This window comes from Pseudomonas sp. QL9 (genome assembly GCF_041409665.1).
Taxonomy (GTDB): Bacteria; Pseudomonadota; Gammaproteobacteria; order Pseudomonadales; family Pseudomonadaceae; genus Pseudomonas; species Pseudomonas knackmussii.
In genome coordinates, this window is sequence record NZ_CP166971.1 from 2,415,091 (window position 1) to 2,472,197 (window position 57,107).

Annotated in this window: 49 protein-coding genes and 1 pseudogene (2 of these 50 only partly in view); 28 read left to right on the top strand and 22 right to left on the bottom strand. The window is 66.5% G+C overall.

Going from position 1 to position 57,107, the window contains the following annotated elements; all coding sequences use genetic code 11:
* Positions 1-1,027, bottom strand: the 5' portion of a protein-coding gene (locus ACA097_RS11485; RefSeq protein WP_371370185.1) for a TolC family protein. Its footprint begins 200 nt before the window's first position; only the first 1,027 of its 1,227 coding nucleotides appear in the window; its start codon is at positions 1,025-1,027; the stop codon falls past the left edge of the window.
* Between the two features lie 456 nt (positions 1,028-1,483).
* Between ACA097_RS11485 and ACA097_RS11490 the strand changes: the two genes are divergently transcribed.
* Positions 1,484-2,158 (top strand): heavy metal response regulator transcription factor, encoded by a 675-nt coding sequence (locus ACA097_RS11490; RefSeq protein ID WP_371370187.1) that lies wholly within the window; start codon positions 1,484-1,486, stop codon positions 2,156-2,158.
* Positions 2,155-3,537, top strand: coding sequence for a heavy metal sensor histidine kinase (locus ACA097_RS11495; protein WP_371370188.1), 1,383 nt, complete (start codon positions 2,155-2,157; stop codon positions 3,535-3,537). The genes ACA097_RS11490 and ACA097_RS11495 overlap by 4 nt, the downstream gene beginning before the upstream one ends.
* Positions 3,538-3,547: 10 nt before the next feature.
* Here the strand turns inward: ACA097_RS11495 and ACA097_RS11500 are convergent, their stop codons facing one another.
* On the bottom strand, positions 3,548-3,871 hold the full coding sequence (locus ACA097_RS11500) for a DUF2790 domain-containing protein (protein ID WP_371370189.1): 324 nt from the start codon (positions 3,869-3,871) through the stop codon (positions 3,548-3,550).
* Between the two features lie 199 nt (positions 3,872-4,070).
* Here ACA097_RS11500 and ACA097_RS11505 point away from each other — a divergent pair, with 199 nt between their 5' ends.
* The gene (locus ACA097_RS11505) at positions 4,071-4,730 is read left to right on the top strand and encodes a lipid-A-disaccharide synthase N-terminal domain-containing protein (RefSeq protein ID WP_052355145.1); all 660 of its coding nucleotides are present in this window, start codon (positions 4,071-4,073) and stop codon (positions 4,728-4,730) included.
* 39 nt (positions 4,731-4,769) lie between these two features.
* On the opposite strand, the gene ACA097_RS11510 is transcribed toward ACA097_RS11505, so the two are convergent.
* The 11 genes from ACA097_RS11510 to ACA097_RS11560 form a co-directional block, all read right to left on the bottom strand.
* Positions 4,770-5,744, bottom strand: a complete 975-nt coding sequence (locus ACA097_RS11510; protein ID WP_371370190.1) for an SdiA-regulated domain-containing protein — start codon at positions 5,742-5,744, stop codon at positions 4,770-4,772.
* A 59-nt stretch (positions 5,745-5,803) separates the two neighbouring features.
* Complete coding sequence (locus ACA097_RS11515) at positions 5,804-7,390, bottom strand: ArnT family glycosyltransferase (RefSeq protein WP_371370191.1); 1,587 nt, start codon at positions 7,388-7,390, stop codon at positions 5,804-5,806.
* Positions 7,391-7,393: 3 nt separating this feature from the next.
* Positions 7,394-8,131, bottom strand: a complete 738-nt coding sequence (locus ACA097_RS11520; RefSeq protein WP_043248297.1) for a glycosyltransferase family 2 protein — start codon at positions 8,129-8,131, stop codon at positions 7,394-7,396.
* A gap of 45 nt (positions 8,132-8,176) precedes the next feature.
* Complete coding sequence (locus ACA097_RS11525) at positions 8,177-9,175, bottom strand: NAD-dependent epimerase (protein WP_160285520.1); 999 nt, start codon at positions 9,173-9,175, stop codon at positions 8,177-8,179.
* Positions 9,176-9,484: 309 nt separating this feature from the next.
* Positions 9,485-11,320, bottom strand: a complete 1,836-nt coding sequence (gene glmS / locus ACA097_RS11530; protein WP_371370192.1) for a glutamine--fructose-6-phosphate transaminase (isomerizing) — start codon at positions 11,318-11,320, stop codon at positions 9,485-9,487.
* 12 nt (positions 11,321-11,332) lie between these two features.
* A complete protein-coding gene (locus tag ACA097_RS11535) occupies positions 11,333-12,103 on the bottom strand; it encodes a DeoR/GlpR family DNA-binding transcription regulator (protein ID WP_371370193.1) in 771 nt (256 codons plus the stop codon).
* 241 nt (positions 12,104-12,344) lie between these two features.
* Positions 12,345-14,198, bottom strand: coding sequence for a diguanylate cyclase (locus tag ACA097_RS11540; protein ID WP_371370194.1), 1,854 nt, complete (start codon positions 14,196-14,198; stop codon positions 12,345-12,347).
* Entirely contained in the window at positions 14,198-15,058 is an 861-nt protein-coding gene (locus tag ACA097_RS11545) for an endonuclease/exonuclease/phosphatase family protein (protein WP_160285517.1), read from the bottom strand. The genes ACA097_RS11540 and ACA097_RS11545 overlap by 1 nt, the downstream gene beginning before the upstream one ends.
* A gap of 11 nt (positions 15,059-15,069) precedes the next feature.
* Complete coding sequence (locus ACA097_RS11550) at positions 15,070-15,711, bottom strand: thiol:disulfide interchange protein DsbA/DsbL (RefSeq protein WP_160285516.1); 642 nt, start codon at positions 15,709-15,711, stop codon at positions 15,070-15,072.
* A 154-nt stretch (positions 15,712-15,865) separates the two neighbouring features.
* Positions 15,866-16,471, bottom strand: a complete 606-nt coding sequence (locus ACA097_RS11555; RefSeq protein WP_043248287.1) for a cytochrome c — start codon at positions 16,469-16,471, stop codon at positions 15,866-15,868.
* Between the two features lie 43 nt (positions 16,472-16,514).
* The gene (locus tag ACA097_RS11560; RefSeq protein WP_043256799.1) at positions 16,515-16,805 is read right to left on the bottom strand and encodes a cytochrome c5 family protein; all 291 of its coding nucleotides are present in this window, start codon (positions 16,803-16,805) and stop codon (positions 16,515-16,517) included.
* Between the two features lie 188 nt (positions 16,806-16,993).
* On the opposite strand from ACA097_RS11560, the gene yihA reads away from it, so the two are divergent.
* A complete protein-coding gene (gene yihA / locus ACA097_RS11565; protein WP_160285515.1) occupies positions 16,994-17,662 on the top strand; it encodes a ribosome biogenesis GTP-binding protein YihA/YsxC in 669 nt (222 codons plus the stop codon).
* Positions 17,663-17,925: 263 nt separating this feature from the next.
* Here yihA and polA read toward each other — a convergent pair whose 3' ends face one another.
* Positions 17,926-20,667, bottom strand: a complete 2,742-nt coding sequence (gene polA / locus ACA097_RS11570; RefSeq protein ID WP_371370195.1) for a DNA polymerase I — start codon at positions 20,665-20,667, stop codon at positions 17,926-17,928.
* Positions 20,668-20,741: 74 nt separating this feature from the next.
* Here polA and ACA097_RS11575 point away from each other — a divergent pair, with 74 nt between their 5' ends.
* Together ACA097_RS11575 and ACA097_RS11580 are read left to right on the top strand one after the other, a co-directional pair.
* A complete protein-coding gene (locus tag ACA097_RS11575; RefSeq protein WP_043248281.1) occupies positions 20,742-21,032 on the top strand; it encodes a DUF2782 domain-containing protein in 291 nt (96 codons plus the stop codon).
* 34 nt (positions 21,033-21,066) lie between these two features.
* Entirely contained in the window at positions 21,067-22,017 is a 951-nt protein-coding gene (locus ACA097_RS11580; RefSeq protein ID WP_043248279.1) for a homoserine kinase, read from the top strand.
* A 398-nt stretch (positions 22,018-22,415) separates the two neighbouring features.
* On the opposite strand, the gene ACA097_RS11585 is transcribed toward ACA097_RS11580, so the two are convergent.
* From ACA097_RS11585 to ACA097_RS11595, 3 genes and pseudogenes are all read right to left on the bottom strand, one after another.
* Positions 22,416-23,102, bottom strand: coding sequence for an NrdJb (locus tag ACA097_RS11585; protein ID WP_043248278.1), 687 nt, complete (start codon positions 23,100-23,102; stop codon positions 22,416-22,418).
* 11 nt (positions 23,103-23,113) lie between these two features.
* Positions 23,114-25,323, bottom strand: a pseudogene (locus tag ACA097_RS11590) (adenosylcobalamin-dependent ribonucleoside-diphosphate reductase).
* 188 nt (positions 25,324-25,511) lie between these two features.
* Positions 25,512-26,432 (bottom strand): zinc ABC transporter substrate-binding protein ZnuA, encoded by a 921-nt coding sequence (locus tag ACA097_RS11595; RefSeq protein ID WP_043248275.1) that lies wholly within the window; start codon positions 26,430-26,432, stop codon positions 25,512-25,514.
* 70 nt (positions 26,433-26,502) lie between these two features.
* On the opposite strand from ACA097_RS11595, the gene zur reads away from it, so the two are divergent.
* The 8 genes from zur (at position 26,503) to ACA097_RS11635 (ending at position 32,661) form a co-directional block, all read left to right on the top strand.
* Positions 26,503-27,006, top strand: coding sequence for a zinc uptake transcriptional repressor Zur (gene zur / locus ACA097_RS11600; protein ID WP_084166548.1), 504 nt, complete (start codon positions 26,503-26,505; stop codon positions 27,004-27,006).
* Positions 27,006-27,812, top strand: coding sequence for a zinc ABC transporter ATP-binding protein ZnuC (znuC, locus tag ACA097_RS11605; RefSeq protein WP_043248274.1), 807 nt, complete (start codon positions 27,006-27,008; stop codon positions 27,810-27,812). The genes zur and znuC overlap by 1 nt, the downstream gene beginning before the upstream one ends.
* Complete coding sequence (gene znuB / locus ACA097_RS11610; protein WP_371370197.1) at positions 27,805-28,593, top strand: zinc ABC transporter permease subunit ZnuB; 789 nt, start codon at positions 27,805-27,807, stop codon at positions 28,591-28,593. The genes znuC and znuB overlap by 8 nt, the downstream gene beginning before the upstream one ends.
* A gap of 37 nt (positions 28,594-28,630) precedes the next feature.
* Entirely contained in the window at positions 28,631-29,011 is a 381-nt protein-coding gene (locus ACA097_RS11615) for a hypothetical protein (protein ID WP_371370198.1), read from the top strand.
* Positions 29,012-29,209: 198 nt separating this feature from the next.
* Entirely contained in the window at positions 29,210-30,220 is a 1,011-nt protein-coding gene (locus tag ACA097_RS11620; protein WP_371370199.1) for a methionine ABC transporter ATP-binding protein, read from the top strand.
* Positions 30,217-30,882: a methionine ABC transporter permease gene (locus ACA097_RS11625; protein WP_043248265.1), complete on the top strand. Its 666-nt coding sequence runs from the start codon at positions 30,217-30,219 to the stop codon at positions 30,880-30,882. The genes ACA097_RS11620 and ACA097_RS11625 overlap by 4 nt, the downstream gene beginning before the upstream one ends.
* A 52-nt stretch (positions 30,883-30,934) precedes the next feature.
* Entirely contained in the window at positions 30,935-31,717 is a 783-nt protein-coding gene (locus tag ACA097_RS11630; protein ID WP_371370200.1) for a MetQ/NlpA family ABC transporter substrate-binding protein, read from the top strand.
* A gap of 296 nt (positions 31,718-32,013) precedes the next feature.
* Positions 32,014-32,661, top strand: a complete 648-nt coding sequence (locus ACA097_RS11635; RefSeq protein ID WP_371370201.1) for a gamma-glutamylcyclotransferase — start codon at positions 32,014-32,016, stop codon at positions 32,659-32,661.
* Here ACA097_RS11635 and ACA097_RS11640 read toward each other — a convergent pair.
* The 4 genes from ACA097_RS11640 to ACA097_RS11655 form a co-directional block, all read right to left on the bottom strand.
* The gene (locus tag ACA097_RS11640) at positions 32,658-32,870 is read right to left on the bottom strand and encodes a DUF3079 domain-containing protein (RefSeq protein WP_043256795.1); all 213 of its coding nucleotides are present in this window, start codon (positions 32,868-32,870) and stop codon (positions 32,658-32,660) included. The genes ACA097_RS11635 and ACA097_RS11640 overlap by 4 nt on opposite strands.
* 71 nt (positions 32,871-32,941) lie before the next feature.
* Entirely contained in the window at positions 32,942-34,990 is a 2,049-nt protein-coding gene (gene fusA, locus ACA097_RS11645) for an elongation factor G (protein ID WP_371370202.1), read from the bottom strand.
* A 784-nt stretch (positions 34,991-35,774) separates the two neighbouring features.
* Positions 35,775-36,824, bottom strand: coding sequence for a low specificity L-threonine aldolase (locus ACA097_RS11650; RefSeq protein WP_371370203.1), 1,050 nt, complete (start codon positions 36,822-36,824; stop codon positions 35,775-35,777).
* Between the two features lie 315 nt (positions 36,825-37,139).
* Positions 37,140-37,790 carry a hypothetical protein gene (locus tag ACA097_RS11655; RefSeq protein ID WP_160285504.1) on the bottom strand — a complete coding sequence of 217 codons (651 nt, stop codon included), beginning with the start codon at positions 37,788-37,790 and terminating at the stop codon, positions 37,140-37,142.
* Positions 37,791-37,958: 168 nt separating this feature from the next.
* Between ACA097_RS11655 and ACA097_RS11660 the strand changes: the two genes are divergently transcribed.
* From ACA097_RS11660 to gabP, 10 genes are all read left to right on the top strand, one after another.
* A complete protein-coding gene (locus ACA097_RS11660; protein WP_160285503.1) occupies positions 37,959-39,335 on the top strand; it encodes an L-serine ammonia-lyase in 1,377 nt (458 codons plus the stop codon).
* Between the two features lie 10 nt (positions 39,336-39,345).
* Positions 39,346-40,062, top strand: coding sequence for a GlxA family transcriptional regulator (locus tag ACA097_RS11665; RefSeq protein ID WP_160285502.1), 717 nt, complete (start codon positions 39,346-39,348; stop codon positions 40,060-40,062).
* 228 nt (positions 40,063-40,290) lie between these two features.
* Positions 40,291-41,502 carry a M24 family metallopeptidase gene (locus ACA097_RS11670; RefSeq protein ID WP_043248253.1) on the top strand — a complete coding sequence of 404 codons (1,212 nt, stop codon included), beginning with the start codon at positions 40,291-40,293 and terminating at the stop codon, positions 41,500-41,502.
* A gap of 275 nt (positions 41,503-41,777) precedes the next feature.
* Complete coding sequence (locus ACA097_RS11675; RefSeq protein ID WP_371370204.1) at positions 41,778-43,121, top strand: MFS transporter; 1,344 nt, start codon at positions 41,778-41,780, stop codon at positions 43,119-43,121.
* A gap of 288 nt (positions 43,122-43,409) precedes the next feature.
* Complete coding sequence (locus ACA097_RS11680; protein WP_043248251.1) at positions 43,410-44,537, top strand: extracellular solute-binding protein; 1,128 nt, start codon at positions 43,410-43,412, stop codon at positions 44,535-44,537.
* A 22-nt stretch (positions 44,538-44,559) separates the two neighbouring features.
* Complete coding sequence (locus ACA097_RS11685; protein WP_371370205.1) at positions 44,560-45,474, top strand: ABC transporter permease; 915 nt, start codon at positions 44,560-44,562, stop codon at positions 45,472-45,474.
* The gene (locus ACA097_RS11690; protein WP_371370206.1) at positions 45,471-46,262 is read left to right on the top strand and encodes an ABC transporter permease; all 792 of its coding nucleotides are present in this window, start codon (positions 45,471-45,473) and stop codon (positions 46,260-46,262) included. Before ACA097_RS11685 ends, ACA097_RS11690 begins: the two co-directional genes overlap by 4 nt.
* A gap of 37 nt (positions 46,263-46,299) precedes the next feature.
* Entirely contained in the window at positions 46,300-47,388 is a 1,089-nt protein-coding gene (locus tag ACA097_RS11695) for an ABC transporter ATP-binding protein (protein WP_371370207.1), read from the top strand.
* Between the two features lie 42 nt (positions 47,389-47,430).
* Positions 47,431-48,216 (top strand): creatininase, encoded by a 786-nt coding sequence (locus ACA097_RS11700; protein ID WP_371370208.1) that lies wholly within the window; start codon positions 47,431-47,433, stop codon positions 48,214-48,216.
* Between the two features lie 57 nt (positions 48,217-48,273).
* Positions 48,274-49,689 carry a GABA permease gene (gene gabP, locus ACA097_RS11705; RefSeq protein ID WP_052355144.1) on the top strand — a complete coding sequence of 472 codons (1,416 nt, stop codon included), beginning with the start codon at positions 48,274-48,276 and terminating at the stop codon, positions 49,687-49,689.
* Positions 49,690-49,748: 59 nt separating this feature from the next.
* Here gabP and ACA097_RS11710 read toward each other — a convergent pair whose 3' ends face one another.
* On the bottom strand, positions 49,749-50,765 hold the full coding sequence (locus ACA097_RS11710) for a GlxA family transcriptional regulator (RefSeq protein WP_156957970.1): 1,017 nt from the start codon (positions 50,763-50,765) through the stop codon (positions 49,749-49,751).
* A 384-nt stretch (positions 50,766-51,149) separates the two neighbouring features.
* Here ACA097_RS11710 and glyA point away from each other — a divergent pair, with 384 nt between their 5' ends.
* The 4 genes from glyA to ACA097_RS11730 form a co-directional block, all read left to right on the top strand.
* Positions 51,150-52,403 (top strand): serine hydroxymethyltransferase, encoded by a 1,254-nt coding sequence (gene glyA, locus ACA097_RS11715; protein WP_371370209.1) that lies wholly within the window; start codon positions 51,150-51,152, stop codon positions 52,401-52,403.
* A gap of 108 nt (positions 52,404-52,511) precedes the next feature.
* Entirely contained in the window at positions 52,512-53,762 is a 1,251-nt protein-coding gene (locus ACA097_RS11720; protein WP_043248236.1) for a sarcosine oxidase subunit beta, read from the top strand.
* A 13-nt stretch (positions 53,763-53,775) separates the two neighbouring features.
* Positions 53,776-54,099, top strand: coding sequence for a sarcosine oxidase subunit delta (locus ACA097_RS11725; protein WP_371370210.1), 324 nt, complete (start codon positions 53,776-53,778; stop codon positions 54,097-54,099).
* Positions 54,100-54,101: 2 nt separating this feature from the next.
* Positions 54,102-57,107, top strand: partial view of a sarcosine oxidase subunit alpha gene (locus ACA097_RS11730; protein WP_371370211.1) — the 5' portion only. The gene runs 15 nt beyond the window's last position; the window shows 3,006 of its 3,021 coding nt (coding positions 1-3,006); it begins with the start codon at positions 54,102-54,104; its stop codon lies beyond the right edge, outside the window.

Genomic DNA, 57,107 nt, shown 5'->3' on the forward strand with positions numbered 1-57,107 from the left:
TGTCGCGCAGGGTTCGCACCTCGTCCTGCGCTGTACGCCACAGGTCGATGGCCTGGCGGGTTTCCCGGCGCAAGCGCAGCTCGCTGGCGTTGCGCAGGTCGCGGGCCTGGTCGGCCCGGCGCGCCTCGGCGAGCAGGTTGCCCTGGTTGCGATCGAACAGCGGCAGCGGCATGGACAGCCCGACCAGGTTGACCCGCTCGCGGGCCACGCGGTCGTACTGGCTGCCGAGGGTGACATCGAGATCGGGCACGCGCTGGGTGCGGGCCAGCTTCACGGATGCGTCGCGCTGATCGATCTGCAGGCGCGCCAGGCGCATTTCAGCCGTGTCGTCCAGGCGCTGCAGCAGAGGCATCGGCTCCGGAACCGGCGTGGACTCGGCTCTGCCGACTTCGGCGAAGTCTGGCTCGGCCTGGCCCATGAGGCTGGCCAGGACACGATAGATGTCGTCGCGCTCCACCCGTGCGCGCTGCAACTCCAAGCGGACCTCGCTGAGCTGCACCTGGGCGCGGGTCGCCTCTAGCGGCGCCGACTTGCCAGCCCGCACCCGCGCCTCGGCAGCACTGAGGCCACGCTGTGCCAGCGCTGCCGACAGGTCGCCAAGGCGTACGCGCTCCTGGGCCCGCCATGCCGCCTGGAAGGCTTCCAGCAGCTCGGCGCGCAAGGCGTTGCGACGGATCTCCAGCTCAACGGCGGCGATTTCCTGCCCACGCTCGGCCAAGGCGACGCGCGCGCCGCGCTTGCCACCCAGCTCGATCGGCTGGCTCAGGCTTAGGCTGGTGATGGCGCTGTCGGCGCGGGTGTCCTCGGTGTCCCAGGACAGCGTCGGGTTGGGCAGCAAGCCGGCCTGCTGCCGCTCACCTTCGGCGATGCCGATGGCGCGGCCGGCGGCGCTGAGTTCGGGATTGCTGGCGTAGGCACTGCGCAGCGCCTCGTCGAAGCCCAGGGTGCGGGCCTGGAGCGAAGGCGCCAGCAGGCAAAGGGGAATCAGGAACAGCGACCGCAGCGCCTGGCCTGGACGATGAAGCACGGCACACCTCTGGAAACGACCTTGAAACGAGAATCGCGGCCTCTTGCCGGCGCCTTCTGCGGTTGCTCCGCTGAACGCCTATTCCGGTCTCGCTGCGAATTGCGCCAACGGTAAGTTCCGAGATCTATCTCCAAGGTGACCAGGCAATTACAAATCCGTAATTAAGATTAACGCCGCAATACGCCGAGTTAATATCTGACGAAAATGCAAATAACACCTCACCAGGCAAACTTTTAATTCATAAAAATACACGTAAAAACATATATTTACAGAATTAATAACCCGACAATGCAACATCCTGAAACACCCAATAACTGCTGCCCGCATTGACCCTGAAGCGGCTACAGACATTAACCTCGCGCCCCTTTCGACAAGACGTCGACCCGTATAAACAGCAGCCGAAAAGAAAAACAAAAATGAGCCCTTCAGCATCCACACATAAAGGTCATGTAACGAATGCGCATCCTAGTTGTAGAGGACGAAACAAAGACGGCCGACTACCTGCACCAGGGCCTGAGTGAGAGCGGTTTCGTCGTCGACCGCGCGAACAACGGCGTAGACGGCCTGCACCTGGCGCGACAAGGCGCCTACGACCTGGTCATCCTCGACGTGAACATGCCGCAGATGGACGGCTGGGAGGTCCTGCGCCAGCTGCGCCAGGACAACGACACCCGCGTCCTCATGCTCACCGCACGCGGGCGCCTGGACGAGCGGGTACGCGGCCTGGAACTGGGCGCCGACGACTACCTGGTGAAGCCCTTCCAGTTCCCCGAACTGCTCGCCCGGGTGCGTACCCTGCTGCGCCGCGGCGAACGGGTGACCGCCCCGGCGGTCCTGAATGTCGCCGGGCTTGAACTAGACCCCGCGCGCCACCGCGCCTACCGCGACGGCCGGCGCATCGACCTGACGACCAAGGAGTTCGCCCTGCTGCACCTGCTGATGAGCCGTACCGGCGAGGTGCTCAGCCGCACACAGATCATTTCGCTGGTGTGGGACATGAACTTCGACTGCGACACCAACGTCGTGGAGGTCACCATCCGCCGCCTGCGGATCAAGGTCGACGATCCCTTCGACGCCCCGCTGATCCACACCCGGCGCGGCGTCGGCTATGTGCTCGAGGCGCGCGAATGAAACCGGCAAGCCTCTCGTCGCGCCTGGGCCTGAGCATGGCTTTCCTGTGCGCCGGCCTGGTGGTGGTGCTGGCGCTGCTGGCCTATGCCGCGCTCGACCACGAGCTGCAGCGCCGCGCCCGCGACGAGCTGGCCGACAAGCTGCAGCAGGTTCGCCATGGGCTGGCCGCAAGCGCCGACAGCCGGTCCCTGATGGGCAATCCACACGAGTTGCTGGACCTGATCGCCGGGCATGACGATTTCGCCCTGACCCTGCTGCCGGTGGAGTCGGACGGCACCTTGCTGCTGGACACCGGCCCCGCGGCCCGACGCGGCATGCTGGAACGCCTGACGGTCTCCGGCGCTCTCGACTTCCACAGCTGGAGCGCCGCCGACGGCAAGCGGCTGCTCACCGCCAGCAGCATCGCCCGGCTCGGCGACAGCACGCCGGTGCGCGTCTTGCTCACTCAGGAACGCAGCGCAGACGATGCGCTGCTTGGTGCCTTCCGCGACTCGGTACTGGCTGGCGTACCTTTCCTGCTGCTGATCGTCGGGCTGGGCGGCTGGCATGCCGTGCAACGCGGCCTGTCGCCCTTGCGGCGTTTTCGCCGGATCGCCCTGCGCACCTCCACCGAGGACCTCAGCCACCGCATTCCGCTGGAACGCCTACCCAGGGAGTTGAGCGAAGTCGCCCGGGCGCTGAATGTCATGCTGCATCGCCTGGACGACGGCGTGCAGCAGCTGACGCAGTTCTCCGATGACCTCGCCCACGAGCTGCGTTCGCCGATCAGCAACCTGCTGGGCAAGGCGCAGGTCACCCTCGCGCGCAGCCGCTCGGTCGAGGAGTACGAGGCGGTGCTGGTTTCGGGGGTGGAAGAGCTGCAGCGCCTGTCGCGCATCGTCACCGACATGCTGTTCCTGGCCCAGGTCAGCCAGGCGCAGGTGCCTTTCGAACCACTGTGTCTTGGCGAAGAGGCTAGGCGCGTGAGCGAAGTGTTCCTCTTCGCCGCCGAGGAGAAGCGCCTGGAGATCAGGCTGCGGGGCGAAGCCGACATTCTCGGCAATCGGCTGATGGTGCAGCGGGCCTTCTCCAACCTGCTTTCCAATGCCATCCGCCATACCCCGGAAGGGCAACGCATCGACGTCGAGATTCGTCGGGGTGAAAAGGGGGTCTGCCTGAGCGTCAGCAATCCCGGCACGGGCATCGCCGAGCGTCATCTCGCACGGCTATTCGAGCGCTTCTACCGGGCCAACGAGCACGGCACCCGGAGCGAAGGCGGAACCGGCCTGGGGCTGGCCATCGTCCGCTCGATCATGAGTCTGCATGGCGGCGCGGTGACCGTGGACAGCAGGCCGCAAGGCCCGACCCGGTTCGAGCTGGTCTTCCCCGGGCCGGTTTGACGCGCGCCATTCAGAGCCCGCGGCTGCAGCTGACGCGCTCGCTGCGATACTCCAGGCGCTGCTCTGCGCCCTGGGAGTCGAGGTAGCGCATGCGCACCGGCACCACGCCGCAACCCTGGCCATGGGTCACTTCGAGCACTTCGGCGATGTCCAGGTTCATGCCGTAGCGATAGGGCTCGAAGTTGCCGGCGACGGCTTCTTCGCGTGTGTTCTGCATGGACGCCTGGAGGTTCTGCTGCATGCGCGCGAAGGTGCGGTCGCCGCCGCTTTCGGCCTGGGCCAGGAGGGAAAGGCCGGTCAGGCCGACGAACAGGAAGAGACGAGCGGTTTTCATGGGAGGGACCTCGGTGGTGGATGAGGGTCCCACGATAAGAAAAGCCCCCTAACGGCACGCTGAGCGGCGAATGACGATTCGGTTATCCGCTCATCGGCAGTGCAGGGCCGACGAATTGCAATGCTCGACAGGGTAAACTGTCGCGCGCCGCCAGGCCGCTGGTGGCGCGTTCTGCAAGCCTGTGCATGAGGAGAGTTCGTTGAGCGGGATCAATCCAGTCTGGTTCGTGGTCGGCCTTTTGGCACAGGCTGCCTTTTCCGCGCGCTTCCTGGTGCAGTGGATTCTTTCCGAACGCGCTCGCAAGAGCCTCATGCCGGTGCACTTCTGGTACTTCAGCTGCGCCGGCGCGGTGCTGCTGCTGGCCTACGCCACGCACCAGCGCGACCTGGTGATCAGCCTCGGCCAGATGGCGGGCCTGGCCATCTACCTGCGCAACCTGGAACTCGACCGGCGCCACTCCGGCGGCCAGCCGCCGTTCTTCCTCTGGCCCTGGCTGAGCCTGTCGGGCGCAGCCATCGCCCTGGGCTGGGTGTCCAAGCCGGAGCCGATCATCCACGCCATCACCCAGGCCGACCCGCTGTGGACGGTCATCGGCATGGTCGGCCAGGTGGTCTTCACCGGCCGCTTCGTGCTGCAGCTGTGGTTCTCCGAACGCGCCCATCGCCCGGTCAACCCGATCCACTTCTGGTACATGTCGATGCTCGGCAGCGTGATGCTGTTCTGCTACGCCATCGCCCAGCGCGACCCGATCATCATCCTCGGCCAGTCGTTCGGCATCGTGGTCTACCTGCGCAACCTGGCACTGATCCGCCGCGCCGCGCGCGCCGAAGGCAGCCCCCAGGGCTCGGAACTGAACTGATCGCTGAAAGGGGCGCCCGGCGCGCCCCCAGGCACGCGCTCAGCGTGCCTCGAAGCGGTAGAAGAGGTTCGGCTCGCTGACCACGTAGAGGTTGCCGTCGGCATCCATGGTCAGGCCCTCTGCCTGCGGGGTGCTGTGCTGCAACTCGCCGTAGGGGGCGCCGAGCAGCGTGCGGAAGCTCTCTACCTGGCCCTGGTCGTCGAACTCGACGATCAGCCGCGATTCCTCGCTCAGCACCAGCAGGTGGCCGGTCTTGGTGTCGTAGTGCAGGTCGGAGATATCGGTGCCGAAGAAGCGCTTGTCGAGCCAGGGCGTGAGGTTCCTGACCTTGAGCTGCAGCTTGCCGCCGGACAGGCTGGCGCGCACGCCGGAGACCTCCAGCAGTTGCATGGGATCGCGTTCCTTGCCAACGAACAGGCGATCGCCGAGCGCATCGTAGGTCACGCCCTCGAAGCCCTTGTTGTGGATGTTCGGCGCGAGGTCCAGCGCGATGAACTGCGCATCCTTGGCCTCGATGGACTGCCCCGGCTGCTCCGGCAGGCGGAAGAGGTCGAGCTGCTGGAATCGCTCGTCGGCCACCGCGACCAGCCCGTCACCCAGGTAGGTGATGCCTTCGACGTCCTCGAAACCGTGCATCGGATACTCGGCGAGGAGCTCGCCGGTCTTGCTGATCACCACCACCCGCATGGCGCCGGCGTTGGTCACGCCGAGCAGGCGGTCGTGATCGTAGTCGTAGGCGATGGCCGAGAGGTCGCTGTCGATGCCCTTCACCGGCTTGCCGTCGATGGCGACCCGGTAGCCCGGCAGCCAGATGTTGCGCCCCGCCACGTCGGCGGCGTGGGCCTGGGTGGAGAAGTAGTAGTAGGCGCGCTGATGCCAGTGCTGATGGACGACCACTGCGCCAGCGGCCAACAGGCCCAGGCCGAGCCCCCAGGGCAGAAGCCGCCGCCAGCGGCTCTTGGGCAAGGTCGGGGCGGTTTTCTCGTCGGCGTGGCGATCCAGCGCAGCGTTCACGGCATTCTCCTTATTGTTATCAGGTACGGCAGCGCCCGCCGGTATGCCGGCGGGTAGACTCAGGACAGCGGCTTCTTCCAGGCGAATTCGTGAATCGAGTACTGGCTGTCGTCGTGGCACTGGCCGTTGTCGGCATCCTCGCGCACCAGGAACCAGTCTTCCTCGTGGTGCCCCGCCACCGGCTTGGCAAGTTCGCGGCGGAAGCAGCGGTCGATGTCATCGGCACGCACCATGGCCACGGCCTGGGGATGCTGGCGCAGCCACATCGCCGCCTTTTCCGCCTGGCTCGGCGTATCCAGGCCGAAATGCACGATCGGCTGCTGGGCGTAGAGCCAGTGACCTTCGCGCCAGTTGGTCAGGACCAGTTCGGCACCCTGCGACTCGCGGGCCACCTCGGCCATCAGCTGCTGACGATCGTTGCCGCCGTCGCGCAGCGGCTCGATGAAGCCACGGGCGAACCAGGCGACGAACCAGACCACCGCCACGCCGACGAAGATCTTCCGCGCCCGCGGGCGGCCGGCGAACCAGCGGCGCAGCAACCAGGGCATCAGCGGCGCGATGGCCAGCACCAGACCGGGCAGCGCCGGGAAGATGTACAGCTTGCGTTTGCCCGAGCTGAGAGTGAAGAACAGCAGCACCAGCGCCACCCAGCCCAGCAGGACGAGGAAGCGGCCCTTGTGCTTGCCCAGCTCGCGGCGCCAGGCCGGCACCATCCAGGGCAGTGTCAGCAGCAGCGGCAACCAGTACTGCGGGATGACCTTCACGAAGAAGTACCAGAACGGCTCCTGGTGCTGCCACGCATTGGCATAACGCTTGGCGGTCTGCTGCAGGAGGATGTCGTTCAGGTAGGCACGACCGTCGGCGCCACCGTCGAGCCCCGCCCAGATCAGCATCGGCGCCAGCCACACGGCAATGGCGGCTAGCGTCACCAGCAAGCCCAGCCACCAGCGGCCGGCCTGGCCCGGCATGCGCACCACGCCGGACCAGCCACGCCGCACCGCAAATGCATAGGGGATGAGCAGCAGGGCCGGGAGGAAGCCCACGCCCTTGCTGATGATGCCCAGGCCCATGGCCGCGCACGCCAGGTAGTACCAGCGCCAGGCGGGGCCGAGCAGCAGGTGGCGGAGCAGGCCGTAGAGCGCCAGGGATATCCACAGGAACAGCAGGCCGTCGATGCCGCCGTCGCGCAGCACCGCGTGGGTCTGATAGGTGGCCAGGAACAGCAGCCCGGCGATCAGGCCGACGCGGCGGTTCCACAGGCGCCGGGCGATGTCGTAGAGGCAGGCGGTGCCGACGATGCCGGCGAAGAACGCCGGGAGGAACAACGCCAGCGTCGGCTTCACGCCCAGGCGCACGAGCGAGCCCACCAGCCACATGAACAGCGGCGGCTTGTCGCCGTAGATTTCACCGGCGCGGTGCGGCACCAGCCAGTTGCCGGTCTGCAGCATCTCCAGGGCGACGCCGAGGAAACGCTCCTCGTCGACGTTGCTCGGCACCCGCAAGCCCAGGCCGGCGCCCAGCAGGAGCGCGGCGAGCAGCAGGAGCAGCCAGGGGTTGCGTTGCAGGCGGGACCACAGCGAGCCAGGGCCGCTCTCGGCCCCCGCAAGCCGGCTCAGCGGACGTTGCGAATCGCCGGTGCCGGCCATGGATCAGCGCTCCAGTTCGCGGGCGGTCACGTCCAGGCGGGTACGGCGGATCAGCCACCAGACACCGAACAGGTCGAGGATGCCGACGAGCGCGCGGTCCAGGTTGCCGTACTTGGAAACCCCGGCGCTGCGCGGACGGTGGTTGACCGGGTGCACGCGCATGCTGCCCTTGTGGCGCTGGATCAGCGCGGGGATGAAGCGGTGCATGTGGTCGAAATACGGCAGGCGCAGGAAGGCTTCGCGCTCGATCACCTTGAGACCGCAGCCGGTGTCCGGGGTGTGGTCGTTGAGCAGCTTGCCGCGCAGGCGGTTGGCGAAGCGCGAGGCCCAGCGCTTGCTGGCCGTGTCCTTGCGGTTCACGCGGTGGCCGGCGATCAGCTTGAGGTCGGCCGGGCAATCGGGGGCGCGGACGATGGCGAGCATGCCGGGGATGTCCGCCGGGTCGTTCTGGCCGTCGCCGTCGAGGGTCGCCAGCCACTGGCCGCGCGCCGCTTCGGCAGCGTGGAAGACCGAGGTGCTCTGCCCGAGCGAACGCGTGTGGCTCAGCACGCGCAGTTGCGTGTAGCCGTCGCGCTGCATGTCCTGCAGCACGGCGCGGGTGTTGTCGGTACTGCCGTCGTCGACCACGAGCACTTCGAAGTCCTCGCCGCTCAGCGCCTGGCGCACTTCGTTGAGCAGCGTGGGGAGGTTCTCGGCCTCGTTCTTGGCCGGGATGAGCACCGATACGTAGGGGTTGGACATACTTCTGCCTACCTTGAAATCTGGAGTTGTCGTCAGGCGCCGCGCTCAGGCTGGGGAGCGTGCGGCGCCGTCCTCGTAATAGTCGCGATACCACTGCACGAAGCGCTCGATACCGACTTGCAGCGGCGTGGCGGGGCGGAAACCGGTGCGCTGCGCCAGGGCATCTACATCGGCCCAGGTCTGCAGGACGTCGCCCGGTTGCAGCGGCAGGTAGTTGCGGATCGCCTTGCGCCCCAGCGCCCGTTCCACGCACTCGACCATGTCGAGCAGGCGGACCGGCTCGCCACGGCCGATGTTGTAGAGCGCCGCCGGGGCCTCGCCCTGCTCGCCGACCTGCGGCGGCAGCGCCTGGATACGGCACAGGCCTTCGACCACGTCATCGACGTAGGTGAAGTCGCGGGACATCTCGCCGTTGTTGTAGATATCGATTGGCTTTCCATCGAGGATCGCGCGGGTGAACTTGAACAGCGCCATGTCCGGACGGCCCCAGGGGCCGTACACAGTGAAGAAGCGCAGCCCGGTCACCGGCAGGCGGTAGAGGTGCGCATAGGTATGCGCCATCAGCTCGTTGGCCCGTTTGGTCGCGGCATACAGCGACACCGGCTGGTCCACGGGCGCATCGGTGGTGAACGGCATCGGCGTATTCATGCCGTACACCGAACTGCTCGAGGCGTAGACCAGGTGCCCGACGGCGTTCTGCCGGCAGGCTTCGAGAACGTTGACGAAGCCGACCAGGTTGGAGTCGGCGTAGACCCCCGGCTTTTCCAGCGAATAGCGCACGCCGGCCTGCGCAGCCAGGTGGATCACCCGCTCGAAGCCTTCGCGGCGGCACAGTTCGGCCAGGCCCTGGGCGTCGGCGAGGTCGAGGCGCTCGAAGCGGAAATTGGCGTGACGACGCAGCAGGTCGAGGCGGGAATGCTTGAGTTCGACGCTGTAGTAGTCGTTCAGGTTGTCCAGGCCGACCACGTCGTGGCCTTCGCGGCACAGGCGATCGGCGGTGTGATAACCGATAAAGCCGGCAGCGCCGGTAACGAGGAATTTCATCGGATAGCGCCCCCAGCAAGCGCCGCTGAACGGGTCGGGAGGCTTCCGCCAGAGGGCGGGAGAAGTCTGTCTTTCATGCGTCGCCAGAAGATTGAGCAGTTGTTGTGACCGACTTGCCGTCGGTTCTTGGTCATGCTCGTCCGGGCTCTCGTCCCAATCCGGGGCATTCCGCACTCCCGGTACGACCGGTGGGCTGAGCCTGGCGTATCAATCTGACAGATTAGAGAAGGATTAGTGAAAGATTTGTAAACATCAAAAAAAATTCCCCGACATCGGCGCCGGCAGCCAGGGCTGCCGGCGCCGCCCGGATCACTCCACTGTTACCGACTTGGCCAGGTTGCGCGGCTGGTCGACGTCGGTGCCCTTGAGCACGGCGACGTGGTACGACAGCAACTGCAGCGGCACCGTGTAGAGGATCGGCGCCAGGCAGTCGTGAATCGACGGCATGCTCACCACACGCGTCCCCGGACCGTTGCCCAGGCCGCTGTTTGCCTCCGCGAAGACGATCAGCTCGCCGCCACGGGCCCGCACTTCCTGCAGGTTGGACTTGAGCTTCTCCAGCAGCTCGTTGTTCGGCGCCACCGTGACCACCGGCATGTCGGCGTCGACCAGGGCCAGCGGACCGTGCTTGAGCTCGCCGGCCGGGTAGGCCTCGGCGTGGATGTAGGAGATCTCCTTGAGCTTGAGCGCACCTTCCATCGCCACCGGGTACTGGGTGCCGCGGCCGAGGAACAGGGTGTGGTTCTTCTCGGCGAACAGCTCGCTGACCTTCTCCACCACCTTGTCCATCGCCAGGGCTTCCTCCAGGCGCGTCGGCAGGCGGCGCAGGGCCTCAACCAGCTCGGCCTCGATGCCCGCTTCCAGGCGCTCCTGCACCTGGCCGATGGCCAGGGTCAGCAGCAGCAGGGCAACCAGCTGGGTGGTGAATGCCTTGGTCGAGGCCACGCCGATCTCCGGGCCGGCCAGGGTCAGCAGGGTCATGTCCGACTCGCGCACCAGCGAGCTGGTGGCGACGTTGCAGATCGCCAGGCTGGAAAGGAAGCCCATCTGCTTGGCACTGCGCAGCGCGGCCAGCGTGTCGGCGGTCTCGCCGGACTGCGAGATGGTGACGAAGAGCGCGTCAGGCTGCACGGCCACCTTGCGGTAGCGGAACTCGCTGGCCACTTCGACCTGGCAGGGAATGCCGGTCAGCTCCTCGATCCAGTAACGCGCCACCAGGCCCGCATGGTAGCTGGTGCCGCAGGCGACGATCTGCACGTTGCGCACCTTGGCGAACAGCGCCGCGGCGTCCGGGCCGAAGTTCTCCACCAGCACGCGCTGGGCGCCCAGGCGACCTTCCAGGGTGCGCTGCACCACGGACGGCTGCTCGTGGATCTCCTTGAGCATGAAGTGGCGGTAGGCGCCCTTGTCGGCAGCCTCGGCGCCGTCGTGGTAGCGCACCACTTCGCGCTGCACCGGATTACCGGCGACATCCCACATCTGCACGCTGTCGCGGCGCAGTTCGACGATGTCGCCCTCTTCCAGGTAGATGAAGCGGTCGGTGACCTGGCGCAGGGCCAACTGGTCGGAGGCGAGGAAGTTCTCGCCCAGGCCCAGGCCAACCACCAGCGGGCTGCCGCTGCGCGCGGCGAGGATGCGGTCCGGCTGGTCCAGGCAGATCGCCGCCAGGCCGTAGGCACCGTGCAGTTCCTGCACTGCGGCCTTCAGTGCCAGGGTCAGGTCGCCCAGCTCGCGCAGGCGCAGGTGCAGCAGGTGGACGATGACCTCGGTGTCGGTCTGCGAAGTGAAGACGTAGCCTTCGCCCTTGAGGAAATCGCGCAGCTCCTCATGGTTCTCGATGATGCCGTTGTGCACCACCGCCACGCGGTCGTGGGAGAAGTGCGGGTGGGCGTTGGCCTCGCTCGGCACGCCGTGGGTGGCCCAGCGGGTGTGGGCGATGCCCAGCGCGCCGCTGAGCGGCTGCTCGGCAAGTGCCTGTTCCAGGCTGGCGACCTTGCCCACGCGGCGGCGGCGCTCGAGCCTGCCGGCAACATCGATCAGCGCCAGGCCGGCGCTGTCGTAGCCGCGGTATTCGAGGCGCTTGAGGCCTTCGACGAGGATGGGAGTGACGTTACGTTCAGCGATGGCGCCGACGATTCCACACATGGGGAGTTCTCCTTAGTCCGTGCAACGCGCGCGTACGACAGTGACGCCGCGTGCTTCTATCCGGGCGCACGCCTCGTCGCTGAGGCGTTCGTCGGTGATCAGGGTCTGGATGCTGCTCCACGGCAGCTCCAGGTTGGGCATGCGCCGCCCGAGCTTGTCCGCCTCGGCCATGACGATCACCTCGCGGGCGACTTCCGCCATGACCCGGCTCAGCCCGAGCAGCTCATTGAAAGTGGTGGTGCCGCGCTCGGGGTCGAGGCCCGCGGCGCCGATGAACAGTTGATCGAAATCGTAGGAACGCAGCACCTGCTCCGCCACCTGGCCCTGGAAGGACTCCGAATGCGGGTCCCAGGTGCCGCCGGTCATCAGCAGAACCGGCTCGCGCTCCAGGTCGCGCAGGGCGTTGGCGACGTTCAGCGAGTTGGTCATCACCACCAGGCCCGGCTTGTGGCCCAGTTCGGGGATCAGCGCCGCGGTGGTGCTGCCGCTGTCGATGATGATCCGTGCGTGTTCGCGAATGCGCGCCGCCGCCTCGCGGGCGATGGCCTGCTTGTAGGGCGACAGCGGCGGGCTGGACTCGCCGAGCAGCTCATGGGGCATCGGTACCGCGCCGCCATAACGGCGCAGCAGCAGGCCGTTGCTCTCCAACGCCGCCAGGTCCTTGCGGATGGTGACTTCGGAGGTGGCGAAGCGCCGCGCGAGGTCATCCACACTTACCTCGCCCTGCTGGCTGAGCAGGGCAAGGATGTCGTGGCGGCGCTGGGGCGTGTTGCGTTTCGACATGAAGGATTTGGTTTCGATTCGTAAGTTATAGGTGCGAATCAAAACCCAGGATCTTTCATTCGTCAAGTTCGGAAGATGGAAGGTTGCGCGTAGGGCGTACAACCGTTCGCGGTTGCACGCCGCCTCACCTAGCGTATCGGCAGCTCCATGACGGAGCCTGTCGAACCCATCATTGCCAGGTCCATCTCCGGGCAGCCACGGCTAAACGACGTATAACGCGGAGCGTTATGCGCCCTACGCCTCAGCCCAATTCCAGGCGATTGCGCCCGCTGCGCTTGGCGCGGTACAGGGCCTGGTCGGCGCGCTCGAAAGCGGCGTCGTTGCGCTCGCCGCCCTGGAAGGCTGTCACCCCGATCGAGCAGGTGATGCTCAGGGGTTCGCCCTTGAAGTGGAAGGGGATCTTCTCCACCGCGCCGCGCAGCGATTCGAGCAGTTGGCGCCCGCCGTCGAGCGACGTGGACGGCAGCAGCACGACGAACTCCTCGCCGCCAAAGCGGGCGATGAAGTCGGTCTTGCGCAGGCGCTTGGCCAGCTCGCCGGCAATGATCTTCAGGACCTTGTCGCCGGCCAGATGCCCGAAGTCGTCGTTGATGCGCTTGAAGTGGTCGACGTCGAGCATCGCCAGCAGCAGCTCGCCACCGAAACGCTGCACGCGCGCCACCTCCAGTTCCAGGCGTTCGCTCAGCGCGGCGCGGTTGGGCAAGCCGGTGAGCGGGTCGGTCAGCGCCTTCTGCCGCTGATCCTCGATGTTCGCCTGGAAGGTCTGTGCCTCTTCTTCCATCGAGGCGACACGCGCAACCAGCGCCTGCAGGCGCTCGCCTGCCTCGCGCTCGCGCACCTCGCGCTCCTGGCGGTGCCGCTCGATGCTGCCAAGCAAGCCTTCCAGGCGCTCTTCCACCGAGCGTTTCAGGGAGTCCAGGTCGGTAGCCTGCTGCACGCTGTCCTGCAGCCCGCTGACCTGGTGACGCAATTCGGCGTCGAGTTCGCGGGCGCTGGCGGAACCTTCGTCCTGCCCCTGGCGCACGGCGCCCAGGCTGTCGAGGAAGGTGCTCAGGCGCTCGTTGAGCTGGTGCAGATAGCCTTCGAAGGCCTGCTGGCCGCTATCGTTCAGCGCCAGCACGAGCACGGCCAGGTCATCCAGCACCGGCACCAGTTCATACCAGTTCATGCTGCCCTGGATGCGTCCGCGCAGGGCTTGTGCCTGGGGCTTGTGCGAGCTCGGCAGCTGCAACTGGTCGAGCAGGTTCAGCAGACTGGCCTCGATGTGCGGCGCCACGGCGCTATAGCCGGGTTCGGGCATGGGCGGCAGGGCATAGCGCTGCTCGCCTTCACCATCCAGCAACACCGGGCGCGAGGCGCTCGGAATCAGTTCGGAAGGCAGCGGCAAGGCATCCAGCACGGAAGACAACACTGGTGCGGCTGGCGCGATTGGCGCAGGGCGCTCGGGCTCCGACGCGGCTGCCTCGGTTTGCTCTGCGCGTACCTCTGGCGCTGCGACGACGGGCGCGGGCTCTTCGGAAGGCGCCTTGGCGGCATCCGGGGTCGCACCGCCTTCCTCATCTTCATCGCGAGCGCCGAATAGACGCTGCAGCAAGCCCGGACGCGGCCCGCCGGTAGTCGCGGCCAGCTGGTCGAGCACCCGCCGTTGCAGGTTGCCCAGTTCGCCCAGCAGCACCGGTATCTCGCGCGACTGGCTGGCGCGGGCCTCGAGGTCGCGGGCGAAGAGCTTCAGCGGCAGGCGCACGTCGCGCGGCAGCTCTTCCAGGCTCATCAGTTGCTGGGCCAGTTGGGTCAGCGCGGCGACGTTCTGCTTCACCCGCTGCTGGCGGCGCTGCTCGGAGTCCAGCACGGTCTTTTCCAGCCGCGGGATCAGCCGAGCGAGGCCAGAGTCGATGTCCTTGCGGCGCAGCAGTTCGCGTAGCTCCTGCATGCACTGGTCGACCGCCTTGTCGCTGCCCTCAGCCGCCAGGCTGCTGCGCACCAGGCCACGGCGCATGAGGTCTACGCGTGCCTCCCAGCGTTTCTCCAGGCGTTCCTGCTGCTCGATGTTGGCGAGGTACTTCTCTTTCCAGCGCTGTGTATCGTCGCGGCTCATCAAACGCCTCTGAGAGAAAGCGCGGAGTCGTCCCGGCAAGCAGCCGGCAGGCGGATCTCCACGGCCACGGGCAGGTGGTCGGAAATCGGCTGCGGCAACACGCTGACCCGCTCCAGGGCCAGCTCGGGGCTTAGCAGAATGTGGTCCAGGCAGCGCTGCGGACGCCAGCTGGGGAAAGTGGCCTCGACCTGCGGCGCGATCAGCCCGAGGTCGCGTAGCGGCGAGCTTTCCAGAAGATCGTTGGCATGGGTGTTCATGTCGCCCATCAGCACCTGGTGCCGGTAACCCTGCAGCAGCTCGCGGATATAGGCGAGCTGGCGGGTGCGGGTACGTGCGCCGAGGGCGAGGTGCATCATCACCACGGCCAGGGCGTTTTCGCCTTCGCCGAAGCGCATGAGGATGGCGCCGCGTCCGGGCGGGCCCGGCAGCGGATGGTCTTCCAGCAGACTCGGCTGCAGGCGGCTGAGCAGCCCATTGCTGTGCTGCGCCAGGCGCCCGAGGTTGCGGTTGAGCTGCTGGTACCAGTAGGGGAAGGCACCCAGCTGGGCCAGGTGTTCGACCTGATTGACGTAGCCGGAACGCAGGCTGCCGCCATCGGCCTCCTGCAGGGCCACCAGGTCATAGCCGGCGAGCAGGTCGCCGATGCGCTGCAGATTGCTGGCGCGCCCGGCAGCCGGCAGCAGGTGCTGCCAGCTGCGGGTCAGGTAGTGATGGTAACGCTCGGTGCTGATGCCGACCTGGATGTTGAAGCTGAGCAAGCGCAGGCGCCCGTCACCGGGATAGGTGCGCGCGCCCCCCTGGGGATTGACCCGCGTGGAGCGGGCCCCCGCTACACGCTGCTTGCTCGACCGGTGCAGCATCGGCAACTACCTCACTGGGCGCCTTTGGCCGCGTCGCGTTCCTTGGCGATCAGGAAGTCGGCGAGCTCCAGCGCCTTGTCCGGGCCGCCAGCCGAGCCGATGTCGAAGCGGTACTTGCCATTGATGACCATGGTCGGTACGCCGCTGATCTGGTAGGCCATGGCCAGCTTCTTGTCCTTCTCGATCTGGCCCTTGATGGCGAACGAATCGTAGGTACTGAGGAACTTGTCCTTGTCTACGCCCTGGGCGGCGAGGAAGTCGGCCATTTCTTCCGGAGTCGCCAGCTTCTTGCCTTCCTTGTGGATGGCATCGAATACGGCGGTGTGGACCTTGTGCTCGACGCCCATGGCATCGAGGGTCAGGAACAGCTGGCCGTGAACGTTCCAGATACCGCCGAACATGGCCGGAATGCGGTGGAAGTTGACGTCAGCCGGGAGTTTGGCGATCCACGGGTTGATGCTCGGCTCGAAGGCATAGCAATGCGGGCAGCCATACCAGAACAGCTCCACCACCTCGATCTTGCCGGGCTGCGACACCGGAACCGGTGTGCTCAGCACGGTGTACTGCTTGCCAGCTTCGAACTCGGCGGCTTGCGCGCTGAGACCGAACAGGCCGGCGAAAGCCAGTACGGCGGTGAAAATCAGGTTACGCATAGTTCACTCCTTAGCGGGATCGGGTACCGCGACGCGGCGGGCCTTGGACCTGGGCCCGGGGAAACGGTTTCAGCATTGTAGTGGCGACAGATGCGAAAAAGGGCGGCCTGGGCCACCCTTTTTTCTTTACCGGCGAACAACCCGGCGCGAGGCCTCAGTGGAGGCCTTCGATATAGCTCGAGATGGCCGCGATGTCCTTGTTGGACAGCTTGGCGGCGATGCTGCGCATGATCATGCTGTCGCCGTCGTTGGTGCGCTCGCCTTCGCGGAAGTTGGTCAGCTGCTTCGCTACGTAGGCGGCATGCTGGCCGCCCAGACGCGGGAAGCCGGCGGGCACGTTGCCCACGCCGTTGGGCGCGTGGCAGCCGATGCAGGCAGGCATGCCTTCGGAGAGCTTGCCACCGCGGAACAGCTCTTCGCCGTGGGCGACCTGCTTGGGATCGGCCGCGCCGATGCTCATGTTCTGGCTGGAGAAGTAGGCGGCGATGTCTTCCATGTCCTGATCGCTGACGTTGTTCAGGATGCCAGTCATTTCCAGCACGGTGCGCTTGCCGCTCTTGATGTCATGCATCTGCTTGAGCAGGTACTTGTCGCCCTGGCCGGCCAGTTTCGGGAAGTTGGGCGCCGCGCTGTTGCCGTCCGCGCCATGACAGGCGCCGCATACGGCAGCTTTCGCCTGACCCGCTTTGGCATCGCCTGCGGCGTGGGCCAGGCCGGTCAGTCCCAGGGTCAACAGCAGACTCACGATAATTTTGTTCATCAGCTAATCCATTACGGCTATGAGTGTTAGAGAGTGGCCCAGGCTATTTGGACATCCACTGGATGATCGCCTTGTAATCCTCGGCGCTGCAGTCCGTGCACAAGCCGCGTGGCGGCATGGCGTTGAAGCCGTTGGTAACGTGCTGCACCAGAGTGTCCATGCCCTTGTCCAGGCGTGGTTTCCACGCTGCCGCGTCACCCTTCTTCGGGGCCATCGGCAATTGACCGGCGTGGCAGGCGCCACAGGCACGGTTGAATACCGCTTCGGGATCCTGAGCCGCCTGGGCACTGGAAGCCAGCGCAACGACTGCGGCTGCGAACAGCAGTTTCTTCATGATCATCCTCATCGGGAGGGAACGTCCGCGTTCTTCTTGCACGGCCGGTTGATTTTCGCGTTCCCGTGGCGCCCGACCCTGGGGGATAAAGCGCACACAAAATCCGCGGCATTATATACTTCGGCAATCGAAACGGAAACGAAACCGGCCGCCGCGACACCTAGTCGCACCCGCCGCGGAAGCACTCAATGTCCCTCAAAACCCCTGCGAAAAACCCCATCCTCGGCCTGTGCCAGCAAGCCACTTTCCTCATCAGCGCCGCCAAGGTCGACCAGTGCCCGGAAGACGCCGGCCTGGAGGTCGCTTTCGCCGGCAGGTCCAATGCTGGGAAGTCTAGCGCGCTAAATGCACTTACCCATGCCAATCTCGCGCGCACCTCGAAGACCCCCGGGCGTACGCAGCTGCTGAACTTCTTCCGCCTGGACGACCAGCGCCGCCTGGTCGACCTGCCCGGCTACGGCTACGCCAAGGTGCCGATCCCGCTGAAGCTGCACTGGCAGCAACACCTGGAGGCCTACCTGAGCAGCCGCGAGAGCCTCGCCGGCGTGGTGCTGCTGATGGATATCCGCCATCCGCTGACCGATTTCGACCGCCTGATGCTCGACTGGGCCCAGGCCAGTCGCCTGCCGATCCACGTTCTGCTGACCAAGGCCGACAAGCTCGCCTACGGCGCGGCGAAGAACGCTTTGCTGAAGGTGCGCAAGGAAATCCTCGCCGGCTGGGGCGATGTCGCCACGCTGCAGCTGTTCTCGGCGCCCAAGCGCCAGGGTGTGGAAGAGGCACAGCTGGTCCTGGCCGGTTGGCTGGGGCTGCTTGAGGAAGGGGAAGAAGAGGAAGCATCCGGCGTCGAGGGCTGACGCGCGGACAAAAAAAACCCCGAGCTTCGTATGGGGAGGGGGAAGTTCGGGGTTTAAGTCCGGACCGCTAGGGCGGGGTCCTGGATTCTGCCAACACTAAACACTGCAAAGGAGCATCGAAGGGCTTCTCCAGCCATTCACAAGTTCTGACCTACGCCCTTGCAGGAAAGTTCAGCCCGTCACAAAGAAATTTCCTATTCCCCCATTTCCGGGCCTTGACAGTAGCGCCAAAGGCCCCGGAATTCGGGGCCTACGACCGTTCGTCAGTGGGCTTCATCCCAATTGGAACCGCTGCCGGTTTCGACGATGAGCGGTACCTCAAGACGGGCAGCCCCGCCCATCAGCTCACGCAATTTGGCCGATACGGCTTCGATTTGTTCCTCGCGCACTTCCAGCACCAGTTCGTCGTGCACCTGGAGGATGACGCGCGCGTCGACGCCGCTTTCCTGCAGCCAGTTATCCACAGCCACCATCGCCAGCTTCATGATGTCCGCGGCGGTGCCCTGCATGGGCGCGTTGATCGCCGTGCGTTCGGCCGCCTTGCGCATGACCGCGTTTTTCGAGGCGATTTCCGGCAGGTACAGCCGACGCCCGAACAGCGTCTCGACGAAGCCCTGCTCCGCAGCCTGCACGCGAGTGCGTTCCATATAGGCCAGCACGCCCGGATATCGCTCGAAGTAGCGGTCGATATAGGCCTGCGCTTCCTTGCGGTCGACGCCGATCTGCTTGGCCAAGCCGAATGCGCTCATGCCGTAGATCAGCCCAAAGTTGATGGCCTTGGCACGACGACGCTGCTCTGCAGTGACTTCTTCCAGCGCAATGCCGAGGACCTCGGCTGCTGTAGCGCGGTGCACGTCGCGGTCGTGGCGGAAGGCGTCGAGCAGGCCTTCATCCATGGCCAGGTGGGCCATGATGCGCAGCTCGATCTGCGAGTAGTCGGCGGACACCAGCTTGTAGCCCTTGGGCGCGACGAACGCCTGGCGGATGCGCCGGCCTTCGGCGGTGCGGATCGGGATGTTCTGCAGGTTCGGGTCGGTGGACGATAGCCGCCCGGTGGCCGCCACGGCCTGGTGGTAGCTGGTGTGGATACGCCCGGTGCGCGGGTTGATCTGTTCCGGCAGCTTGTCGGTGTAGGTGCTCTTGAGCTTGCTCAGCGAGCGGTACTGCATGATCACCTTGGGCAGCTCGAAGTCCTGCTCGGCGAGGTCGGCGAGGACGTTCTCGGCGGTCGACGGCTGGCCGGTAGCGGTCTTCGCCAACACTGGCAGGCCGAGCTTCTCGTAGAGGATGGCGCCGAGCTGCTTGGGCGAGCCGAGGTTGAACTCCTCGCCACCCAGCTCGAAAGCCTTGCGTTCCAGCTCGACCATCTTTTCGCCGAGTTCATGGCTCTGCAGCCCGAGCAGGTGCGCATCGACCAGCGCGCCATTGCGCTCGATGCGCGCCAGCACCGGCACCAGCGGGATTTCGATGTCCTGCAGCACCTTGGCCAGCGAAGGAATGGCCTGCAGCTTTTCCCACAGGGTGCGGTGCAGACGCAGGGTCACGTCGGCGTCTTCCGCCGCGTAGGGGCCGGCCTGCTCCAGGGCGATCTGGTCGAAGGTCAGCTGCTTGGCGCCCTTGCCGGCGATGTCCTCGAAACGGATGGTGCTGTGGCCGAGGTACTTCAGCGCCAGGCTGTCCATGTCATGGCGGGTCGCCGTGGCGTTCAGCACGTAGGACTCGAGCATGGTGTCGAAGGCCACGCCCTGCACCGCGATGGGCGTGCTGGCATTGGCCAGGACATTGATGTCGTACTTGGCGTGCTGGCCGACCTTGGCTTTCTTCGGGTCTTCCAGCAGCGGCTTGAGGGCGCGCAGCACGGCGTCGCGATCCAGCTGGGCGGGCACGCCCATGTAGCTGTGCGCCAGCGGCACGTAGGCAGCCTCGCCCTCTTCCACCGCGAAGGAAACGCCCACGAGTTGCGCCTGCTGGGCGTCGATGCTGGTGGTTTCGGTGTCGAAGGCGAAGAGCTCGGCGGCCTGCAGTTTCTTCAGCCAGGCGTCGAATGCGGCCTGCTCCAGCACCGTCTCGTAGCGTGCTTCGGCTTGCGCGGGCGCCTCTTCAGCCGGTGCTTCGCCGGCATCCTTGGCTTCGCGCAGGAGGTCGTCGAGCCAGTTCTTGAACTCCATCTCGCGGTACAGCTCGATCAGTGCCTCGCGGTCCGGCTCGCCCGGATGCAGCGCGTCGATCTCGACGTCCAGCACGACGTCGGTCTTGATGGTCGCCAGCTTGTAGGAGAGGTAGGCCTGCTCGCGGTTCTCCTCGAGCTTGGCCGGCAGGCCCTTGGCGCCGCGGATCGGCAGCGCGGGGACCTTGTCGAGGTTGGCGTAGAGCACGTCGAGGCCGCCGCCCACTCCGGTGAGCAGACCCAGCGCGGTTTTCTCGCCGACACCCGGCACGCCGGGAATGTTGTCGACCTTGTCGCCCATGAGCGCCAGGTAGTCGATGATCAGTTCAGGACCGACACCGAATTTCTCCTTCACGCCATCCACGTCCAGCGTGCTACCGGTCATGGTGTTGACCAGCGTAATGTGCCCGTCGACCAGCTGCGCCATGTCCTTGTCGCCAGTGGAGATCACCACCGGGCGCGACAGCGCGGCGCTGCTGCGGGCAAGGGTGCCGATCACATCGTCGGCTTCCACGCCTTCAACGCACAGCAGCGGCAGACCAAGCGCACGCACCGAGGCATGCAGCGGCTCGATCTGCACCCGCAGCTCGTCCGGCATCGGCGGACGGTGCGACTTGTACTCGGCGAACAGCTCGTCGCGGAAGGTCGGGCCCTTGGCGTCGAAGACCACCGCGAAGGGGCTGCCGGGATATTGCCGGCGCAGGCTCTTGAGCATGTTCAGCACCCCCTTCACCGCACCCGTGGGCATGCCCTTGGAGGTGGTCAGCGGCGGCAGGGCATGGAAGGCGCGGTACAGGTAGGAAGAGCCGTCCACGAGGACGAGGGGTGCTTGACTCATGAGGGGAATCAACCTTTTCCGGAGGCCAGGGGCTAGAATGACCCTAGCCAATTCGACAAAGGAACAAGGTTATCATGCGCAGTTCGAAACGCTGGTTGTTGGCCGCCCTGCTGGCCGCTGCACCCCTTGCTGCTCTGGCCGCCGACGAGGCAGCGCCGACGCCCGAACCCGACGTGACCATCCGCCAGGAGGGCGACAAGACCATCCAGGAATACCGCATCAACGGATTCCTCTATGCCATCAAGGTCACGCCCAAGCATGGCAAGCCGTATTTCCTGGTGCGCCAGGATGGCAGCGACGGCAACTTCATCCGCTCCGACCAGCCGGAAAAGCTCATCCCCCAGTGGCAGATCTTCAGCTGGTAATCCATTCACCGTTTAGCGCTCACGAGGTCTGAGCATGTCGGTATTCACCCCTCTCGAGCGCTCCACCCTGGAAGCCTTCCTCGCCCCCTACGGCCTCGGCCGCCTGCACGACTTCCAGGGCATCAGCGAGGGCTCGGAGAACAGCAACTTCTTCGTCAGCCTGGAGCAGGGCGAATTCGTCCTGACCCTGGTCGAACGCGGCCCCGTGCAGGACCTGCCGTACTTCGTCGAACTGCTCGACCTGCTGCACGAAGCCGACCTGCCGGTGCCGTACGCCCTGCGCACCCGCGACGGCGAGGCGCTGCGCCAGCTCGAAGGCAAGCCGGCGCTGCTGCAACCGCGCCTGCCGGGGCGCCACGAGCGCCAGCCCAACACGCACCATTGCAGCGAGGTCGGCACTCTGCTGGCGCGCTTGCACCTGGCCAGCCGCGAACACGTCATCGAACGCCCCAGCGACCGCGGCCTGAGCTGGATGCTGCATCAGGGCGAGGCGCTGTCCTCGCACCTGGCGCCCGCGCCGCGCGAGCTGCTGGACAGCGCCCTGGAAGAGATCGCCCGTCTGCTCGCCGAGCAACCCGAACTGCCGCGCGCCAACCTGCACGCCGACCTGTTCCGCGACAACGTGCTGTTCGACGGACCGCACCTGGCCGGGGTGATCGACTTCTACAACGCCTGCTCCGGCTGGATGCTCTACGACCTGGCGATCACCGTGAACGACTGGTGCTCCCACGCCGACGGCACCCTCGACGGCCCGCGCGCCCGCGCCCTGCTAGGCGCCTACGCCAGCCGCCGCCCCTTTACCGCGCTGGAAGCGGAGCTATGGCCGGAAATGCTGCGCGTGGCCTGCGTGCGCTTCTGGCTTTCCCGCCTGATCGCCGCCGAAGCCTTCGCCGGGCAGGATGTGCTGATCCACGACCCGGGCGAGTTCGAACGTCGCCTGGCGCATCGGCAGAAGGTGGAGATTCATCTGCCGTTTGCGTTGTAAGCGGACGTAGGGCGTACAACCGTTCGCGGTTGTACGCCGATATACCTGTAGCGGCAGGCGAGGCTTTTCGTAGGAGCGGACCTTGTCCGCGATAGCCTATGTTTCGGCGCGGATCGCGGATGAGATCCGCTCCTACGGTGTGGTTGGGCGCGCGAAGCATGGGGCGTAAAGATCTGAATTGGAGTTGGCATCCCTGCCGTTACTCCTCCGCTCAAGTTCAACCCCAGCCTGACCATCCTTGGCCGGTCGTTCGCCGGCGCGACGCATGCTCTATCGGCATAAAGATCCGATCTTGAGCAGACATCCCTGTCGCGACTCATCTGCCCAAGCTCAACCCCGGCCCGGCCATCCATGGCCGGTCGTTCGCCGGGCGAAGCATGCTTCGCAAAGACTCCGGCTCACCCACATTTCGAATGCCCGCAGTTGAGGCAGGTGGCGCAGCCGTCCATTTGCACTACCGCCATCGTGCTGCACTTGCCGCATAGCTGGGCGCCGGTGGGGAAGCCTTCGCCGGGCTCGGCTTTGTTGGTGCCTTGGGCCGCTTCGTAGGCCGCGCGTTTTTCCGCGAGGTACAGGCGTTGTTCCTGGTCGATTTCCGGGCCCTGCATCAGGCCGATGGCGATCAGGTGGCGTTCGATCACCGCGCCTATTTCCGCCACGATCGACGGCATGTAGACGCCGCCGCGCTTGAGGTAGCCGCCGCGCGGGTCGAACACTGCCTTCATTTCCTCAACCATGAAGGTGCAGTCGCCGCCCTTGCGGAACACTGCCGACATGATGCGGGTGAGCGCCACTATCCACTGGAAGTGGTCCATGTTCTTCGAGTTGATGAAGATCTCGAAGGGCCGGCGCTGCTCGTAGGGCGTATCGGGGTTGAGCACCACGTCGTTGATGGTCACGTAGAGCGCGTGCTCGAACAGCGGCGACTTGATCTTGTAGGTCGCCCCCACCAGCATCTCCGGACGCTGCAGGGTCTCGTCCATCTTCACCACGGACGCTGCGGCGGCGGCTTCGGCGCGGGCGCGCTCCTCGACCACGTCCACCACTTCGAAGCCCTTGATCTTCTGACCGATCTTCACTGCCATCGCGGGCCTCCTCAGAACTTGCCGTAGTAGCCTTCTTTCAAGGCATCGAACAGGTTGGCGGCGGTGTGGATCTCACCGTCGTACTCGACTTCCTCGTTGCCCTTGAGCTCCACCGTGCTGCCGTCTTCCAGCTGGAAGCGGTAGAGCGTGCGCTCCAGGTCCGCGTCCTTGACCAGCACGCCCTGGAAGGCCGCCGGGTTGAAGCGGAAGGTCGTGCAGCCCTTCAGGCCCTGGCGCCAGGCGTACAGGTAGATGTCCTTGAACTGCTCGAAGGGGTAGTCGGTGGGCACGTTGGCGGTCTTCGAGATCGACGAATCGACCCACTTCTGCGCCGCGGCCTGGATGTCCACGTGTTGCTGCGGGCTGACGTCGTCGGCGGTGATGAAGTAGTCCGGCAGGCGATGGCGCTCGCTCTCGGCATCGGGCACGGCCTTGGCGTCGACATGCGCGCGGTAGGCCAGCAGCTCGTAGCTGTAGACCGAGATCTTCTCCTTGGTCTTGCGCCCGGGGCGGATCAGGTTGCGCGAGTAGTGGTGGGCGAAGCTGGGCTCGATGCCGTTGGAGGCGTTGTTCGCCAGGCTCAGGCTGATGGTGCCGGTGGGCGCGATCGAACTGTGATGGGTGAAGCGCGCGCCGTGGCGGGCCAGCGCCTCGACCAGCTGCGGCGCATGTTCGGCGATGCGCTGCATGTAGCGGGAATACTTCGCGTGGAGGATGCGGCCGGGCACCTTGTCGCCGATCTTGTAGCCATCGGTCGCCATCTCCGGGCGCTTGCGCAGCATCTCGGCGGTAACTTCATATTCCTGAACCAGCACCGGCGCGGCGCCTTTCTCTAGCGCCAGGTCAAGCGCCACTTCCCAGCCAACCAACGCCATCTCGCGCGCCACCTCTTCGGTGAACACGCAGGCTTCCGGGCTGCCGTAGCGCAGCTTGAGCATCGTCAGCGTCGAACCCAGGCCGAGGAAGCCCATGCCATGTCGGCGCTTGCCGAGGATTTCCTCGCGCTGCTGCGCCAGCGGCAGGCCGTTGATCTCCACGACGTTATCGAGCATGCGGGTGAACACGCGCACCACTTCGCGGTAGCGCTCCCAGTCGAAGCGTGGTTCCTCGCCAAAGGGCTCGACGACGAAGCCGGTGAGGTTCACCGAGCCGAGCAGGCAGGAGCCGTACGGCGGCAGCGGCTGCTCGCCGCAGGGGTTGGTAGCGCGGATTGCCTCGCACCACCAGTTGTTGTTCAGCTCGTTGACCCGGTCGATGAGGATGAAGCCCGGCTCGGCGTAGTCGTAGGTGGAGACCATGATCATGTCCCACAGGTGCCGCGCCTTGACCCGTCCGTAGATCTTGCAGGCGACCCGGCCGTCCTCGCCAACCACGTAGTCGTCGTGCACCGGCCAGTCGCGCCAGAGCACCTTGGCCGGGTCGTCCAGGTCGATCTCGCCGCGCTCCTTGTGGTGCACCGGGAACACCAGCGGCCAGTCGGCGTCGCTTTCCACTGCCTGCATGAAGCCGTCGGTGACCAGCAGGCTGAGGTTGAACTGGCGCAGGCGGCCGTCCTCGCGCTTGGCGCGTATGAATTCGCGCACGTCCGGATGGCCGACGTCGAAAGTGCCCATCTGCGCGCCGCGGCGACCGCCGGCCGAGCTCACGGTGAAGCACATCTTGTCGTAGATATCCATGAACGACAGCGGCCCGCTGGTATAGGCGCCGGCGCCGGAAACGTAGGCGCCGCGCGGGCGCAAGGTGCTGAACTCGTAGCCGATGCCACAGCCGGCCTTGAGCGTCAGCCCGGCCTCGTGGACCTTCTGCAGGATGTCGTCCATGGAGTCGTGGATGATCCCGGAGACGGTGCAGTTGATGGTCGAGGTGGCCGGCTTGAACGCCTGCGCACCGGCATTGGAGATGATCCGCCCGGCCGGAATGGCGCCGTGGCGCAGGGCCCAGAGGAAGCGCTCGTACCAGTGCTCGCGGGTCGCCGGGTCGGCCTCGATGTCGGCCAGTGCGCGGGCGACGCGCTGCCAGGTCGCATCGACGCTGTCGTCGACCGGCGTGCCGTCCTTCTGCTTGAGGCGGTATTTGCTGTCCCAGATGTCCTGGGAAGCCGGTTGCAGGGGCAGCATCCCCTGGTCGGCGCCGCGTGGGCGTGCATCGGTCCTGGCCATCCGCTGAGTAACCTCCTGTTGGCTGGGTGGTTGGCGCGAAATCCGACCACCGTACGCAACATCTAGTTATCAACTACTGACTGGCATCAATATCTTGTGCCTGCCGTAGCGCACAGATGAATGTAGAGCAAATTCCGACATCCCTCTAACCGGCGGCTTCATTCCTTGTAAAAGCGAGCTTGCTCGCGAACGACCCCTCAGAGGAGCCAGGTTCGCGAGCAAGCTCGCTCCTACGAAAGGCTCGCTCCGATCAGAGCTTTTCCAGACACCCGGCGAACTCGCCGGCCAGGTTGCCCAGCAGGTTCTCGTAGCCGTTGGCGTCGACCTTGACCGTCACGCCGAGGTCGTCCAGCTCGGCCAGGCGCACCGGCAGGCCGGCGCTGAGGGTGTCGGCGAGGCGCGGGCGGATCGGCGGTTCGCTGAAGATGCAGGCCGGGCCGGTCTTCTGCAGTTCCGCGCGCATCGCTGCCACGTGCTTGGCGCCCGGCTGGACGTCCGCGGAGACGGCGAAGACGCCCGCATGATGCAGGCCGTAGGCTTCCTCGAAGTAGTCGAAGGCCTCGTGGAAGACGAAGTACGGCTTGCCGGCCAGCGGCGCCAGGCGCTGTTTCAGGCGGGCGTCCAGCTGCTCCATGCGCTCGTCGAAGGCCTTGAGGTTGGCCTGGTAGCGGCTGGCGTTGGCCGGGTCGGCGATGGCCATGTCCTCGGCCATGCGCGCGGCGATCAGCTGGGCATTGGCGGGCAGCAGCCAGAGGTGCGCGTCCACCGAGCCGGGGCGGTGATCGTGGTCGTGATCCTCGTAGTCGGCCTGGGTCATGTGGCTGAAGTCGACGAACTTGCGCAGGTGCATGCCGGGCAGGTCCTGCAGCGCCGCGCTGGGCGCCGAGCGCGCCTGCAGCGGTTTGTCGAGGAACACCTCCATGTCCGGGCCGATCCAGTAGAACAGCTGCGCCTCGCGCAGGCGGCGGACATCGGACGGGCGCAGCGCGTAGCTGTGCGGCGAGGCGCCCGGCGGCAGCAGCACGTCCGGGGTGCCGGCGCCGTCCTGGACGGCGGCGGCGATCAGCTGCAGCGGCTTGATGCTGGTCAGCACCGTCACCTCGGCGCGGGCGCCAAGGCTCAGGAACAGGGCGCAGGCGGCGGAGAGCAGGGCAAATGGGCGCAGGGTCACGGCGAACTCACACGGGCAGGGAGGTAAAGAGTAATATAATAACGTCTCCGAACCCGAGCGACCTAGCCGCATGTACAAGTTGATGCCCAATACGCCCCTCGCCTGCCGCCCGCACGACCACGCCTCGTGCGTCGCCGGCGCCCTGGCCGAGGCTGACGCGCTTTGCGCGCGCCAGGGTGTGCGCCTGACCGAGTTGCGCCGACGCGTGCTGGAACTGGTCTGGCAGAGCCACAAGCCGCTGGGCGCCTACGACATTCTCGCCGTGCTCAGCGAGGAAGACGGCCGCCGCGCCGCGCCGCCGACCGTCTACCGGGCGCTGGATTTCCTCCTGGAAAACGGCCTGGTGCACCGCATCGCCTCGCTCAACGCCTTCATCGGCTGCATCAACCCGGAGCATGCCCACGAGGGCCAGTTCCTCATCTGCCGTACCTGCCACACCGCCATCGAGCTGGAACAGCCGGCCATCAGCCAGGCCATCATCGCCGGCGCCCAGGGCGTCGGCTTCCAGGTCGAGACGCAGACCGTCGAAGTAGTCGGCCTCTGCGCGGCCTGCGCGCCCAAGCAGGAGGCGTGATGAGCGAGGCCCTGGTGCGACTCGAGGGAGTCGGCGTGCGCTACGACGGCCAGGCGGTGCTGCAGAACGTCAGCCTGAGCATCGCCCCGCGCGAGATCGTCACCCTGATCGGCCCCAACGGCGCCGGCAAGACCACTCTGGTGCGCAGCGTGCTCGGCCTGCTCAAGCCCGACAGCGGCACCGTCTGGCGCCAGCCGAAACTGTCCATCGGCTACATGCCGCAGAAGCTGCACGTCGATCCGACCCTGCCGCTCTCGGTACTGCGCTTCCTGCGCCTGGTGCCCGGCGTCGGCCGCGAGCAGGCGCTGGCCGCGCTCAAGGAAGTGGGCGCCGCGCACGTGCTGGAGAAGCCGCTGCAGACCGTCTCCGGAGGCGAACTGCAACGCGTCCTGCTGGCCCGCGCGCTGCTGCGCAAGCCGCAGCTGCTGGTGCTCGACGAGCCGGTGCAGGGTGTCGACGTCGCCGGCCAGGCCGAGCTGTACCGCCTGATCACCCGCCTGCGCGACCGCCTCGGCTGCGGCGTGCTGATGGTTTCCCACGACCTGCACCTGGTGATGAGCACCACCGACCAGGTGGTCTGCCTGAACCGCCACGTCTGCTGCTCCGGGCACCCCGAGCAGGTCAGCGGCGACCCGGCCTTCGTCGAGCTGTTCGGCCAGGATGCGCGCAGCCTGGCGGTCTACCACCACCATCACGACCACTCCCACAACCTGCATGGCGAGGTGGTGCCGCAGGGCGCCAAGCTGGCCATCCAGGGCAAATTGACTCCGGTCCACAAGCACGGCCCCGACTGCAACCATGGCTGATTTCCTCCTTTACGCGCTGCTGGCCGGGTTGTCCCTGGCAGTGGTCGCCGGCCCGCTCGGCTCCTTCGTGGTCTGGCGGCGCATGGCCTATTTCGGCGACACCCTGTCCCACGCCGCCCTGCTCGGCGTTGCCCTGGGCTTCCTGCTGGACGTCAGCCCGACCCTGGCGGTGACCGTCGGCTGCATCCTCCTGGCCGTGCTGCTCGTGACCCTGCAGCAGCGCCAGCCGCTGGCCGCCGACACCCTGCTGGGCATCCTCGCGCACAGCACGTTGTCCCTCGGCCTGGTGACGCTGAGCTTCATGAAGGAAGTCCGTGTGGACCTCATGGGCTACCTGTTCGGCGACCTGCTGGCAGTGAGCCGCACCGACCTGCTGTGGATAGTCGCCGGCAGCGCCCTGGTGCTGGCGCTGATCACCTGGCTGTGGCGACCGCTGCTGGCGATCACCGTGCACGAGGAGCTGGCGCGCGTCGAAGGCCTGCCGGTGACGGCGATTCGACTGGCGCTGATGCTGCTGATCGCCATCGTCATCGCGGTGGCCATGAAGATCGTCGGCGTGCTGCTGATCACTTCGCTGCTGATCATTCCCGCCGCCGCCGCCCAGCGCCATGCGCGCAGCCCGGAACAAATGGCGCTAGGCGCCACGCTGGTGGGGATAGTCGCGGTGTGCGCCGGGCTGGCGCTGTCCTGGTTCAAGGACACCCCGGCCGGACCGTCCATCGTGGTCAGCGCGGCAGGCCTGTTCCTGCTGAGCTTTGTCCTGCCCCGGCGGACGGTGTAGAATTTGTCGATTTTTTGATCAATCGAGAGCCCAAGGCATGAAGTCGCTCGCCCTCCGCGTGCTGTCCATTCTCTCCGTCGCCCTGCTGCTGGGTGCCTGCCAGAGCCAGTCCACCCAGGCTCCGGCGCCGGCCGCCAGCGCCTTCGAAAGCTCCCTGGCCGCCGGCCAGCTGGAACAGGCGCAACTGCAACTGGGCCAGGAACACGAAAACGCCGCGCAACTGGCCGAACGCCGCCAGCGCCTGGCCGACGCCTACATCAAGCGCAGCCGCGAGGCCCTGCAGGCCGGTGACGTCAACGGCGCCACCAACGCCCTGGCGCGTGCTCGCTCGCTGATGCCCAAAGCGCCGGCGCTGGCCGCCGACGTCAACGGCATCGCCCATCCGGCCGAAGCCAGCCCGGTCAAGTGCGCGCCCTGAGGCGCGCCTTGCCCTCGAAGTAGCCGCTTTATCCCGCCTTATTCCAATTTGCTCAGTGCTTATCTGAACAAAGATTAATCAGCCATAAGAAAAGCAGGGTAAAATGCCCGGTTTTGGCTGACCGCCTATGCTCGATTGCCAGAGACGACCCGGCAGCCGACCCCTTCCCCACATCGACGCACCCACAAGGTTCGCCACGTGATCGAATTCCACGACGTCCACAAGACCTACCGCGTCGCCGGACGCGACATCCCGGCCCTGCAGCCGACCCGGCTGAGCATCGAAGCCGGCCAGGTGTTCGGCCTGATCGGCCACTCCGGCGCCGGCAAGAGCACACTGCTGCGCCTGATCAACCGCCTCGAAGAGCCCAGCGGCGGGCGCATCGTCATCGACGGCGAGGACATCACCGCCCTCGACGCCAACGGCCTGCGCCGCTTCCGCCAGAGCGTCGGGATGATCTTCCAGCACTTCAACCTGCTGGCCTCCAAGACCGTCGCCGAGAACATCGCCATGCCGATGAAGCTCGCCGGCAGCTACAGCGCCGCCGAGATCGCCACGCGGGTCGACGAACTGCTCAAGCGCGTGGGCCTCGAAGCCCATGCCCGCAAGTACCCGGCGCAGCTGTCCGGCGGCCAGAAGCAGCGCGTCGGCATCGCCCGCGCCCTCGCCTGCCGGCCCAAGCTGCTGCTCTGCGACGAGGCCACCAGCGCCCTCGACCCGCAGACCACCGGCCAGGTCCTGCAACTGCTGGCGGAGATCAACCGCGAGCTGAACCTGACCATCGTCCTGATCACCCACGAGATGGACGTGATCCGCCGCGTCTGCGACCGCGTCGCGGTGATGGACGGCGGGCGCATCGTCGAACAGGGCGATGTGGCCGACGTCTTCCTGCACCCACAGCACGACACCACCCGGCGCTTCGTCTTCGAGGCCGAGCGGGTCGACGAGGACGAGCAGCACGACGACTTCGCCCACGTCCCTGGGCGCATCCTGCGCCTGACCTTCCGCGGCGAAGCGACCTACGCCCCGCTGCTCGGCACCGTCGCGCGCCAGACCGGCGTGGACTACAGCATCCTTGCCGGGCGCATCGACCGCATCAAGGACCAACCCTACGGGCAGCTGACCCTGGCGCTGGTCGGCGGTGACATCGACGCCGCCATGGGCCAGCTGAACGCCGCCGAAGTCCATGTGGAGGTACTGCGCGCATGAGCGACTTCTTCGTGAACATCGACTGGTCGGAGATCCTCCAGGCCACCCTCGATACCTTCTGGATGCTCGGCGGCTCGCTGCTGTTCACCGTGATCCTCGGCCTGCCGCTGGGCGTGCTGCTGTTCCTCACCGGGCCCAAGCAGATGTTCGCCAACCGCGGCATCTACGGCGTGCTGGCGTTCGTGGTCAACGTGCTGCGCTCGCTGCCCTTCATCATCCTGCTGATCGTGCTGATCCCGGTGACGCTGCTGCTGGTCGGCACCTCGCTCGGTGTCGCTGGCGCCATCCCTCCGCTGGTGGTGGGCGCCACGCCGTTCTTCGCGCGCCTGGTGGAAACCGCGCTGCGCGAAGTCGACAAGGGCATCATCGAAGCGACCCAGGCGATGGGCGCCAGCACTCGCCAGATCATCGTCAACGCCCTGTTGCCGGAAGCCCGTCCGGGCATCATCGCCGCCATCACCGTCACCGCCATCACCCTGGTGTCCTACACCGCGATGGCCGGCGTGGTCGGTGCCGGCGGCCTCGGCGACTTGGCGATCCGTTATGGCTACCAACGCTTCCAGGACGATGTGATGCTGCTCACCGTCGTCATGCTGGTGGTGCTGGTGCAGGTCCTGCAGACCGTCGGCGACAAGCTGGTGGTCCATTTTTCCCGCAAATAACCGCAAGGCCCGCCATCCGCGGGCACAGAAAAAGTCCCAAAAGGAGCGAACAATGAAAAAACTGCTTGCCGCCTTCGCCGCCGCCGCGGCCATCTCGGCCCCGCTGGCCCAGGCCGCCGACACCCTGAGCGTCGCCGCTACCCCGGTTCCGCACGCGGAGATCCTCAACTTCGTCAAACCCATGCTGGCCAAAGAAGGCGTGGAGCTGAAGGTCAAGGAATTCACCGACTACGTGCAGCCGAACACCCAGGTCGCCGAGAAGCACCTGGACGCCAACTTCTTCCAGCACCAGCCGTACCTGACCGAGTTCAACAAGTCCAAGGGCACCGACCTGGTCGCCGTCACCGGCGTGCACATCGAGCCGCTGGGCGCCTACTCCAGCAAGTACAAGAAGCTGGATCAGCTGCCCGAAGGCGCCAGCGTGGTCATCCCCAACGACGCCACCAACGGCGGCCGCGCCCTGCTGCTGCTGGCCAAGGTCGGCCTGATAACCCTCAAGGACGACAAGAGCATTACCGCCACCCCGAAGGACATCGTCGGCAACCCGAAGAAGATCAAGGTGCGTGAACTGGAAGCCGCGACCCTGCCGCGCATGCTGAACCAGGTCGACCTGGCGCTGATCAACACCAACTACGCGCTGGAAGCCAAGCTGAACCCGACCAAGGACGCCCTGGCCATCGAGGGTTCCGACTCGCCCTACGTGAACATCCTGGTCGCCCGTCCGGACAACAAGGACAGCGCCGCCATGCAGAAACTGGCCGCCGCCATGCACAGCCCGGAAGTGAAGAAATTCATCCAGGACAAGTACAAGGGCGCCGTGGTCCCGGCGTTCTGATCGCCTGTACGACCCGTCCTACCGAAGAAGCCCGACCTCAGCGTCGGGCTTTTTTATGTCTGAAAGCCAGGTCTGACGGTTTCGGCTGTAAAACCGCTGCAATACGCAGCCTCTATAAAGGGCCTTCAGAAGTTGTTTTCAGGCCGCTTTTCCATACTCAGGCAGGGGAGAGCGGCCTTTTTTCTTCTTTTCCCCACCATTCGTCCGGTTAAAGGTGTCTTGCCGGGCAACCCCTTCAGTCAGATTCCTACATCCGCTAACTTTTCTGACAGCGTGTTGTAGCTGGGGGGTTACGCATGAATTCGTCCGATACGCCCGACGATCCCTTCTATCCGCCGGTGCTGGGGGCACCGGAACGACACAGCGCGGAGCAGTTGCGCGCCTCGCTGGAAATCACCATGGCCGACCACGGCGGCGGGCCCGTCTGGCTGTTCGCCTATGGCTCGCTCATCTGGCGCCCGGAGTTCCCGGTGGCCGAGGCCCGCCGCGCGCGGGTGCATGGCTACCACCGCGGGCTCTACCTGTGGTCGCTGACGCACCGTGGCACGCCGGAAATGCCCGGCCTGGTGCTTGGTCTTGATCGCGGCGGTTCCTGCTCGGGCTTCGCCTACCGGCTGCCCGACGACGGGCTCGACGCCAACCTTTTCGCCCTCTGGCAGCGCGAAATGCCCTACGCCTCCTACCGCCCGGAATGGCTGAGCTGCCGCCTGGACGACGGTAGCCGGGTACGCGCGCTGGGTTTCGTCCTCGAGCGCCACCTGCCCAGCTACGCCGGCTCGCTGCCGGACTGCATCGTGCAGCGCGTTTTCGAGAGCGCCCAGGGCCACTTCGGCACCACGCGCGACTATGTCGAGCAGACAGTCAGCGCGCTGCGCGCCTGCGCCATGCCCGACCTCAACCTCGAAGCCCTGCTGGCGCGCTGCTGCGGCAAGGTGTCGTCCTAGCGCTCGGTGCGCGGTTCGGGGGCCGGCAATGGAGCGGCGTCGAGCCCCCAGCCGGCATCATCGGCCCAGTCCTCGCCGAATACTTCCACCGGATGCTGGGTGCGGCTGGCGCCGTTGCCGCAGCCCATGGCATTGGCCGGACAATAGCGGTCGCAACCCCAGCAGATGCGCTCGGGGTGGCTGGGGTTCAGGGGGAATTTCTTGGCCATGGTGAAGTTGTCCACAGGCAGGGCGTCGAGTCCATTCAACGCCTTGCCGACAAGCGATGGCTTGTCCTGGATCAGTCTTCTTCCTGCACCGCCTTGTAGCCGCTGGACAGCCGCTGCTGCACATCCTGCGGCACGGCGCTGTAGTGGCTTGCCTCCAGGGTGTAGAAGCCCTGCCCGGCGGTGATCGACTTCAGCCGGTTGGCGTAGCCGTCCAGCTCCGCCAGCGGCACCTGGCCGCGCACCATGGCCACGCGCGCCGACAGCGGCTCGGTACCCAGCACCTGGCCGCGGCGGCCGGTGAGGTCGGCGGTGATATCGCCGAGGTTGGCATCGGGCGTTGTCACCGCGATGCTCACCACCGGCTCCAGCACCATGCCGCCGGCATTGCGCAGGGCGTCGAGCATGGCCTTGCGCCCGGCGTTCTGGAAGGCGATGTCCTTGGAGTCCACCGAGTGGCTCTTGCCGTCGTACACCGTGACCTTCACGTCCTCCACCGGGAAGCCGGCAAGCGGGCCTGCGGCCAGTGCCGAGCGCACGCCCTTCTCCACCGAGGGAATGAACTGCCCGGGGATCACCCCGCCCTTGATCGCATCGACGAACTCGAAGCCGGCCCCGCGCGGCAGAGGCTCGATGCGCAGGAAGACCTCGCCGAACTGCCCGGCGCCGCCGGTCTGCTTCTTGTGCCGGCTGTGGCCTTCGGCCGGGCGCGTCGCGGTTTCCCGGTAGGGCACGCTCGGCGGGCGAGTGCTGACTTCCAGCTTGTAGCTGCCGGTCAGGCGCTCCAGCAGGTAGCGCAGATGCAACTCGCCCATGCCGCGCAGCACGGTTTCCTGGGTCGAGGCGTTGTAGTCCAGGCGCACGCAGGGGTCTTCGGCCAGCAGGCGCTGCAGCACCTCGGCCAGGCGCTGCTCGTCGCCGCGGCGGCTCGCCTCGATGGCCAGGCCCTGCATGGGCACGGGGAAGTCCAGTGGCTGCAGGCGGATGTGGTCCTCGTCATGGGAGTCATGCAGGACCACATCGAACTCCAGCTCGTCGATCTTGGTCAGCGCGCCGAAGTCACCGGGGATCAGCTGCGGCACCTCTTCATGCCGCCGGCCCTGCAGGCGCAGCAAGTGGCCGACCTTGAACGGCTTGCGACCATCGCCGGCGAACAGCTGCATGTCGCGGCGCACGGTGCCCTGGTGCACACGGAAGACGCCCATGCGCCCCACGAAAGGGTCGATCACCACCTTGAACACGTGGGCCAGCACATGGGCATCGGGATCGGGGCGCGAGCGGAACGCAGTCACCCCACCGGCCTCGTCGACCCGTTCGAACAGCGGCGGATTGCCCTCGGTCGGGTTCGGCGCCAGGCGCGCCAGCACGTCGAGCAGCTCACCCACTCCGGCGCCACTGCGCGCCGAGACGAAGCACAGGGGAATCAGGTGCCCTTCGCGCAGTGCCCGCTCGAAGGGCTCGTGCAACTCCTCCGGCTGGATCGAGCCCTGTTCCAGGTAACGCGCCATCAATTCCTCATCGACCTCGACGACCTGGTCGACCAGCGCCTGGTGCGCCTCCTCGACCGAAGAGAAATCGGCATCGCCGTCCGGCGCGAAGAAGCAGTCGGAAACCCGCGTACCGCCACCGGCCGGCAGGTTCAGCGGCAGCACTTCCTTGCCGAAGGCTTCGCGCAGGTCGGCCAACAGGCCGGCGAGGTCAACGCGTTCGGCATCGATCTTGTTCACTACCAGCATCCGGCACAGGCCGCGCTCGCCGGCCCAATGCATCATGCGCCGGGTGTTCAGTTCGATGCCGTTCTGCGCATTCACCACCACCAGGGCGGTATCCACCGCCGCCAGCGCCGACAGCGCGTGGCCAATGAAATCGGGGAAGCCGGGGGTATCGATCAGTTGGATATGCGCGTCGCCATGGCTGAGGTGGACTAGCGCCGCAGACAGCGAGTGGTGGTAGTCGCGCTCCATGGGATCGGCGTCGCACAGGGTGTCGCCGCGCTCCAGCGAGCCCATCGCGGGGATGGCGCCACTGCGCTGCAGCAGGGCTTCGGCGAGCAGTGTCTTGCCGGTGTCGCCATGGCCGACCAGGGCGACCGTGCGGATCTGTTCGACCGAATAGTTCGACATGGGAAACCTCCCGAGGCAGGGGTACCGGGAAGTATAGGCAGGCCATCCGGCGCATCCTGGGCAAAAAATCGCCAGCCGCGCGCGCCCCAGCAGGCATGCACATGGCAGCGCTTTCGGCACAGGTTTTCCACAGCTTGCTGAAGTGCGTCTCCACAGCGCTTGTGGACAAGCCGAAGGCACTTGCCGATGCCAATCGAAGGCCACGTCGCACGGGCTTTTCAGCGATTTTCGTGGTGGTTTTTCGAGCAATCCCCGGGAGGCCCCGCGAGGCCTGTCCGAGCGAACCTTATCCACAGCTTTATCACAAGCGGACCCACAGCTTCCGTGGACAGCCGGCTGGATGGTTTTCGCCGAATTTCCAACCGTTCCCCTTTACCACGGGCTTTTGGTGAATTTTTGAGCACTCAGCCGGAGCTCACGGAACATGCGTGCTGCAGCTATCCACCGACAGCTTATCCACAGCTTTCCGGCAGTCCGCTCCACAGCCACTGTGGGCAACTGCGAGGCATTCGCCGCGCTTTCGCAAAGCCTTGAAAATCAAGGCGATCATCAAAAACAAGGTCAAAAAACGTACAGCCCGGCGCACGCCCTGAAGGACCTGCCCGGGCGCCGTTCACTCACACCTTATCCACAGAAGGGCCAACAGCTTTCGGGGGCAACTTTCACGGCGTCGAACAGCTCTTCGTCGATTGCCCCAAAGCCAGGCGTGACGGGGCCTGCAGCGCTCTGCGCACAGCCCGGCCACAGGCTGCGCACAGGGATTTCCACGGATTCCGTGGACAACTCAGGCGGCAGCGCCCATCACAGCGCGAATGTCCTGCGCCAGCGCCTCGACCCGCGCGGTGTCGGTGTCCCAGGAGCACATGAAGCGCGCACCGCCGGCGCCGATGAAGGTGTAGAAGCGCCAGCCGCGCTGGCGCAGGGCTTCCAGCGCCGGCTCCGACATCTGCAGGAACACGCCGTTGGCCTCCACCGGGAACATCAGGCTCACGCCCGGCACGTCGGCGACCAGTTGTACCAGCAGGCGCGCGCTCTGGTTGGCGTGCCTGGCGTAGTGCATCCAGGCGTCGTCCTGCAGCACGCCGACCCAGGGCGCGGCGAGGAAGCGCATCTTCGAGGCCAGCTGGCCGGCCTGCTTGCAGCGGTAGTCGAAGCCTTCGGCCAGCTCGCGGTTGAAGAACAGGATGGCCTCGCCCACCGCCATGCCGTTCTTGGTGCCGCCGAAGCAGAGCACCTCGACGCCGGACTTCCAGGTCAGCTCGGCCGGCGAGGCATCGAGGAAGGCGCAGGCGTTGGAGAAGCGCGCGCCGTCCATGTGCAGGTGCAGGCCCAGCTCACGGCAGGTTTCGCTGATCGCCTTCAGCTCCTCAGGGCGATACACGGTGCCGACTTCGGTGGCCTGGGTGATGGTCACCACGCGCGGCTTGGGATAGTGGATGTCCTGGCGCTTCAGGGCGATCTCGCGGATCGCCTCGGGGGTCAGCTTGCCCTGGGCGTCGGTGCGCGCCAGCAGCAGCTTGGAACCGTTGGAAAAGAACTCCGGCGCACCGCACTCGTCGGTCTCGACGTGGGCGGTCTCGGCGCAGATCACGCTGTGGTAGCTCTGGCACAGCGAAGCCAGGGCCAGGGAGTTGGCGGCGGTGCCGTTGAAGGCGAAGAACACCTCGCAGTCGGTCTCGAAGAGCTCGCGGAAGTGATCGGAGGCGCGCGCCGTCCACTGGTCGTCGCCATAGGCGCGTTCATGACCGCGGTTGGCCTCGGCCATGGCCGCCCAGGCTTCCGGGCAGATGCCGGAATAGTTGTCGCTGGCGAATTGCTGGGAGTTGTCGAACATCGAAAGCTGCCTCGGGAAAAAGTCATCCGCAGGCAGCGTAGCGAAATCGGAGGGATTGTAGGAGCGCGCCATGCGCGCGATTCGCGGCCATGGGCCGCTCCTACAGGGGAATGTCCGTGTGCGACGGAGATCCCGTAGGGCGAATAACCACGTAGTGGTTATCCGCCGTCAAACGTCGGCGCCAGGACGATGGCGGATAACGCCTAGCGTTATTCGCCCTACAGGCTCGGCATTCGCGGTGGGAGGTTCGCGAGCAAGCTCGCTCCTACGAAGAGCCTCGGGCGCATGACCGTTGCGGTCATGCGCCACGGCACCCTACGGCAGCGCCGTCAGCTTCATCTGCTCGACGATCGGCACGAACAGCTGGCGCATGGCCTGGGTGTTGCCGCCGTTGGGCTTGTCCGGGCTGGTGATGGTCAGCACGTAACGGCCCTTGATCAGACCGGTGAGGGTCGCGTCGCCAGTGTCACCCTTGGCCGGTGCTACCACGCCGAGCGGGTCGCCCATGCGGGTGGTGTCGATCACCGGCAGGTAGTCCTCGCCGCCGAACTTGTCCGCGGTGCCGTTCTGCAGCGCGGTTTCGCGGGTCTTGTTGAGCAGCGTGAGGCTGGAGTGGGTCATGTCGCGCAGCTTGTTCTGCGCGTCGCGGTAGGCGATGGCCTGGGCGCTGTTGGCGTCCTGGGCCGGCGCCGGCATGCCGGTGTCGACCAGGCTGACTTCCAGGTGCAGGCTGCCGTCGGCGTTGCCGTAGACCAGGGTGGCGTCGTTGTAGCCGCACTTGCGCGAGATGAAGGGATAGCCATACAGGGTCTTCTGCGGCGGCAGGGCGACCTCCAGCGGATGCCCGGTGCAACTGTCGGCCGGCACGGCGGCCTTGGCAGCCTTGGCCTTGTCGTCACCACCGCCGCAGCCGTGGAGGGTCGCGCCGATCATCAGGGCGCTGAGCAGGATCAGGGAGCGTTTCATGGCGTCCTCGGTTTTGACAGTGGCGGCATTCTAGCTGCTGGCGGCGCCCGCGGGCAGCCGATCGCTCCGGTGGATGGGTGCATTTTCGGGTCGGGAACGGACATCTTTGCTGTCGCAGTCGGACCGAGAATCGGCACAAGCGGTATTGCCATTCGAGGAGAGTCCGGCATGGCCATCAGTGTGTTCGACCTGTTCAAGATCGGTATCGGCCCCTCCAGTTCGCACACGGTGGGGCCAATGCGCGCCGCCGCCCTCTACGTCGGCGCCCTGCGCGAGCGCCAGCTGCTCGGCCGCATCGAGCGCATCGAGGTGAAGCTCTACGGCTCGCTCTCCGCCACCGGCGTCGGCCACGGCACCGACCGCGCGGTGATCATGGGCCTGATGGGCGAATGGCCGGACCGCATCGACCCCACGCAGATCGCCCCGCGCATGGCCGCCCTGCTCGACAGCGGCGAGCTGAACCTGGCCGGCGAGCGGCGCATTCCCTTCGACTGGGTCCGCGACATGCGCCTGCTCGACGAGAACCTGCCCTACCACCCCAATGCCATGACCCTGCTCGCCTACGCCGGCGGCCAGGTGCTGCACGAAGACACCTACTACTCCATCGGCGGCGGCTTCGTCGTCGATGCCGAGCAGGCCGCCTCCGGCGCCCTCGACCAGGACCACACCCGCCTGCCCTACGACTTCGACAGCGCCGCGGAGCTGCTGCAGCTGTGCCGCCGCCACAACCTGCGCGTCTCCGAGCTGATGCTCGCCAACGAACGCATGTGGCGCAGCGAGACCGAGATCCGCGAGGGCCTCAAGCACATCTGGCAGGCCATGCGCGATTGCGTCGACGCCGGCCTGCGTCATGAAGGCATCCTCCCCGGCGGCCTCAACGTGCAGCGCCGCGCCGCGCGCCTGCACCGCAACCTGCTGGAGATCGGCAAGCCCAACGTCATCGGCTCGACCTTGAGCGCCATGGAGTGGGTCAACCTGTTCGCCCTCGCGGTGAACGAGGAGAACGCCGCCGGCGGGCGCATGGTCACCGCGCCCACCAACGGCGCGGCGGGGATCATCCCGGCGGTGCTGCACTACTACATGCGCTTCAACCCCGATGCCTCCGACGACGACGTGGTGAATTACTTCCTCGCCGCCGCCGCGGTGGGAATCCTCTGTAAGAAGAACGCCTCGATCTCCGGCGCCGAAGTCGGTTGCCAGGGCGAAGTCGGCTCGGCCTGCGCGATGGCCGCCGCCGGCCTCGCCGAAGTCCTCGGGGCCAGCCCCGAGCAGGTCGAGAACGCCGCCGAGATCGGCCTGGAGCACAACCTCGGGCTGACCTGCGACCCGGTCGGCGGGCTGGTCCAGGTGCCGTGCATCGAGCGCAACGCCATCGCCGCGGTGAAGGCCATCAACGCCGCACAGATGGCCCTGCGCGGCGACGGCCAGCACTTCATCAGCCTCGACCAGGTGATCCGCACCATGCGCGACACCGGCGCCGACATGCACGACAAGTACAAGGAAACCTCGCGCGGCGGCCTGGCCGTCAGCAGCATCGAGTGTTGAGGACCCGGCCATGAACGCATCCGCCCACGTGAACTTTCTTCTCCAGGACGGCTTCGACCTGCTCGCCCTGGCCCTGGCCCTGGAGCCCCTGCGCCAGGCCAACCTGCTGGCCGGCGAAAGCAGCTTCGGCTGGACCTTGCTGAGCGTCGACGGCAAGCCGATCCGCGCTGGCAATGGCCTCTGCGTGAACGCCGAGGCGCCGCTGCTGGCGCGCCCACCGGCGGATCTGCTGGTGCTCTGCGGCCCGGACGGCTGCCGTCCGGCGAATGCCACGGAGGGCCCCGACAGCGCCAGCGCGCTCCTGCACCTGATCGGTCACCGCCAAGGCGCCGAGCTGGCCGAAGCGGTACGCGCCATTCTCGACGTCGAACGCAGCCAGGGCCCGTCCAATACCGGCGGCCCGCCCCACGCAGGTCTGCAGCGCGCTATTGCGTTGATGCGCGCACACCTCGCCCAGCCCATGGAGCTGACGCAACTGGCGGCGACCCTGGGGTTGTCCCGGCGCCAGGTCGAGCGGCTGTTCCAGCGCTACCTGCAATGCACCCCGGCGCGCTACTACCAGCGCCTGCGCCTGGCCCACGCGCGCCAGCTGCTGCGCCGCGATGCCCGGCCGCTGACCGATGTCGCCCGGGCCTGCGGCTTCGCCTGCTCGCGGCATTTCGCGCGCTGCTACCGCGAGCACTACGGCCGACCGCCGACCCAGGAGCGGCTGCAGGCGCTGCACTGACCTCCTGACAACGAGTTGCACCACAGGCCCGCGCGTGTCGGCAGCACGCGTCGGGCCTTTTTTTCGTCTGCGATTTTTCGTCCCGCCAGGGCCGCGGAAGGGTGAGCGGATACGTCCAAGTTCGGGTCGGAATCGTGCAAAAGAGCGCCCCGTGGTTCTGCTGCAATGCCATCCAACGACCCGCCAGAAAGGCGCGTCGACTGACAAGAAGCAGCGAGGATTTACGCCATGCAAATGCCCCAGACGCTCCGGATCCGCAATGGTCAGCAGGTCCGTTCGACCTTCTCCGCGCAGGAATACGCCAACCGCCAGGCCAAGCTGCGCGCACACCTGGCTGCCGAGAACATCGATGCGGCGGTCTTCACCTCGTACCACAACATCAACTACTACTCCGACTTCCTCTACTGCTCCTTCGGCCGCCCCTACGCCCTGGTGGTGACCCAGGACGCCGTGGTCAGCATCAGCGCCAACATCGACGGCGGCCAGCCGTGGCGCCGCACCCAGGGCAGCGACAACATCGTCTACACCGACTGGCAGCGCGACAACTACTTCGTCGCCATCCAGCAGGCACTGCCCAAGGCCGGCCGCATCGGCATCGAATTCGACCACCTGAACCTGCAGAACCGCGACAAGCTGGCCGCGCGCTACCCCGGCGCCGAGTTGGTCGACGTCGCCGCGCCCTGCATGCGCATGCGCATGATCAAGTCCGCGGAAGAGCACGCGATCATCCGCCATGGCGCCCAGGTCGCCGACATCGGCGGCGCCGCCGTGGTCGAAGCCCTGCGCGACCAGGTGCCGGAATACGAAGTGGCGCTGCACGCGACCCAGGCCATGGTCCGCGAGATCGCCAAGCGCTTCCCCGACGGCGAGCTGATGGACACCTGGACCTGGTTCCAGTCCGGCATCAACACCGACGGCGCGCACAACCCGGTGACCTCGCGCAAGGTGAACAAGGGCGACATCCTCAGCCTGAACTGCTTCCCGATGATCGCCGGCTACTACACCGCGCTGGAGCGCACCCTGTTCCTCGACCACTGCTCCGACGAGCACCTGCGCCTGTGGCAGATCAACGTCGAGGTGCACGAGGCGGGCCTGAAGCTGATCAAGCCGGGCATGCGTTGCAGCGACATCGCCAAGGAACTGAACGAAATCTTCCTGCGCCACGACGTGCTGCAGTACCGCACCTTCGGCTACGGCCACTCCTTCGGCACCCTCAGCCACTACTACGGCCGCGAGGCGGGCCTGGAGCTGCGCGAGGACATCGACACGGTGCTCGAGCCGGGCATGGTGGTGTCGATGGAGCCGATGATCATGCTGCCGGAAGGCCTGCCGGGTGCCGGCGGCTACCGCGAGCACGACATCCTGATCGTCACCGAGAACGGCGCGGAGAACATCACCCGGTTCCCGTACGGGCCGGAGCGCAACATCATCCGCAAGTGACCTGAAACCGCCGCGCGTCGACTCATCGACGCGCGGCACCTTTTCCTCCATCCCGCCCTCAGGACGGTGCCGATCGAATAACAACAACCCTGCGCCCAGCCGTATCCGCGCACCTATCACCACCCGCTGCCGAACCGCCATTTCGATAACAAAACAGAGGTATGGGCAATGGTCACTTTCTCTCCGGGCGCCGCTGGCGCTCCCGACACCCGCGACGCGCGTCGCTACACTGAATCCCAGGCACCCCGGGCAGCCGCCTGCCGTGGAGGTGCGCAATGAGCCTGTCCCAGCAACCCCTTTCCTACGGCACCGCGTCGATGAGCGCACCCCTCAGCGAAGAACGCCGCGTGCTGCGCCGAGCCGCCTCGGCGGCCTTCATGGGCAACTTCGTCGAGTGGTTCGACTACGCCGCCTACGGCTACCTCGCCGCGGTCATCGCCGTGGTGTTCTTCCCGCAGACCGACAAGACTTCCGGGCTGCTCGCCACCTTCGCGGTATTCGCCCTGTCCTTCATCGTGCGGCCCATCGGCGGCATCGTCTGGGGCCACATCGGCGACCGCTTCGGACGCCGCAACGCGCTCTCGCTGTCGATCCTGATCATGTCCGGCTCGACCTTCTGCATCGCTCTGCTGCCCAGCTACGCCCAGGTCGGCCTGCTGGCGCCCGGCCTGCTCCTGGCGATACGCCTGGTGCAGGGTTTCTCCGCCTCCGGCGAATACGCCGGCGCCTCGGCCTTCCTCGCCGAATACGCCCCCGACCGCAAGCGCGGCTTCTACACCTGCCTGGTTCCGGCGAGCACCGCCGCGGGACTGCTGGCCGGCTCGCTGTTCGCCTCACAGCTGTACGCCCACCTCGACAGCACCCAGCTGCACGAATGGGGCTGGCGCCTGCCATTCCTGCTCGCCGCGCCCCTGGGCCTGATCGGCCGCTACATACGCCTGCACCTGGCCGACACACCGAAGTTCCGCGAGATGGAGCAGGCCATGGAAAGCAAGCAGGGCGAGCACCGCGCGCCCATCAGCCTGCTGTTCGGCCGCTATCGCCGGCAGTTGCTGGTAGCCATTGGGGCAACCTGCCTGAACGCCGTGGCCTTCTACCTGATCCTCAGCTACATGCCGACCTACCTATCGGCCGAGATGGGCATGAGCGAGAGCGATTCCTTCCTCGCCTCGACGGTGTCGCTGGCCACCTATATCGGCTTCATCTTCCTGATGGGCAAGCTGTCCGACCGCTTCGGCCGCAAGACCATGCTGGTCGCCGCCTCGCTGCTGTTCCTGGCGCTCACCGTGCCGCTGTTCAGCCTGCTCGGCAGCGCCACCTTCGCCTTCATCCTGCTGATCCAGATCGGCTTCGGCCTGATGCTGGCGATGAACGACGGCACCCTGCCGTGCTTCCTCGCGGAAATCTTCCCGACCCGCGTGCGCTACACCGGCTTCGCCTTCAGCTTCAACACCGCCAACGCCCTGTTCGGCGGCACCGCGCCCTTCATCGCCACCTGGCTGATCAGCCTCACCGGCAACAAGCTGGCACCGGCCTGGATGCTGGTCGCCGCGGCGGGCGTCGCGCTGCTGGCGATGCTCTGCGTGCGCGAAACGGCGTACCGGCCGATGGCCGACTGAGCGCGGCCGCCGCGCGCCCCTGAATCCTGCCAACTTCGGGTCGGATTCAGACAAAAGACGTGCGGCGGCTTCTGCTGCAATGCCCATCAACAGAAGACCGCCTGCCCTTCGCAGAGCGGTCCCCCGACCCTGGCGCGCCCAGCGCCAGCAGCCCCCCCCTTGAATCCGTTGCCTGTCTTGCCAAGCGCCTGGCGGGCTCTACGCGCACGTCAGGAGCAAAGCGACAGGCACCAGGAAGGCCAGGAACAAACGGCACAGCACCTTTCCACACTGCAGGAGAGAAGAACAATGAAGAACCGTACCGACCTTTCACGACGCAATTTCCTCATCGGCACCGGCGTCCTCGCCGGCAGCGCGGCGCTGGCCAGCATGCTGCCGACGCGCAGCGCCTTCGCCGCCGAGAAGGAGCTGGTGATCCTGGCCTGGGCCGGGCACGCCGAACCGGACATCGTCGCCGACTTCGAGCGCGAGCACGGGGTCAAGGTCCGCGCCAAGTACTACACCGGTGGCGACAACATGCTCGGTCTAATCTCGCAGTCGCCGCCCGGCACCTTCGACCTGATCCTCTCCGACGCCGAGTACGTGCAGCAGCTCAAGGCCGCCGACTACATCGAGCGCCTCGACCCCGCCGACTATCCGTTCGACGACTATTTCCCAGAGTTCCAGCATTTTCCCGGCCACTGGGACGGCAACCAGCTGTATTCGGTGCTGATCCGCTTCGGTTTCCTCGGCATCGCCTACAACACCCAGCTGGTGCCCGAGGCCAAGGTGCGCAGCTACTCGGCCTTCTGGGACGACAGCCTGAAAGGCAAGGTCGGGCACTTCGACTGGCACCTGCCGAACCTCGGCCAGCTCAGCCTGTATACCGGCAACAAGCAGCCCTACGACATCGACGCCGCGCACTGGCAAGCCGTGCAGAAGAAGGTGATGAGCCTGCGCCCGCAAATCGGTGGCTTCTTCGACTACGGCGGCACCTTCTCTTCGCTGAAGAACGGCCAGATCCACGCCATGTGCGGCATCGGCGACTGGATCACCGGCGTGCTGCAGCGCGCCGGCGCGCCAGTGAAGACGGTCATCCCCGAGGAAGGCGGCCTGCAGTGGAGCGAGTCGTACTGCATCGCCCGCAACGCGCGCAGCCCGGAACTGGCGAAGAAGTTCATCCAGTACATCACCTCGCCGCAGGGCCAGGTGAAGTCGGCGAAGATGCTCGCCTACCCGGCGCTGATCCCCAGCCAGCGCGGCTGGGCGCTGCTCAACCAGGTCGATCCGGCCGAGGCGAAGCGCCAGGGCATGCTGCTGGGCCAGCGCAACGTCATGGACGACATCCGCGAAGGACGCATCCACTACCGCCAGCTCCCTGTGCAGCAGGGCCTGGAGGAGTGGAACGACTTCTGGTCGGAATACAAGGGCGCCTGACGGGCACGCGGAGGCAACGGCTATGACGCTTCGCAAGTTGCAAACCGCCCCGTCCCTGGTCGAGGTCGGCACCCCGCCGGCCTCGGCCGGGCGCCGGCGCGCCCAGGGCCCCTGGTACGGCCTCGCCTTCTCCCTGCCGATGCTGGTCTGGCAGCTGGCGTTCTTCGTCTTCCCGCTGGCGTTCCTGCTCACCATCAGCTTCTGGGTGGTGCGCAATTTCCGCATGCAGCCGAGCTTCGAGTGGCTGAACTGGAGCTACGTGCTCAGTCGCGGTTACTTCTGGGACGCCTACCTGCACACGCTGGCAATGGCCAGTGGGGCGACACTGCTGATAAGCCTGGTGGCCTTCTCCTGCGCCTACGCCATCGCCTTCAAGTTCCGCGCCTCGGCGCGGCAACTGGCGATCCTGCTGCTGGTCACGCCCTTCTTCACCAGCTACCTGGTGCGGACCTATTCCTGGCAGGTGTTCCTCTCCGACAACGGCATCCTCAATGCCCTGTTCGGCCAGCTCGGGATAGGCGCGCTGCCGATGCTCAACAGCAGCTTCGGCACCTTCGTCGGCTACTTCACCCTGTGCCTGCCGCTGGCGGTGGTGCTACAGCTGTTCAGCCTGATGTATCTCGACCGTTCGCTGGTCGAGGCCGCGCACAACCTCGGCTGCGGCCGGCTGCGCACCGTGCTGCAGGTGGTGCTGCCGTCGGCGCGCGTCGGCATCGTGGTGGCCGCGCTGTTCTGCTTCATCCTCTGCTTCGGCGACTTCGTCAGCCCGCTGTACCTGGGCGGCGGCCAGCCGCCGACCCTCAGCACCCTTATCGCCGACACCACCAAGGCCGGCCAGCAATGGCCGCGCGCGGCGGTGATCGCCTGCATGATGATCGCCACCCTCCTGCTGGTGGCCTTCGCCGCGGTCCGCTTCGCCTACCGGAGGCGCGCATGAACGAGCATCGCCTGATCAACTTCCTGCTGCGCGGCTACGTGGGGCTGGTGTTCCTCTTCATCTTCACCCCGATCCTCGGCAGCTTCGTCTTCTCCTTCAACGCCGACCGCTTCCCGTCGCTGCCACTGGGCGGGTTCAGCCTGCACTGGTACCAGGCCATCGCCAGCGACCCGGCGGTCTGGCAGGCCCTGCGCAACAGCCTGAAGGTGGCGCTGGTGGTGTCGCTGGTGTCGACCTTCCTCGGCTTCGCCGCGGCCTACACCGACTTCCGCTACCACTTCTTCGGCAAGTCGCTGTACATGGCCCTGGCCCTGCTGCCGCCGACCATCCCGGTGGTGATCATGGGCCTGGCGATGCTGGCGTTCCTCTCCCGCGTGGGCCTGTCCGGCGAACTGCACGCGGTGATGATCAGCCACATCGTGATGTGCGCGCCCTTCGCCATGGCGGTGGTGCGCATGCGCCTGGCGCAGATGGAGCCGGTGCTCGAATCGGCCGCCTGGAACCTCGGCGCCAGCCAGTGGCAGGCGATGCGCCACGTGATCCTGCCGTTCACCGCGCCGAGCCTGTGCGCCGCGCTCTTCGTGACCATGGCGGTGTCCTTCGACGAGTTCGCCGTCGCCTGGTTCGTCTCCGGCCTCAACGAGACGGTGCCGGTGCGCATCCTCAACACCCTGCAGGGCCAGGTCAGCCCGACCATCAACGCCATCGGCAGCCTGGTGTTCGTCACCACCACAGCGCTGGTGATCCTCGCCCAGATGCTGCTGATGCGCCGCCGCAAGCTGGCCTGATGCCCCCGACAATCCAACGCTTCGCAGGTAACCCACCATGAACCAACCGCTGGTCGTGTTCGATAACGTGGTCAAGCACTTCGGCGATTTCGTCGCCGTCGAGCGCATGAACCTGGAAATCTACAAGGGCGAGTTCGTCGCCATCATGGGCTCCAGCGGCTGTGGCAAGACCACCACGCTGCGCATGCTCGCCGGCCTGGAGAAGCCCAGCGAGGGCGAGATCCGCCTCAATGGCGAAAGGATCAACGACCTGCGCTCCTGGGAACGCGATACCCCACTGGTATGGCAGAACCTGGCGCTGTTCCCCTTCCTCGACGTGCTGGAAAACGTCGAGTTCGGTCTGAAGATGCGCGGCATGGCCAAGGCCGAGCGGCGCAAGAAGGCGCTGCACTGGCTGGAACGCCTGGGCCTGGCGGAGTTCGCCCGGCGCGACATCGCCCAGCTCTCCGGCGGCCAGCGCCAGCGCGTGGCCCTGGCCCGCTCGCTGGTCACCGAGCCGCCGATCCTGCTGCTCGACGAGCCGCTGAGCGCCCTCGACGCACACCTGAGCGTGCGCATGCAGGGCGTGCTGACCGGCCTGCAGAAAGACCTGGGGATCACCTTCGTCTACGTCACCCACTCGCAGTCCGAAGCCTTCGCCATGGCCGACCGGGTGGTGATCATGAGCCGCGGGCGGATCGAGCAGATCGGCACGCCCCAGGAAGTCTTCCGCGAACCGCGCAACCGTTTCGTCGCCGAATTCGTCGGCGGCAAGAACATCCTCGGCGGCAGCGTCGAAGGCTTCGATGCCTCCGGGCTGGTGCGCATCAAGTCGGTCCACGGCGCCTTCTTCGCGCGGCCGCCGAAGGACCGCAACCTGCTGCCCGGAGAAGCGGTGAACCTGTGCCTGGGCGCCGACCTGATCCATCTCGGCGAGCGCCCGACCCTGGCCAACCGCCTGGAGTGCCACGTCATCGGCGAGGAGTTCGTCGGCTCGATGGTCAACGTCCACCTGGAGACCGCCAGCGGCCTGGAGCTGCAGGTGCAGAAGCCGCACGCCGAATACGACGGCCTCGGCCTGCAGAGTGGACAGAAGGTATTCGCCGCCTGGGACAGCGCCAGCGCGCTGGTGCTGCGCAGCGAGTGATGAAGACTCCGGCCGCGGCCGGTCACTGTTGGAGAAGTAGCGATGAGCAAGAGTGTTTTCGTGGGAGAGCTGTCCTGGAAGGAGTACGCGGCCAGGATCGGCCAGGGCGACTGCGTCCTGCTGCTGCCGGTCGGCGCGCTGGAGCAGCACGGCCACCACATGTGCATGAACGTCGACGTGCTGCTGCCCACCGCCGTCTGCCAGCGGGTCGCCGAACGCATCGACGCGCTGGTGCTGCCGGGCCTGCAGTACGGCTACAAGTCGCAGCAGAAGTCCGGCGGCGGCAACCACTTCCCCGGCACCACCAGCCTCGACGGGGCGACCCTGACCGGCACCGTGCAGGACATCATCCGCGAGCTGGCACGGCACGGCGCGCGGCGCCTGGTGCTGATGAACGGGCACTACGAGAACTCCATGTTCATCGTCGAGGGCATCGACCTGGCCCTGCGCGAACTGCGCTACGCCGGCATCGACGACTTCCGCGTGGTGGTGCTGTCCTACTGGGACTTCATCCGCGACCCGCAGGTAATCGCCGAGCTCTACCCGGACGGCTTCCTCGGCTGGGACATCGAACACGGCGGCGTCTTCGAGACCTCGCTGATGCTGGCCCTGTACCCGCACCTGGTGGACATGGACAAGGTGGTCGACCACGCGCCGGCGACCTTCCCCCCCTATGACGTGTTCCCGGTCATCCCCGAGCGCACGCCGGCCTGCGGCACCCTGTCCTCGGCCAAGGGCGCCAGCCGGGAGAAGGGCGAGCTGATCCTGCGCGTGTGTACCGAAGGCATCGCCGCCGCCGTCCAGGAGGCTTTCGCACCAGACAGCTGATAGCGATCACGGCATCCGAGCAGTACCCAATCCAACAAGAATTCAAGGGTAACCATCATGTCCACAGCCATCCCCGGCGGTCAGGGCGGACCGGCCCTCGCCGCCGAACTGAAGCAACGCCACGTCACCATGCTGTCCATCGCCGGCGCCATCGGCGCCGGCCTGTTCGTCGGCTCCGGCCACGCCATCGCCTCAGCCGGGCCGGCGGCGATCCTCGCCTACCTGATCTCCGGCACCCTGGTGGTGCTGGTGATGCGCATGCTCGGCGAGATGGCCGTGGCCTCCCCCGACACCGGCTCCTTCTCCACCTACGCCGAGCGCGCCATCGGGCGTTGGGCGGGCTTCTCCATCGGCTGGCTGTACTGGTGGTTCTGGGTGCTGGTGATCCCGCTGGAGGCGGTCGCCGCGGCGGCCATCCTCAATGCCTGGTTCCCCGCCGTGGCGACCTGGCAGTTCGCCCTCGCGGTGACCGCCCTGCTCACCGCGACCAACCTGTTCAGCGTGGCGCGTTACGGCGAGTTCGAGTTCTGGTTCGCCCTGCTCAAGGTGATCGCGGTGGTCGGCTTCATCGTCCTCGGCGGCTTCGCCCTGAGTGGCGGCCTACCCGGCCGCGAAGTCGCCGGCGTGCTGGCGCTCAGCCGCGAACACGGCGGCTTCATGCCCAACGGCTTCAGCGCGGTGCTCGGCGCGCTGCTGACCACGGTGTTCAGCTTCATGGGCACGGAAATCGTCACCATCGCCGCCGCCGAGTCGAAGAACCCGGCGCGGCAGATCACCCGCGCGACCAACTCGGTGGTCTGGCGCATGGGCATCTTCTACATCGTCTCGATCTTCCTGATCGTCTCCATCGTGCCGTGGAACGACCCGCTGCTCACCGAGGTCGGCTCCTACCAGCGCGCCCTGGAAATCATGAACATCCCGCACGCCAAGCTGATCGTCGACATCGTGGTGCTGGTCGCCGTGGCCAGCTGCCTGAACTCGGCGATCTACACCGCCTCGCGGATGGTCTTCTCGCTGAGCAAGCGCGGCGACGGCCCACGCTTCCTGCAGACCACCTCGCCCAAGGCGGTGCCCTACGTCGCCGTGCTGGCCAGCACCACGGTCGGCTTCCTCACAACCATCATCAACTACTTCGCCCCGGGGAAGGTCTTCGCCTTCCTGCTCGCCAGCTCCGGCGCCGTTGCCCTGCTGGTGTACCTGGTGATCGCCGTGTCGCAACTGCGCATGCGCCGCAAGCTGGTCGCCTCGGGCCAGCCCCTGGAGTTCCGCATGTGGCTGTATCCCTGGCTGACCTGGCTGGTGATCCTGTTCATCCTGGCGGTGCTGGGCATCATGCTGGCGATGCCGGAGCACCGCGCCGAGGTCCTCGCCACCGGGATGCTGGCGGTGGTCATCCTCTGCCTGGGGCTGCTGGACAATCGCAAGGGACGCAGCCGCGCCGCCCGAGGACTCGCCAGCGCCGAACTGCGCTGAAGCGATTAGTCGCACAACGAAAAGCCGCACCCTGGGGTGCGGCTTTTTCGTTTCCTGCCCTAGGCGCCTAGCGGACTTTGCTTGCGCTGCCCGCGCGGCGAGCAGCCGAAGAAGCGGCTGTAGCACTTGGAGAAGTGCGCCGGCGAGGTGAAGCCGCAGGACAGGGCGATCTCGCGGATCTGCGCCTCGCTGCGCAGCAGCAGGTCGCGGGCGCGGTTCAGGCGCAGTTCCAGGTAGTACTGGCTGGGAGTGCGCTGCAGGTACTTGTGGAACAGCCGTTCCAACTGGCGCACCGACACCTCGTTGAGCTGCGCCAGCTCGTCCAGCTCCAGCGGCTCCTCCAGGTTCGCTTCCATGATCGCGACTATCTGGCTCAGCTTCGGCTGGGCGCTGCCGAGCTTCTGCCGCAGCGGGATGCGCTGCTGCTCGCGGGAGCCGCGCATGCGGTCGCAGAGCAGCAGCTCGGCGGCCTTGGTGGCGATCTCCACGCCGCCCGGCTCGCGGGCGATCAGCTGCAAGGTCATGTCCATGGCCGCGGTGCCGCCGGAGCAGGTGTAGCGGTCGCGGTCCAGCTCGAACAGCTGGTTGGAGATGACGATGCCGGGGAAGCGCTCCTTGAGCTGCTCGATGTCTTCCCAGTGGATGGTGCAGCGGTAGTCCTTGAGCAGCCCGGCGCTGGCCAGCAGGTGGCTGCCGGTGCAGATGCCGCCCAGCGGCACGCCGTGGTGGGCGAGCTTGCGCAGCCAGTCGAGCAGGCGCCGGTCATTCTTCTCCGGGATCGGGTTGGAACCGACCACGAAGAGCGCATCCAGGCGCGGCGCGTTCTCGATGCTGTAGTCGGGCACCAGGCGCATGCCATTGCTGGCCTGCACCGGCTCGGGATCGGCGCTGATCTGCAAGGTGCGGTAAAGCGGGCGGCGCGCGGCGAGGTTCGCCATGCGCAGGGTTTCCACCGCGGAAGCGAAGCCGATGGTGGTGAAATTCGGAATCAGCAGGAAGCCGAAGGTCTTCGTGCCTGTAGCCGGAACGCTGTCGGGGCGGCGTTCGCGATCGGGGGCCTGGGCGGCGTTTGCCATCTGCATTACCTCCACTGCACTGACTGTCGCGGCGGGACTTCTCGGAAACGGAAAAGGCAGTCAGGACAGCACATCGTTTCTTGTTGTTCTGCGACATGCGAAGAGCATGCCGCCGACTAGCTTACACCCAACGGCGGACGGCGGCGGCGCCCCGCTCACGGCGGCGACGGACCAGCGGCGCAGACCGGGTCAGTTTGGGCATTTTGACGTCGCAAACAGGCAAATGGGTTACAGGGGTATTGAGCACAATCGGATGCAACTGGCTAATACCGACCGGTTCGGCTCCCCCGCCCGGAACGCCCCCAACGGCGATTCCGGAAAGCCAGGACCGGTCAGGGCAGCCTCCACCCACAGGCGACACCGGGTTGTCGCACGGAGACCGCGATGTTCAGCAAGCATGACCAGATCCAGGGCTACGACGACGAACTCTTCGCCGCGCTGGCCGACGAGGAAGCCCGCCAGGAAGACCACCTGGAGCTGATCGCCTCGGAGAACTACACCAGCAAGCGCGTCATGCAGGCTCAGGGCAGCGGCCTGACCAACAAGTACGCCGAGGGCTATCCGGGCAAGCGCTACTACGGCGGTTGCGAGCACGTCGACAAAGTCGAGCAGCTGGCCATCGACCGCGCCAAGCAACTGTTCGGCGCCGACTACGCCAATGTCCAGCCGCACTCTGGCTCCTCGGCCAACTCGGCTGTCTACCTCGCTCTGCTGAACGCCGGCGACACCATCCTCGGCATGAGCCTGGCCCACGGCGGCCACCTGACCCACGGCGCGAAAGTGTCGTCCTCCGGCAAGCTGTACAACGCCGTGCAGTACGGCCTGGACACCAAGACCGGGCTGATCGACTACGACGAAGTCGAGCGCCTGGCCGTCGAGCACAAGCCGAAGATGATCGTCGCCGGCTTCTCCGCCTACTCCAAGACCCTCGACTTCCCGCGCTTCCGCGCCATCGCCGACAAGGTTGGCGCGCTGCTGTTCGTCGACATGGCCCACGTCGCCGGCCTGGTCGCCGCTGGCCTGTACCCGAACCCGCTGCCCTACGCCGACGTGGTCACCACCACCACCCACAAGACCCTGCGCGGCCCGCGCGGCGGCCTGATCCTGGCGCGCAGCAACGAAGAGATCGAGAAGAAGCTCAACTCCGCCGTCTTCCCCGGCGCCCAGGGCGGCCCGCTGATGCACGTGATCGCCGCCAAGGCCGTGTGCTTCAAGGAAGCGCTGGAGCCTGGCTTCAAGGACTACCAGGCGCAGGTCATCAAGAACGCCAAGGCCATGGCTGAAGTCTTCATCGACCGCGGCTACGACGTGGTCTCCGGCGGCACCGACAACCACTTGATGCTGATCAGCCTGGTGAAACAGGGCCTGACCGGCAAAGAAGCGGACGCCGCCCTCGGCCGCGTCGGCATCACCGTCAACAAGAACGCCGTCCCCAACGATCCGCAGAGCCCCTTCGTGACGTCGGGCATTCGCGTCGGCACCCCGGCCATCACCACCCGTGGCCTCAAGGAAACCCAGTGCCGCGAGCTGGCCGGCTGGATCTGCGACGTGCTCGACCACCTGGGCGACGCCGACGTCGAGGCCAAGGTGGCCACCCAGGTCGCCGGCCTCTGCGCCGACTACCCGGTCTATCGTTGAAATTCCCGCGGCATTGCCCGTAGGAGCGAGCTTGCTCGCGAACCCGACACTACCTTCGCAAGCCAGCTCGCTCCCACGGGACTGAGCAGAAATACCAGGAGCACCCACATGCAACGCTATTCCGGCTTCGGCCTGTTCAAGCACTCACTGAGCCACCACGAGAACTGGCAGCGCATGTGGCGCACGCCGACGCCCAAGCCCGTGTACGACGTGGTCATCGTCGGCGGCGGCGGGCACGGCCTGGCCACCGCCTACTACCTGGCGAAGGAACACGGCATCCGCAACATCGCGGTAGTGGAGAAGGGCTGGCTGGGCGGCGGCAACACCGCGCGCAACACCACCATCGTCCGCTCCAACTACCTGTGGGACGAGTCGGCGTTGCTCTATGAGCACGCGATGAAGCTGTGGGAAGGCCTGTCGCAGGACCTCAACTACAACGTCATGTTCTCCCAGCGCGGCGTCTACAACCTCTGCCACACCCTGCAGGACATGCGCGACGGCGAACGCCGCGTGAGCGCCAACCGCCTGAACGGCGTGGATGGCGAGCTGCTCAACGCGCAGCAGGTGGCCGAAGAGATTCCCTACCTGAACTGCACCAAGAGCGCCCGCTACCCGATCATGGGCTCCACCGTGCAGCGCCGTGGCGGCGTGGCCCGTCACGATGCCGTGGCCTGGGGCTTCGCCCGTGCCGCCGACGCCCTGGGCGTGGACCTGATCCAGCAGACCGAAGTCATCGGCTTCCGCAAGCAGGACGGCGCGGTGATCGGCGTCGAGACCAACCGCGGCTTCATCGGCGCCAAGCGCGTCGGCGTGGTCACCGCCGGTAACTCCGGGCACATGGCCAAGCTCGCCGGCTTCCGCCTGCCGATCGAATCGCACCCGCTGCAGGCGCTGGTTTCCGAACCGCTGAAACCCATCATCGACAGCGTGATCATGTCCAACGCCGTGCACGGCTACATCAGCCAGTCGGACAAGGGCGACCTGGTCATCGGCGCCGGCATCGACGGCTACAACGGCTACGGCCAGCGCGGCTCCTACCCGGTGATCGAGCACACCCTGCAGGCCATCGTCGAGATGTTCCCGGTGCTCTCGCGCGTACGCATGAACCGCCAGTGGGGCGGCATCGTCGACACCACCCCGGACGCCTGCCCGATCATCGGCAAGACCCCGGTGAAGAACCTGTTCTTCAACTGCGGCTGGGGCACCGGCGGCTTCAAGGCCACCCCCGGCTCGGGCAACGTCTTCGCCGCCACCCTGGCGACCGGCGAACCGCACCCGCTGGCGGCGCCCTTCTCCATCGAACGTTTCCATACCGGCGCGCTGATCGACGAGCACGGCGCTGCAGCCGTAGCGCACTAAGAGGGCTATCACCATGTTGCACATCTTCTGCCCCCATTGCGGCGAACTGCGCTCCGAAGAGGAATTCCACGCCAAGGGCCAGGCCCACATCCCGCGTCCCCTGGACCCGGCCGCCTGCACCGACGCCGAGTGGGGCGAGTACATGTTCTTCCGCGACAACCCGCGCGGCATCCACCACGAACTGTGGGTGCACGCCGCCGGCTGCCGGCAGTACTTCAACGTCACCCGCCACACCGTGACCTACGAAATCCTCGAGACCTACAAGATCGGCGAGAAACCCAGCGTCACCGCCGCCGACAAGAAGTCGCCCGTCCAGCCCGCAGTCGAGAAGGCCTGAACATGAGCCAGATCAATCGCCTTTCCCGCGGCGGTCGCATCGACCGCAGCAAGCCGCTGACCTTCACCTTCAACGGCCAGCAATACCAGGGCTTCGCCGGTGACAGCCTGGCCGCCGCCCTGCTGGCCAACGGCGTCGACGTCGTCGGCCGCAGCTTCAAGTACTCCCGTGCCCGCGGCATCGTTGCCGCCGGCGCCGAAGAGCCCAACGCCATCCTGCAGATCGGCTCCCGCGAAGCCACCCAGGTGCCGAACGTGCGCGCCACCCAGCAGGCGCTGTACGCCGGCCTGGTATCGAGCAGCACCAACGGCTGGCCGAACGTGCAGAACGACCTGATGGGCGTGTTCGGCAAGGTCGGCGGCAAGATGATGCCGCCCGGCTTCTACTACAAGACCTTCATGTACCCGCAGTCCATGTGGCTGACGTACGAGAAGTACATCCGCAAGGCCGCCGGCCTGGGCCGCGCGCCCACCGAGGTCGACCCGGACAGCTACGACTGGATGAACCGTCACTGCGACGTGCTGATCGTCGGTGCCGGCCCTGCCGGTCTGGCCGCCGCCCTGGCCGCTGCGCGTAGCGGTGCCCGCGTGATCCTCGCCGACGAACAGGAAGAATTCGGCGGCAGCCTGCTCGACACCCGCGAAACCCTCGACGGCAAGCCCGCCGCCGAATGGGTCGCGCAGGTCGTCGCCGAGCTGCAGAGCCTGCCGGAAGTCGTCCTGCTGCCGCGCTCCACCGTCAACGGCTACCACGACCACAACTTCCTCACCATCCACGAACGCCGCACCGATCACCTGGGCGAAACCGCCCCGCTGGGCCAGGTTCGCCACCGCGTCCACCGCGTGCGCGCCAAGCGCGTCGTGCTGGCCGCCGGCGCCCACGAGCGTCCGCTGGTGTACGGCAACAACGACCTGCCGGGCAACATGCTGGCCGGCGCTGTCTCCACCTATGTACGCCGCTACGGCGTGGCACCGGGCAAGAAGCTGGTGCTCTCGACCAACAACGATTACGCCTACCGCGTGGCCCTGGACTGGCAGGAAGCCGGCCTGGAAGTGGTCGCCATCGCCGACGCCCGCGCCAACCCGCGTGGCGAATGGGTGGAAGAAGCCCGCAAGCGCGGCATGCGCGTCATCACCGGCAGCTCGGTCATCGAAGCGCGCGGCAGCAAGCGCGTGACTGGCGCGAAGATCGCCGCCATCGACCCGATCCGCCTGAAAGTCACCGCTCCTGGCGACTGGCTGGACTGTGACCTGATCGCCAGCTCCGGCGGCTACAGCCCGGTCGTGCACCTGGCTTCGCACCTGGGCGGCAAGCCCGAGTGGCGTGAAGACATCCTCGCCTTCGTCCCCGGCGAAGGCCTGCAGAAGCGCATCTGCGCCGGCGCCGTGAACGGTGTGTTCCGCCTCGCCGACACCCTGCAGGACGGCTACAACGCCGGCACCCAGGCCGCCGAAGACGCTGGCTTCAAGGCCGTCGCCGGTGAGCTGCCGAAAGCTCCGGAGCGCGTCGAGGAGCCGACCGTCGCACTGTTCCAGGTCCCGCACGAGAAACCCACCTCGCGCGCGCCGAAGCAGTTCGTCGATCCGCAGAACGACGTCACCGCCGCCGCCATCGAACTGGCCTGCCGCGAGGGCTTCGAGTCCATCGAGCACGTCAAGCGCTACACCGCGCTGGGCTTCGGCACCGACCAGGGCAAGCTGGGCAACATCAACGGCCTGGCCATCGCCGCCCGCGCCCAGGGCAAGAGCATCGCCGAGACCGGCACCACCATGTTCCGCCCGAACTACACCCCGGTGACCTTCGGCGCGGTCGCCGGCCGTCACTGCGGCCACCTGTTCGAGCCGGTGCGCTTCACCGCCCTGCACGCCTGGCACGTGAAGAACGGCGCCGAGTTCGAGGACGTCGGCCAGTGGAAGCGCCCCTGGTACTTCCCCAAAGCCGGCGAAGACATGCACGCCGCCGTGGCCCGTGAGTGCCGTGCCGTGCGCGAGTCGGTCGGCCTGCTCGACGCCTCGACCCTGGGCAAGATCGACATCCAGGGCCCGGACGCCCGCGAGTTCCTCAACCGCGTCTACACCAACGCCTGGACCAAGCTGGACGTGGGCAAGGCCCGCTACGGCCTGATGTGCAAGGAAGACGGCATGGTCTTCGACGACGGCGTGACCGCGTGCCTGGCGGACAACCACTTCGTCATGACCACCACCACCGGCGGCGCCGCCCGCGTGCTGGAATGGCTGGAGCTGTACCACCAGACCGAATGGCCGGAGCTGAAGGTGTACTTCACCTCGGTCACCGACCACTGGGCCACCCTGACCCTGTCCGGCCCCAACAGCCGCAAGCTGCTGGCCGAGGTCACCGACATCAACCTCGACAAGGAAGCCTTCCCGTTCATGACCTGGCAGGAAGGCAAGGTCGCCGGCGTACCGGCACGGGTGTTCCGGATCTCCTTCACCGGTGAGCTCTCCTACGAGGTGAACGTCCAGGCCAACTACGCCATGGGCGTACTGGAAGCCATCGTCGAGGCCGGCAAGAAGTACAACCTGACCCCGTACGGCACCGAGACCATGCACGTCCTGCGCGCCGAGAAGGGCTTCATCATCGTCGGCCAGGACACCGACGCCTCGGTGACCCCGGACGACCTGAACATGGGTTGGGCCGTGGGCCGCACCAAGCCGTTCTCCTGGATCGGCTGGCGGGGCATGAACCGCGTCGACTGCCTGCGTGAAGACCGCAAGCAGCTGGTCGGCCTCAAGCCCACCAACCCGATGGAAGTCCTGCCCGAGGGTGCGCAGCTGGTGTTCACCGCGCAGCAGTCGATCCCGATGAACATGGTCGGCCACGTCACCTCCAGCTACATGAGCAGCAGCCTCGGCTACGGCTTCGCCCTGGCGGTGGTCAAGGGCGGTCTGAAGCGCATGGGCGAGAAGGTCTACGCACCGCTGGCCGACGGCCGGGTGATCGAGGCGGAAATCTGCAGCTCGGTGTTCTACGACCCGAAAGGCGAGCGC

Excerpts from the sequence above, each read along its gene's own strand:
- ACA097_RS11490 (WP_371370187.1), top strand. The coding sequence starts at position 1,484 with ATGCGCATCCTAGTTGTAGAGGACGAAACAAAGACGGCCGACTACCTG.
- ACA097_RS11495 (WP_371370188.1), top strand. The coding sequence starts at position 2,155 with ATGAAACCGGCAAGCCTCTCGTCGCGCCTGGGCCTGAGCATGGCTTTC.
- ACA097_RS11500 (WP_371370189.1), bottom strand. The coding sequence starts at position 3,871 with ATGAAAACCGCTCGTCTCTTCCTGTTCGTCGGCCTGACCGGCCTTTCC.
- ACA097_RS11515 (WP_371370191.1), bottom strand. The coding sequence starts at position 7,390 with ATGGCCGGCACCGGCGATTCGCAACGTCCGCTGAGCCGGCTTGCGGGG.
- ACA097_RS11520 (WP_043248297.1), bottom strand. The coding sequence starts at position 8,131 with ATGTCCAACCCCTACGTATCGGTGCTCATCCCGGCCAAGAACGAGGCC.
- ACA097_RS11525 (WP_160285520.1), bottom strand. The coding sequence starts at position 9,175 with ATGAAATTCCTCGTTACCGGCGCTGCCGGCTTTATCGGTTATCACACC.
- glmS (WP_371370192.1), bottom strand. The coding sequence starts at position 11,320 with ATGTGTGGAATCGTCGGCGCCATCGCTGAACGTAACGTCACTCCCATC.
- ACA097_RS11535 (WP_371370193.1), bottom strand. The coding sequence starts at position 12,103 with ATGTCGAAACGCAACACGCCCCAGCGCCGCCACGACATCCTTGCCCTG.
- ACA097_RS11540 (WP_371370194.1), bottom strand. The coding sequence starts at position 14,198 with ATGAGCCGCGACGATACACAGCGCTGGAAAGAGAAGTACCTCGCCAAC.
- ACA097_RS11545 (WP_160285517.1), bottom strand. The coding sequence starts at position 15,058 with ATGCTGCACCGGTCGAGCAAGCAGCGTGTAGCGGGGGCCCGCTCCACG.
- ACA097_RS11550 (WP_160285516.1), bottom strand. The coding sequence starts at position 15,711 with ATGCGTAACCTGATTTTCACCGCCGTACTGGCTTTCGCCGGCCTGTTC.
- ACA097_RS11555 (WP_043248287.1), bottom strand. The coding sequence starts at position 16,471 with ATGAACAAAATTATCGTGAGTCTGCTGTTGACCCTGGGACTGACCGGC.
- ACA097_RS11560 (WP_043256799.1), bottom strand. The coding sequence starts at position 16,805 with ATGAAGAAACTGCTGTTCGCAGCCGCAGTCGTTGCGCTGGCTTCCAGT.
- yihA (WP_160285515.1), top strand. The coding sequence starts at position 16,994 with ATGTCCCTCAAAACCCCTGCGAAAAACCCCATCCTCGGCCTGTGCCAG.
- polA (WP_371370195.1), bottom strand. The coding sequence starts at position 20,667 with ATGAGTCAAGCACCCCTCGTCCTCGTGGACGGCTCTTCCTACCTGTAC.
- ACA097_RS11575 (WP_043248281.1), top strand. The coding sequence starts at position 20,742 with ATGCGCAGTTCGAAACGCTGGTTGTTGGCCGCCCTGCTGGCCGCTGCA.
- ACA097_RS11580 (WP_043248279.1), top strand. The coding sequence starts at position 21,067 with ATGTCGGTATTCACCCCTCTCGAGCGCTCCACCCTGGAAGCCTTCCTC.
- ACA097_RS11585 (WP_043248278.1), bottom strand. The coding sequence starts at position 23,102 with ATGGCAGTGAAGATCGGTCAGAAGATCAAGGGCTTCGAAGTGGTGGAC.
- zur (WP_084166548.1), top strand. The coding sequence starts at position 26,503 with ATGTACAAGTTGATGCCCAATACGCCCCTCGCCTGCCGCCCGCACGAC.
- znuC (WP_043248274.1), top strand. The coding sequence starts at position 27,006 with ATGAGCGAGGCCCTGGTGCGACTCGAGGGAGTCGGCGTGCGCTACGAC.
- znuB (WP_371370197.1), top strand. The coding sequence starts at position 27,805 with ATGGCTGATTTCCTCCTTTACGCGCTGCTGGCCGGGTTGTCCCTGGCA.
- ACA097_RS11615 (WP_371370198.1), top strand. The coding sequence starts at position 28,631 with ATGAAGTCGCTCGCCCTCCGCGTGCTGTCCATTCTCTCCGTCGCCCTG.
- ACA097_RS11625 (WP_043248265.1), top strand. The coding sequence starts at position 30,217 with ATGAGCGACTTCTTCGTGAACATCGACTGGTCGGAGATCCTCCAGGCC.
- ACA097_RS11630 (WP_371370200.1), top strand. The coding sequence starts at position 30,935 with ATGAAAAAACTGCTTGCCGCCTTCGCCGCCGCCGCGGCCATCTCGGCC.
- ACA097_RS11635 (WP_371370201.1), top strand. The coding sequence starts at position 32,014 with ATGAATTCGTCCGATACGCCCGACGATCCCTTCTATCCGCCGGTGCTG.
- ACA097_RS11640 (WP_043256795.1), bottom strand. The coding sequence starts at position 32,870 with ATGGCCAAGAAATTCCCCCTGAACCCCAGCCACCCCGAGCGCATCTGC.
- fusA (WP_371370202.1), bottom strand. The coding sequence starts at position 34,990 with ATGTCGAACTATTCGGTCGAACAGATCCGCACGGTCGCCCTGGTCGGC.
- ACA097_RS11650 (WP_371370203.1), bottom strand. The coding sequence starts at position 36,824 with ATGTTCGACAACTCCCAGCAATTCGCCAGCGACAACTATTCCGGCATC.
- ACA097_RS11655 (WP_160285504.1), bottom strand. The coding sequence starts at position 37,790 with ATGAAACGCTCCCTGATCCTGCTCAGCGCCCTGATGATCGGCGCGACC.
- ACA097_RS11660 (WP_160285503.1), top strand. The coding sequence starts at position 37,959 with ATGGCCATCAGTGTGTTCGACCTGTTCAAGATCGGTATCGGCCCCTCC.
- ACA097_RS11665 (WP_160285502.1), top strand. The coding sequence starts at position 39,346 with ATGAACGCATCCGCCCACGTGAACTTTCTTCTCCAGGACGGCTTCGAC.
- ACA097_RS11670 (WP_043248253.1), top strand. The coding sequence starts at position 40,291 with ATGCAAATGCCCCAGACGCTCCGGATCCGCAATGGTCAGCAGGTCCGT.
- ACA097_RS11675 (WP_371370204.1), top strand. The coding sequence starts at position 41,778 with ATGAGCCTGTCCCAGCAACCCCTTTCCTACGGCACCGCGTCGATGAGC.
- ACA097_RS11680 (WP_043248251.1), top strand. The coding sequence starts at position 43,410 with ATGAAGAACCGTACCGACCTTTCACGACGCAATTTCCTCATCGGCACC.
- ACA097_RS11685 (WP_371370205.1), top strand. The coding sequence starts at position 44,560 with ATGACGCTTCGCAAGTTGCAAACCGCCCCGTCCCTGGTCGAGGTCGGC.
- ACA097_RS11690 (WP_371370206.1), top strand. The coding sequence starts at position 45,471 with ATGAACGAGCATCGCCTGATCAACTTCCTGCTGCGCGGCTACGTGGGG.
- ACA097_RS11695 (WP_371370207.1), top strand. The coding sequence starts at position 46,300 with ATGAACCAACCGCTGGTCGTGTTCGATAACGTGGTCAAGCACTTCGGC.
- ACA097_RS11700 (WP_371370208.1), top strand. The coding sequence starts at position 47,431 with ATGAGCAAGAGTGTTTTCGTGGGAGAGCTGTCCTGGAAGGAGTACGCG.
- gabP (WP_052355144.1), top strand. The coding sequence starts at position 48,274 with ATGTCCACAGCCATCCCCGGCGGTCAGGGCGGACCGGCCCTCGCCGCC.
- ACA097_RS11710 (WP_156957970.1), bottom strand. The coding sequence starts at position 50,765 with ATGGCAAACGCCGCCCAGGCCCCCGATCGCGAACGCCGCCCCGACAGC.
- glyA (WP_371370209.1), top strand. The coding sequence starts at position 51,150 with ATGTTCAGCAAGCATGACCAGATCCAGGGCTACGACGACGAACTCTTC.
- ACA097_RS11720 (WP_043248236.1), top strand. The coding sequence starts at position 52,512 with ATGCAACGCTATTCCGGCTTCGGCCTGTTCAAGCACTCACTGAGCCAC.
- ACA097_RS11725 (WP_371370210.1), top strand. The coding sequence starts at position 53,776 with ATGTTGCACATCTTCTGCCCCCATTGCGGCGAACTGCGCTCCGAAGAG.